General features: G+C 47.1%; 47 protein-coding genes and 1 pseudogene (1 of these 48 running past the window's edge). 8 read left to right on the top strand and 40 right to left on the bottom strand.

All coding sequences use genetic code 11. The features are described from left to right. The 11 genes from ptsP to A6049_RS22910 all read right to left on the bottom strand — a co-directional run. Nucleotides 1–471, bottom strand: partial view of a phosphoenolpyruvate--protein phosphotransferase gene (gene ptsP / locus A6049_RS22955; protein WP_063566874.1) — the 5' end (the start) only. The gene continues 1242 nt to the left of window position 1, outside the view; 471 of the gene's 1713 nt are visible here — the first part of the coding sequence; the start codon lies at nt 469–471; its stop codon lies off the left edge, out of view. Beyond that, the gene (locus tag A6049_RS22950; RefSeq protein ID WP_024633102.1) at nt 464–739 is read right to left on the bottom strand and encodes an HPr family phosphocarrier protein; all 276 of its coding nucleotides are present in this window, start codon (nt 737–739) and stop codon (nt 464–466) included. Before A6049_RS22950 ends, ptsP begins: the two co-directional genes overlap by 8 nt. A gap of 77 nt (nt 740–816) precedes the next feature. Next, nucleotides 817–2874, bottom strand: a complete 2058-nt coding sequence (gene ptsG, locus A6049_RS22945; protein WP_063566873.1) for a glucose-specific PTS transporter subunit IIBC — start codon at nt 2872–2874, stop codon at nt 817–819. 288 nt (nt 2875–3162) lie between these two features. Beyond that, the gene (gene glcT, locus A6049_RS22940) at nt 3163–4017 is read right to left on the bottom strand and encodes a glucose PTS transporter transcription antiterminator GlcT (RefSeq protein ID WP_063566872.1); all 855 of its coding nucleotides are present in this window, start codon (nt 4015–4017) and stop codon (nt 3163–3165) included. A 165-nt stretch (nt 4018–4182) separates the two neighbouring features. Beyond that, nucleotides 4183–5739 carry a flotillin family protein gene (locus A6049_RS22935; protein ID WP_063566871.1) on the bottom strand — a complete coding sequence of 519 codons (1557 nt, stop codon included), beginning with the start codon at nt 5737–5739 and terminating at the stop codon, nt 4183–4185. Nucleotides 5740–5797: 58 nt separating this feature from the next. Next, the gene (locus tag A6049_RS22930; protein WP_063566870.1) at nt 5798–6334 is read right to left on the bottom strand and encodes an NfeD family membrane protein; all 537 of its coding nucleotides are present in this window, start codon (nt 6332–6334) and stop codon (nt 5798–5800) included. Between the two features lie 261 nt (nt 6335–6595). Then, the gene (locus A6049_RS22925; protein WP_063566869.1) at nt 6596–7759 is read right to left on the bottom strand and encodes an iron-containing alcohol dehydrogenase; all 1164 of its coding nucleotides are present in this window, start codon (nt 7757–7759) and stop codon (nt 6596–6598) included. A 132-nt stretch (nt 7760–7891) separates the two neighbouring features. Next, on the bottom strand, nt 7892–8038 hold the full coding sequence (locus tag A6049_RS34585) for a LuxR C-terminal-related transcriptional regulator (protein WP_095206196.1): 147 nt from the start codon (nt 8036–8038) through the stop codon (nt 7892–7894). Between the two features lie 83 nt (nt 8039–8121). Next, nucleotides 8122–9720 carry a UDP-glucose--hexose-1-phosphate uridylyltransferase gene (locus tag A6049_RS22920; protein ID WP_063566868.1) on the bottom strand — a complete coding sequence of 533 codons (1599 nt, stop codon included), beginning with the start codon at nt 9718–9720 and terminating at the stop codon, nt 8122–8124. Between the two features lie 15 nt (nt 9721–9735). Beyond that, complete coding sequence (gene galE, locus A6049_RS22915; protein WP_063566867.1) at nt 9736–10725, bottom strand: UDP-glucose 4-epimerase GalE; 990 nt, start codon at nt 10723–10725, stop codon at nt 9736–9738. Nucleotide 10726: 1 nt separating this feature from the next. After that, nucleotides 10727–11908: a galactokinase gene (locus A6049_RS22910; protein ID WP_063566866.1), complete on the bottom strand. Its 1182-nt coding sequence runs from the start codon at nt 11906–11908 to the stop codon at nt 10727–10729. A gap of 156 nt (nt 11909–12064) precedes the next feature. On the opposite strand from A6049_RS22910, the gene A6049_RS22905 reads away from it, so the two are divergent. Next, on the top strand, nt 12065–13027 hold the full coding sequence (locus A6049_RS22905; protein ID WP_063566865.1) for an AraC family transcriptional regulator: 963 nt from the start codon (nt 12065–12067) through the stop codon (nt 13025–13027). A gap of 104 nt (nt 13028–13131) precedes the next feature. Here the strand turns inward: A6049_RS22905 and mgrA are convergent, their stop codons facing one another. The 6 genes from mgrA to A6049_RS22875 form a co-directional block, all read right to left on the bottom strand. Continuing rightward, nucleotides 13132–14139, bottom strand: a complete 1008-nt coding sequence (mgrA, locus tag A6049_RS22900) for an L-glyceraldehyde 3-phosphate reductase (protein ID WP_063566864.1) — start codon at nt 14137–14139, stop codon at nt 13132–13134. Between the two features lie 88 nt (nt 14140–14227). After that, nucleotides 14228–14968 (bottom strand): NAD-dependent protein deacylase, encoded by a 741-nt coding sequence (locus A6049_RS22895; RefSeq protein ID WP_063566863.1) that lies wholly within the window; start codon nt 14966–14968, stop codon nt 14228–14230. A gap of 21 nt (nt 14969–14989) precedes the next feature. After that, the gene (locus A6049_RS22890) at nt 14990–15775 is read right to left on the bottom strand and encodes an HAD family hydrolase (RefSeq protein ID WP_063566862.1); all 786 of its coding nucleotides are present in this window, start codon (nt 15773–15775) and stop codon (nt 14990–14992) included. A gap of 61 nt (nt 15776–15836) precedes the next feature. Next, nucleotides 15837–16601, bottom strand: a complete 765-nt coding sequence (locus tag A6049_RS22885) for an alpha/beta fold hydrolase (protein ID WP_063566861.1) — start codon at nt 16599–16601, stop codon at nt 15837–15839. Nucleotides 16602–16691: 90 nt separating this feature from the next. Beyond that, nucleotides 16692–17357 carry a bifunctional 2-keto-4-hydroxyglutarate aldolase/2-keto-3-deoxy-6-phosphogluconate aldolase gene (locus A6049_RS22880; protein ID WP_063566860.1) on the bottom strand — a complete coding sequence of 222 codons (666 nt, stop codon included), beginning with the start codon at nt 17355–17357 and terminating at the stop codon, nt 16692–16694. An 86-nt stretch (nt 17358–17443) separates the two neighbouring features. Beyond that, nucleotides 17444–18409 (bottom strand): sugar kinase, encoded by a 966-nt coding sequence (locus A6049_RS22875; protein ID WP_063566859.1) that lies wholly within the window; start codon nt 18407–18409, stop codon nt 17444–17446. Nucleotides 18410–18630: 221 nt separating this feature from the next. On the opposite strand from A6049_RS22875, the gene A6049_RS22870 reads away from it, so the two are divergent. From A6049_RS22870 to ilvD, 3 genes and pseudogenes are all read left to right on the top strand, one after another. Further along, nucleotides 18631–19683 (top strand): acyltransferase family protein, encoded by a 1053-nt coding sequence (locus A6049_RS22870; protein ID WP_063566858.1) that lies wholly within the window; start codon nt 18631–18633, stop codon nt 19681–19683. A 112-nt stretch (nt 19684–19795) separates the two neighbouring features. Then, a pseudogene (locus A6049_RS22865) lies at nt 19796–20044 on the top strand (KGG domain-containing protein); the annotation flags it as partial. Nucleotides 20045–20360: 316 nt separating this feature from the next. Further along, nucleotides 20361–22046: a dihydroxy-acid dehydratase gene (ilvD, locus tag A6049_RS22860; RefSeq protein ID WP_063566857.1), complete on the top strand. Its 1686-nt coding sequence runs from the start codon at nt 20361–20363 to the stop codon at nt 22044–22046. Nucleotides 22047–22153: 107 nt separating this feature from the next. Here the strand turns inward: ilvD and A6049_RS22855 are convergent, their stop codons facing one another. After that, on the bottom strand, nt 22154–23554 hold the full coding sequence (locus A6049_RS22855) for a polysaccharide deacetylase family protein (protein ID WP_063566856.1): 1401 nt from the start codon (nt 23552–23554) through the stop codon (nt 22154–22156). 186 nt (nt 23555–23740) lie between these two features. On the opposite strand from A6049_RS22855, the gene A6049_RS22850 reads away from it, so the two are divergent. Continuing rightward, nucleotides 23741–24937 carry an AI-2E family transporter gene (locus tag A6049_RS22850; RefSeq protein WP_063566855.1) on the top strand — a complete coding sequence of 399 codons (1197 nt, stop codon included), beginning with the start codon at nt 23741–23743 and terminating at the stop codon, nt 24935–24937. Here the strand turns inward: A6049_RS22850 and A6049_RS22845 are convergent. The 15 genes from A6049_RS22845 to cymR all read right to left on the bottom strand — a co-directional run bounded on the left by A6049_RS22845 (nt 24916) and on the right by cymR (nt 41412). Next, nucleotides 24916–26724: a peptidoglycan D,D-transpeptidase FtsI family protein gene (locus A6049_RS22845; RefSeq protein WP_063566854.1), complete on the bottom strand. Its 1809-nt coding sequence runs from the start codon at nt 26722–26724 to the stop codon at nt 24916–24918. The genes A6049_RS22850 and A6049_RS22845 overlap by 22 nt on opposite strands. Nucleotides 26725–26845: 121 nt before the next feature. After that, a complete protein-coding gene (locus tag A6049_RS22840; RefSeq protein ID WP_063566853.1) occupies nt 26846–29128 on the bottom strand; it encodes a methyl-accepting chemotaxis protein in 2283 nt (760 codons plus the stop codon). Between the two features lie 235 nt (nt 29129–29363). Continuing rightward, nucleotides 29364–30692 (bottom strand): peptidase U32 family protein, encoded by a 1329-nt coding sequence (locus tag A6049_RS22835; RefSeq protein ID WP_063566852.1) that lies wholly within the window; start codon nt 30690–30692, stop codon nt 29364–29366. Between the two features lie 17 nt (nt 30693–30709). After that, on the bottom strand, nt 30710–31639 hold the full coding sequence (locus A6049_RS22830) for a peptidase U32 family protein (protein WP_063566851.1): 930 nt from the start codon (nt 31637–31639) through the stop codon (nt 30710–30712). A 15-nt stretch (nt 31640–31654) separates the two neighbouring features. After that, on the bottom strand, nt 31655–32695 hold the full coding sequence (gene mltG / locus A6049_RS22825) for an endolytic transglycosylase MltG (protein ID WP_240321520.1): 1041 nt from the start codon (nt 32693–32695) through the stop codon (nt 31655–31657). Nucleotides 32696–32774: 79 nt separating this feature from the next. Then, on the bottom strand, nt 32775–33089 hold the full coding sequence (locus A6049_RS22820; RefSeq protein WP_024633076.1) for a DUF1292 domain-containing protein: 315 nt from the start codon (nt 33087–33089) through the stop codon (nt 32775–32777). Continuing rightward, nucleotides 33090–33389, bottom strand: a complete 300-nt coding sequence (locus A6049_RS22815) for a DUF1292 domain-containing protein (RefSeq protein ID WP_024633075.1) — start codon at nt 33387–33389, stop codon at nt 33090–33092. It abuts the gene before it with no gap. A gap of 12 nt (nt 33390–33401) precedes the next feature. After that, entirely contained in the window at nt 33402–33818 is a 417-nt protein-coding gene (ruvX, locus tag A6049_RS22810) for a Holliday junction resolvase RuvX (protein WP_063566850.1), read from the bottom strand. A gap of 125 nt (nt 33819–33943) precedes the next feature. Beyond that, entirely contained in the window at nt 33944–34204 is a 261-nt protein-coding gene (locus tag A6049_RS22805) for an IreB family regulatory phosphoprotein (protein ID WP_024633073.1), read from the bottom strand. Nucleotides 34205–34446: 242 nt separating this feature from the next. Beyond that, nucleotides 34447–37077: an alanine--tRNA ligase gene (alaS, locus tag A6049_RS22800; protein WP_063566849.1), complete on the bottom strand. Its 2631-nt coding sequence runs from the start codon at nt 37075–37077 to the stop codon at nt 34447–34449. Between the two features lie 421 nt (nt 37078–37498). Further along, nucleotides 37499–38566: an AI-2E family transporter gene (locus tag A6049_RS22795; RefSeq protein ID WP_063566848.1), complete on the bottom strand. Its 1068-nt coding sequence runs from the start codon at nt 38564–38566 to the stop codon at nt 37499–37501. Between the two features lie 243 nt (nt 38567–38809). Then, nucleotides 38810–39019, bottom strand: coding sequence for a hypothetical protein (locus A6049_RS22790; protein WP_024633070.1), 210 nt, complete (start codon nt 39017–39019; stop codon nt 38810–38812). 10 nt (nt 39020–39029) lie between these two features. Then, on the bottom strand, nt 39030–39551 hold the full coding sequence (locus A6049_RS22785) for a PRC-barrel domain-containing protein (RefSeq protein WP_024633069.1): 522 nt from the start codon (nt 39549–39551) through the stop codon (nt 39030–39032). 164 nt (nt 39552–39715) lie between these two features. After that, nucleotides 39716–40867, bottom strand: a complete 1152-nt coding sequence (locus A6049_RS22780; protein WP_063566847.1) for a cysteine desulfurase family protein — start codon at nt 40865–40867, stop codon at nt 39716–39718. A 125-nt stretch (nt 40868–40992) separates the two neighbouring features. Next, complete coding sequence (gene cymR, locus A6049_RS22775) at nt 40993–41412, bottom strand: cysteine metabolism transcriptional regulator CymR (protein ID WP_063566846.1); 420 nt, start codon at nt 41410–41412, stop codon at nt 40993–40995. A gap of 323 nt (nt 41413–41735) precedes the next feature. Here cymR and mnmA point away from each other — a divergent pair, with 323 nt between their 5' ends. Next, nucleotides 41736–42860 carry a tRNA 2-thiouridine(34) synthase MnmA gene (gene mnmA / locus A6049_RS22770; protein WP_063566845.1) on the top strand — a complete coding sequence of 375 codons (1125 nt, stop codon included), beginning with the start codon at nt 41736–41738 and terminating at the stop codon, nt 42858–42860. Between the two features lie 139 nt (nt 42861–42999). On the opposite strand, the gene crcB (A6049_RS22765) is transcribed toward mnmA, so the two are convergent. Genes crcB (A6049_RS22765) through A6049_RS22750 form a run of 4 tightly spaced genes read right to left on the bottom strand, consistent with a single transcriptional unit; the run spans nt 43000 to nt 46025 of the window. Beyond that, the gene (gene crcB, locus A6049_RS22765; RefSeq protein ID WP_063566844.1) at nt 43000–43359 is read right to left on the bottom strand and encodes a fluoride efflux transporter CrcB; all 360 of its coding nucleotides are present in this window, start codon (nt 43357–43359) and stop codon (nt 43000–43002) included. Next, nucleotides 43356–43757, bottom strand: coding sequence for a fluoride efflux transporter CrcB (gene crcB / locus A6049_RS22760; RefSeq protein WP_063566843.1), 402 nt, complete (start codon nt 43755–43757; stop codon nt 43356–43358). Before crcB (A6049_RS22760) ends, crcB (A6049_RS22765) begins: the two co-directional genes overlap by 4 nt. A 28-nt stretch (nt 43758–43785) precedes the next feature. Beyond that, a complete protein-coding gene (locus A6049_RS22755; protein WP_063566842.1) occupies nt 43786–45093 on the bottom strand; it encodes a replication-associated recombination protein A in 1308 nt (435 codons plus the stop codon). Nucleotides 45094–45146: 53 nt separating this feature from the next. Beyond that, nucleotides 45147–46025: a LysR family transcriptional regulator gene (locus A6049_RS22750; protein WP_063566841.1), complete on the bottom strand. Its 879-nt coding sequence runs from the start codon at nt 46023–46025 to the stop codon at nt 45147–45149. A gap of 163 nt (nt 46026–46188) precedes the next feature. Here A6049_RS22750 and A6049_RS22745 point away from each other — a divergent pair, with 163 nt between their 5' ends. Further along, a complete protein-coding gene (locus tag A6049_RS22745; protein ID WP_063566901.1) occupies nt 46189–46929 on the top strand; it encodes an SDR family NAD(P)-dependent oxidoreductase in 741 nt (246 codons plus the stop codon). A gap of 34 nt (nt 46930–46963) precedes the next feature. Then, nucleotides 46964–47866 (top strand): DMT family transporter, encoded by a 903-nt coding sequence (locus A6049_RS22740; RefSeq protein WP_063566840.1) that lies wholly within the window; start codon nt 46964–46966, stop codon nt 47864–47866. A 135-nt stretch (nt 47867–48001) separates the two neighbouring features. Here A6049_RS22740 and A6049_RS22735 read toward each other — a convergent pair whose 3' ends face one another. The 3 genes from A6049_RS22735 to A6049_RS22725 all read right to left on the bottom strand — a co-directional run. Further along, nucleotides 48002–50188, bottom strand: coding sequence for a HelD family protein (locus A6049_RS22735; protein WP_063566839.1), 2187 nt, complete (start codon nt 50186–50188; stop codon nt 48002–48004). A 248-nt stretch (nt 50189–50436) separates the two neighbouring features. After that, on the bottom strand, nt 50437–56157 hold the full coding sequence (locus A6049_RS22730; RefSeq protein ID WP_063566838.1) for a non-ribosomal peptide synthetase: 5721 nt from the start codon (nt 56155–56157) through the stop codon (nt 50437–50439). Nucleotides 56158–56162: 5 nt separating this feature from the next. Further along, the coding region (locus tag A6049_RS22725; protein WP_145921947.1) for a non-ribosomal peptide synthetase at nt 56163–57671 on the bottom strand (1509 nt) is incomplete at its 5' end.

Below are 57671 nucleotides of genomic sequence, written 5' to 3'. Positions count from 1 at the left end.
GATCACTTCTTCACTGATCTCAGCAGGACTCATGAATTCGATACCAAGCAAGTGATTTAGCACACGTTTGGTTACATCACGCATATCCGCAGCACGTTCCTGCAGGTAAGCACTCTTCATATTTTCGAACATTTCGATAAATTGCGTTGCTGTTTCGTTCAATGCGAATTCCGCATTAATCTTATCATCTGCAATTTTCGCTTTAACCGGATCAATCAGTTCCGGGTCATTCAGAATGAGCAAATGCGAAGCAAAAATCTCAGCTTTTTTCTCGCCAAGCTCTTGTAAAGTACGCTCTTTGATCGCCTCAAGCTCAGCCTGGGACTTGCCCAGAGCTGAGTCGAGTTTCGCGATCTCTGCGTCAACGTCGTTGATTTCGCGTTTTTCTACAGAGTAATTGGGATGCTCCAAGATAAACGCCTTGGCGATAGCAATACCCGCCGAAGCCGCGATCCCAGAGACATTAAGCATTAATTTCGCCCAGCCCTTCGTTAACCATAACGTCTGTCAGAGCTTGAAGAGCTTCAGCTTCTCCTTCGCCTTCAACGATGATGTTGATGGTGTCGCCTTGTTCCAGACCAAGGGAAAGTACACCCAGGATGGATTTCAAAGTTACTTTTTTACCGTTAGCTTCTGCAAAGGATTCTGCACCTTTGAATTTGTTTGCTGTATTAACCAGGGCTGTCGCCGGACGTGCGTGGATACCATCTTCGTCTGTAATTCTGAATGTTTGTTGCATTACAATCATCTCACTTTCAATAATTTAGTTTAGGCATTGCATATATTTACACTTGCTTGCCATCGTCGTAACACTTCTTATTTTATCTCAATAATCGGCTGATCGCCAATTTTCAGTAACCCACTTTTCGTAAGCGTTACTGTCGAGCCTTCTGGCAGGTTGGTGAAAATGATCGGAGAGATGATCGACGGAGCATTAGCTTTCACATACTCCAGATCCACTTCCATAATCGGCTGTCCTGCCGATACCAGGTCGCCTTCCTGCACAAGCACGTTAAAGCCCTGACCTTTCAGCTTCACCGTGTTGACACCTATATGAACAAGTACTTCCTTGCCTCCGTCAGACATAATGCCCACGGCATGTTTGCTTGGAAATACGTTAAACACCTTACCATATACAGGAGAAGTAATCTTGCCATCATGAGGCAGAACAGCAAAACCATCGCCTGTCATTTTCTCAGCAAAGACCGGATCAGGAACGTTTGTGATATCCATCAATTCGCCGTTAACTGGCATAACGATGTCTTCCGCAATAATACGTTCACCTTCTTCACCTTGCGCCTTTTCCTGTTCAGGAGCTGGCTTAGCCACAGCTGCTGGAGCTGGTGCCGGTGTCCGTCCTGCAATGATATCCTGCATTTGAGATTTAATCGTATCTGAACGTGTACCGAAGATGGCCTGTACATTATTACCCACTTCAAGTACGCCAGATGCACCCAATTGTTTCAAACGATCTTTATTTACACTGGATTTCTCATTTACTTCAATCCGCAAACGAGTAATGCAAGCATCCAGATGTTTGATATTATCTTGCCCGCCGAAAGCAGCAAGAATATTGTGAGGTAGATCATCCGTTGAACTTGAGCCTCCACCGCCCGAAGCAGTTTCAGGAGTTGCCTCTTCACGACCTGGTGTTTTCAGGTTGAATTTGCGAATGATCAATCGGAATCCGAAATAGTAGATCACTGCAAGAATCAAACCTACGATGATAACATCCCACCAAGGCGTGCGGTTCGGGATAATCCCGAAGATCAGGAAGTCAATGAATCCACCGGAGAATGTCATCCCGATTTTGACTCCAAGAATTTGCATCGTCATGAAAGACAAACCTGCAAAGATACAGTGTACTGCAAACAGGATTGGCGCTACAAACAGGAATGAGAACTCCAGTGGTTCTGTAATCCCTGTGAGGAACGAAGTCAGCGCAGCTGATCCCATGATCCCTGCAACATACTTTTTGTGCTCCGGTCTTGCTTCATGGTACATCGCAAGCGCCGCAGCTGGCAAACCGAACATCATGAACGGGAATTTACCAACTTGGAACGTTCCCGCTGTAAGGTTCACACCATCACGCAGTTGATTGAAGAAGATTTGCTGGTCTCCACGAATGACATCTCCAGCTTTGTTCACATATTCACCGAACTCAAACCAGAATGGTGAATAGAAAATGTGATGCAGACCGAACGGAATAAGTGACCGTTCTACCACTCCGAAAATGAACGCCGACAATGTCGGACTTGTATCTACCATGAAGTGAGATACAGCATTCAGCCCATTTTGAATTGGAGGCCAGATGATCACCAGAAGCAACCCGATTAAGAGGGAAACGACTGAAGTGATAATTGGGACAAAACGTTTACCTGCAAAGAAACCGAGGTAAGACGGCAGTTCGATTTTGAAAAATCGATTGTAACATAGCGCGGCGGTAATACCTATGATAATACCTCCGAACACGCCAGTACTCAATGTAGGGATACCCAAGATGCTGGCATAACCGGGTACTTCACCGATCATGGCCGGCGTAACACCAACAGCCGTACCCAAAGTCACATTCATGACCAGGTAACCGATGATGGCCGCAAGACCTGCGACACCTTCGCCTCCGGCCAGCCCGACGGCTACACCGACAGCGAATAGTAATGCCAGATTATCAAATACGATCTGACCCGCATTCATCATAATCGTCGCGATCGAGCTTACCCATGGGGTATCTAGCGCTGTAGCATATTGCAGAAAATCCGGATTTACAAGCATGTTACCGATCCCGAGCAACAAACCTGCTGCTGGAAGAATCGCTACGGGCAACATGAGAGCTTTACCTACTCTTTGCAATACACCAAAAAGCTTTTTAAACATTGCGTCGTATCCACCCTTTCTTTTAAATTTTTATGTTGTGAAGCAAGCAAGGGAAAACAAAAAAGGCACGAGTTAACAAAGCAAATTGGTCCAACCTTCGGGTATAGCATACCCGGTATAAGGTAAGAACAATCACGCTCTAGATAACTCATGCCTGATCGAATCAGTAACACGTCGTTTGTGTTTATTCAGTTGCTTGATTACGGAGACCATTGTAGCACCACTTCAAAAACGATGCAAGCCTTTACACGAAATTTGTCGAACCAGAATTCCAATGATGGAATTTTTTCACTTACTCTCTTCTTCTTTCCTTTGATTCAAGCGCTGCAAATGAATGGTCAAATAACCTACTTCCGCAGGATACACTGGGAGATTCAACCTTTTTTCCATCACCTTCGTTAGCTTCCATGCAAGCGAGTACATTTCAGGATATTCCAACTTCAACAGGGAATCCAATTTGTGGATTTCTTCCACTTTGTCTCCCCGACGGACACGCTCTAAGGCAAACCGAAGATGAGTCAGTAACCGGGAATAATCCAGTGACTCGGTCTCAAACGAATAATCCAGTTGGGTGGACACCAGGCTCACCAAATCAGTTATCAATTGCGAGTGCTCGCGAACTTGGGAAATATTTTGGTTGGTCATGGCACTGTAGATGTGAAGCGCAATAAAACCGATTTCATCCATTCCCAGATCTACGCCCAGTTTTTCTTTAATCAAACGAACCGCATATTCACCCATACGATATTCGTCAGGATAAATTTCACGGGTCTCATATAGAAACGGATTCTGGATAACAATCCCTTGTTCTTTCCGTTTTAATGCAAAAGAAATATGGTCGGTCAGTGCGATATGAATATGTTCGTTTAAAGGAACGTCCGTACGTTCTGCAATATACGTAATGACTTCGTTAATAATTTCGATCAATGCTTCATCCACTTGTGGAAGAAGCTGTTTATACTGCTCCTGCTCCTGCTGGTTTCTCAAAATGAACATCTTCTCCACAGCCATCAGAGGAATAATATCATTCGTTTTCCGATTGAAGCCGATGCCTTTACCAATCACGACAACTTCTCCATGTTCAGGATGCTGTGCAATAATTACATTATTATTTAGCGCTTTGGCTACTTGCAGGCTACTCAATATTTGCACCTCTTTTTCACACCATCTTAGGTGTGATTCAATCACACCCTAGTAAGAAAGAAAAGACATCCGGAAGCGGGCAAACCGCGCCGGACGTCTCGCTTAAAAAGTAACAAAAATTCGCCTTAAGGTCAATAGAGCATGACTGCTTTATAATTCGTTGTCTTACTCGTCAACTCCAGCTTTTTCCACAATCTTATCGATTATAGAGGGAGTCGTTACAGGTTCACTCTGTTGGATAGCAACCGGTGCTGTTGTTTTAGGTTTGGTGAGGCCTTTAATTAACTGCTCCACATCAATGCCGGAAACGCTTTTGAGCATCTCAGGGGCCGTCGCCATGAGCTCAGTTACATAATTGCTTACACGAGTGGCGCCTTCACCTTTACCTGTGTCCACAACAGTCAGTTTATCAATCGCAGAGATCGGCTCCGCAATTTTACCAGCAAGTTCAGGCAGCATTTTGACGATGATATCGAGCACGGCAGCTTCGCCGAACTTTTGGAACGCCTCGGCCAGTTTTTCCTTCGCTTCCGCTTCTGCAAGTCCTCTCAGACGAATAACTTCTGAATCCGCTGTACCTTTAGCGAGTTCTGCATCCGCCATAGCCTGCCCTTCAAGACGCTTCTGCTCCGCAGTAGCTTTCGCATGCGTTTCAATGGAGTACTGTACTGCATCGGCTTCACGCATTCTTTTGGCTTTATCCGCTTCGGCAGCCTGCTCCACCGCATAACGATCCGCTTCTGCCTTTTTCTTCACTTCAGCATCATACTGCTTCTCACGTACGATAATTTCTTTCTCTTGCAGATCAATCTCACGTTCTTTACGAACGAGTTCAACTTTCATTTCTTCCTCCACCACGGTTTGTCTCGCACGCGCTTCGTGGATATGGTAAGCCTGATCCGCTTCTGCTTTAGCAGTATCCTGATCCCGCTTAAACGTCGCTACTTTCAGTTCCTTCTCTTTTGCAGCTTCAGCGATATTCGTATCACGCAGCAACTCGGCTTTTTGCCCTTGCTCTTCTGCATTGGCCTTCTGAATACGTGCATCCCGCATCGCTTCCGCTTCCGCAATTTCAGCATCACGCTTGACGGCTGCTATCCTCGGTTTACCGAGGGCATCCAGATAACCTTGTTTGTCACGAACATCTTTGATGGTAAAAGAGACAATTTGCAGTCCCATTTTTTTCAGATCCCTGGCAGCTACACCTTGAACCTCTTGCGCGAAGCGATCGCGGTTACGGTATACTTCTTCCACCGTCATCGTTCCGAGGATGGCCCGCAAATGCCCTTCCAGAACTTCCTGTGCTTCGCCTCTTAACGATTCTACCGGCTTACCGATGAATTGCTCGGCTGCAGTAGCCACGTCTTCTATTGAGCTTCCGACCTTGATAATGGCGACACCATCGGCAATGACCGGTACGCCTTGTTCCGTGTATACTTCCGGTGTGGAAACGTCCAGCTTATGGGACAACAGTGAGATAAACTCTGACTGCTGGAATACTGGCAAGATAAATGCGCCGCCTCCACGAACAATTTTAATTTTGCGTCCGGAGTCATCGTCGGAAATATTTTTACTTCCAAGGAATGAACCCGTAACGATCATGGCTTCATCCGGCCCAACCGTCTTGTACCTCGCCCAGAACGCCAAACCAAGAATCAGAATAACACCGACAACTATTGCAGGAATCAACAATACATCCATATCCAAATTCAAATCACTCATTCCACATCTCTCCCCTTATTCATACATGACTGCTTACACTGCTAACGGTTAAACTACCTTAAACATCTTTAAGTACATCTTCATCCCATTCCGACACACGCAGCACTCCTTCGGTTACATCCACAACTACAACACGCGCTCCCGCCGCAATGGGACGATGTTCAAAGCTGGATGCCGTGTGCACCGTATTACCGGCAGCAATCTTGATCATGACTTCACCAAAACCTTTTTCCGGTACCGGAATGGTAATTTCTCCAATTTTCCCGGATAGCTCTTTCATGGAAAACGCAATGGAAACGTCACTGTTACGCATCGGCTTGATATATGCAAAGAATACCAGCATGGCTGCAGCAATACCTATAAGCAGGGATAGTATCAGTGCCGAAATCGCACTTATCGAGCTATAACGTGTCAGCATAATACCGGCTCCGCCAAAGGTTGTTATGGAACCAGCCAGCACAACAGGTTTGAAAAAATCAAGGCCTGGCAATTCAAAGGCCCCGTCCAGCAAGCCATCAATCAAGTCACCTAGCACAAGGCTGACGACTGCAAATATGGCTCCTCCGATTAGACACCCCCAATAGATTGACTCCATTCCCCGTTCCTCCTCTCTTCTGCCGCAATTCCATCCAACTGGGCATTCCTCATGTAAATAAATACGTAGCAACCCACTGTTATGTTTCAAAATCTTTCCTCATTTGGTTCCTAGACCCGATAATGGTTATTCTGGTTGCAAAATGGTCCAGTTCCTGGAACATTCTCCAATTCGCTCTTATTCACAACAAAAAAACCGCAAATCTCCGTTAAAGGAGACGTGCGGTTCCAGAACACATCGCTGTGTTTTTATGTTTTATTCTTATAGAGAAGCCTTGTAGATAGATACAACGTCTTCACGTTGCAATTTTTTGAAGTTACCAAATGGGCCGAAGAGCATGGCTTTGTCAGCCATCACTTCGATTTGGCTGTCATCGATATCATAATCAGCCAGACGGTTAGGCGCACCAATGGATGTCCAGAATTTGCTCAACGCTTCGATGCCTTCTTCAGCAATCTGTTTGTCCGATTTACCTTCAGGATTAACTTCGAACACATTGATCGCGAGACGTTTGAAACGATCCACATTGACGTCCACATTATGCTTCATCCAATGCGGGAACAGAATCGCGAGCCCTCCGCCATGCGGAATGTCATACACTGCGGATACCGCGTGTTCGATATTGTGAGTAGCCCAGTCACCAGCGAGACCCATGTTCAGTACACCATTCAATGCCATCGTTCCGCAGTACAGAATCGTTTCACGCAGTTCATAGTTCTCCAGGTCTTCAACCAAACGAGGGGCTGCATCCATAACTGTGCGCAGAATCGTCTCACAGAATCCGAGTTGAACCGGTGTGTTGGCATCCAGATGGAAGTAATGCTCCAGTACGTGGGACATCATATCAACCATGCCATAAACCGTTTGGTCCAGAGGAACGGTATATGTATTTACCGGATCAAGAATTGAGAACGCAGGGAACGAATACGCGCTGCCCCAACCCAACTTCTCCTGTGTATCCTGATTCGTGATAACCGAACCGGCATTCATTTCCGAGCCAGTTGCAGCCATTGTCAGCACGGTTCCGAGTGGAAGAGCATCCTGTGCAACGGCTTTACGCTGGGCAAAGTCCCACATGTCGCCGTCATATTTAGCACCTACGGCAATCGCTTTGGCACAGTCCAGTACACTGCCGCCGCCTACAGCGAGGATCAGGTCAATGTTATTCGTTTTGCAAAGGTCTACGCCTTTGTGAACCGTCGAAAGACGTGGGTTCGGTTCTACACCAGCCAACTCCGTAACCTCAGCTCCAACTTCCTTCAGCAAACCGATCACCTGATCGTACAATCCGCTGCGTTTGATACTGCCGCCACCATATACAAGCAGAACCCGTTTGCCGTATTTCGGTACTTCGGTTTTCAGTGCTTCCAGCTGACCTTTACCGAAAATCAATCGGGTTGGATTATAAAATTGAAATGATCTCATATCTATGTCGCCTCCAATGGAGCTTAGAATTTTTTAGTGCAACTCCAATTATAGTACCCCGTTTATAGAAAAACAAATCCATAGTCACTCACTTTATAACAACCCGTTAATCTGCAAGTATGCACGGGTCATTTAGCTGGTGGGACCCATACAACGTCTGCCATGCCAGTTCGTCTTAAGCAGCATCGCTTTGGCTCTGGAATGTACGCCAAGCTTAATATATATGCTGGATAAGTATGCTCGAATAGTTCCTGCGGACAGATGTAACTGTTCCGTGATTTCACGATTTCTTTACAACTGAACATGTCAAACAAATTAAAAACACCAGCCCTTGTAGGGCTGATGTTCTTCGTTATACATGTTTATTCGGTGTATCCCATGCTGCTTACAAAACGACGGAAGGCTTGGCGTCCTGCCTCATTATATTTGTAGACACCTGCATGCTCCAGTATCTCGGCGAATTTCAGGCCTACTTCCTGCTGCACGAGCGCAACAGCTTGCTCCTTGTTCAGGTTGGGACCGAAACGTTCGATCAGTTCTTCTGCCCAGCCCAGATGTTTGTTCAACACATGTTCGGAAGCTTTGGCCGCCTCAGCAAGTTTGGTATCCCCAGCAAGAATATCCGCGATGCTGTCCAGCTCTTCTTTCAAACGACCTGGCAGAATTGCAAGGCCCATCACTTCGATGAGTCCAATGTTCTCTTTTTTCAAATGATGCATTTCACGATGCGGATGGAAAATCCCTTCGGGATGTTCATCATTCGTGCGATTGTTCCGCAGAACGAGGTCCATCTCATATCCTCCGTCCGCACTGCGACGAACGATTGGAGTCACTGTATTGTGTGGAATCTGTTCTCCGTCAACCTCACTGAAGGCCTCAATCTCCACCGTAGAATCGCTGTACACCTTCCATGCTTCATAAACGGCATTCCCCGCTTCGAGCAACTCTGCAGGATCGTGTGAAGCCAGCCGCAGAACGGACATTGGCCATTTCACAAGACTAAGCGTAAGCCCCGGCGAACCAGCATGGCGGAATACCGCCTCTGGCTTCGCATTTTGAATGGCAAAGGTATGGCGTCCACCCTGGAAATGGTCATGAGTCAGGATGGAGCCGCCAACGATAGGCAGATCGGCATTGGAACCGATAAAGTAATGCGGATATTCCCCCACGAAAGCCAGCAGCCTACGCAGCGTATCCTTGGTTAATTTCATCGGCACATGATCGTGATGGAAAATAATGCAGTGCTCGTTGTAGTACACGTATGGCGAGTATTGGAAGAACCAAGGTTCGCCGTTCAATTCCAATGGAATGACACGTAGGTTTTGACGGGCCGGGTGGTTGACCCGTCCCGCATAGCCCACATTTTCACGACAGAGTTGGCATTTCGGATATACCGGAGGCGGAAGCAGCTTTGCCATCGCGATTTCCTTTGGACTTTTCTCCGGCTTGGAGAGGTTGATCGTAATCTCCATGTCTCCATAAGCTGTATCCTGTGTCCAATACACATTCTTGGAAATGCGGTCCATCCGAATGTAGTTGGAATGAATCGAAAGCTCATAAAATTGGGAGGTAGCCGCTTCAATGCCTTCGGTCTGCTCCGTATGACGGAATGCGCGCACCACCTCGGATGGACGTGCCATCAATTGACCCATAATTTTTGCATCGAGCAAATCACGGAACGTATCGCTATTTTCAGGAATAAGTCCAATGGTGAACCCATAATCAATTAACGTATCCAGCAATGGTTGGGGTCCATCCAACACCGTCTCGTTCAATACTCCAGCATACGGCTCGGAGAACCCAAACTGTTCTAGCAGTAGATTACGGCTGTAATCCCGATCCGCTTCTTCAATCAATTTGTTCTGCAAGGAAAATGCTACCAGACGTTCAATGGCATGCAGTGCTTCCTGCTGCTCCGGTGTCCGCTCTGTGGCACCTGCTGCAATATGAGTCTGTGACATATCGATGTTCGCCTCCTAGTTTTTTCCGTAGCCGTTAGGGTGGGACTGATGCCAGCTCCATGCGCTTTGAATGACATCTTCCAGATTGGTCCATTTTGGATTCCAACCCAGTACGGATCTTGCTTTGGCAGACGAAGCCACCAGTACAGCTGGATCACCCGCACGACGTGGTTCCTGTACAACCGGAATATCCAGTCCGGTTACTTTCTTAGCCGTCTCAATAACCTGTTTAACAGAGAAGCCTTGACCGTTGCCCAGGTTGAACACGTTGCTGTTCTCCCCTTTACGGAGATAATCTACGGCCCGCAGATGCGCATCCGCCAGATCACTTACGTGGATGTAATCACGTACACAGGTTCCGTCTTCTGTCGCGTAGTCGTCACCGAACACGGCGATGTGTGGACGTTGTTTCAATGCCGTTTGCAGTACGAGTGGGATAAGATGACTCTCCGGCTGGTGATCTTCACCGATTTTGCCGCTATCATGGGCTCCGGCAGCATTGAAGTAACGAAGGGAGACGTATTTGATTTCCTGTACTTTATCGAACCAGGACATCATGCGCTCCATCATCAGCTTGGTTTCACCATATACGTTCGTAGGCTCTGTGCGATCGCTCTCTTCAATCGGCACTTTCTCCGGCTCGCCGTAAGTAGCAGCCGTGGAGGAGAAGACGATGCGACGTACATTCGCTGCATTCATCGCTTCTAGCAGGCACAATGTGCCAAACACGTTGTTGTCATAGTATTTCACGGGATCTTTCATACTCTCGCCAACCAGTGAGTTAGCCGCAAAGTGGATGACTGCATCAATGGAGTTCTCAGCGAACAGCTTCGCCAGAAGTTCCTTGTCACGCAGATCACCTTCATACAATTTTCCGCCCAGCAGAGCTTCACGATGCCCTGTCTGCAAGTTATCCAGTACAACTACCTCTTCGCCACGCTCCAACAAAGCCGCTACCGTATGAGAACCAATATATCCTGCTCCACCTGTCACCAAAATCGCCATCTTACTTCGCCTCCTTCAATTCTTTAACGCCATCGCCTACTCCGCATACATAGAACTCGCCTTTGAGACTGGTACGTGCTTCATATGCCGCTCCAACTTCGCTTACAAAACGCTCTACATCGTCTTCATGCACAAGAGATACCGTACATCCACCGAATCCTGCACCAGTCATCCGAGCACCCAGAGTGCCTGGAATACGTTGAGCCTCTTCAACCATCACGTCCAGTTCTTCGCAGCTCACTTCATATAGATAACGAAGGGATTCATGAGAAGCATTCATCAGCTTGCCGAAGGTTTCCAGATCGTTATCACGCAGTGCATCCACCGATGCAAGTACACGTGCATTCTCTTCCACGACGTGCTGGGCACGCTGTCTTACCTTCTCATCTTTGATGTGATCCTGCAGTGTAACGAATTGTTCAGGTGTAAGTTGCGCCAGATAGTTCAGTGCAGGCAGTTGTTCTTTCAAAATGGCAAGTGCTTGCTCACATTGGGAGCGACGTTCGTTATAAGCCGAGTCCACCAACCCCCGACGTTTGTTCGTGTTACCAATGACCAGCTTGTAGGCGCCGGTACGGAATGGCACTTTTTCATATTCAAGGGTGTCACACATCAGCAGGATCGCATGATCCTCTGCTCCATTAGCTACAGCGAACTGGTCCATGATGCCACAGTTGACGCCAACGAATTCGTTCTCTGCCTTTTGGGACAGCAGCGCAAGTTGAACCGTATCAATATCATTCACACCTTCAAGCGACTGGATAGCAAACCCGGTAAGAACCTCCAGCGATGCGGAAGAGGAAAGTCCTGCGCCGTTCGGAATTTCTCCATGATAGAGGAAGTCATAACCTTTGGTTACTTTTATGCCTTTGCCTTGCAGTTCAACCATGACGCCTACCGGGTAATCCGTCCATTCCCCTGTTTTCTCTTTTCCAATCGAGGGCGTATCCAGCGTTCCTTCATAGGACATATTCGTGGAAGCCAACTGCAACTTGTTGTCCTCACGCTCACGGATAATCAAAGTGGTACCGAATTCAAGCGCTGCCGGAAGCACGTACCCCCCGTTATAGTCAATGTGCTCACCGATCAGATTCACCCGCCCAGGGGCATGGAACACACGGATGTCCGCTCCACTCTCTCCGTACTTGTCAATAAACTTTTGTTTCAATTCATTTATGTTCATTGCTGCTGCACCCCATCTCAATGTTGTTGGTTTTCTTAATGTTATTATACAAGAAGGCGGTTCCTCTTGAAATGCAACCATGTGTGTTCCATATGGATAAATGTGACCTTTCGACGTATAATGAATGGAACATCTAGGAAGGAAAGGAATGTCATCATGACTGAACAACGTAAGGAAGGTCTAACGGGGGATCCGATAAAACAAATTCCGGAAACCTCTGGCAAAAGTGGAGCACTCAGCTACTCGGTTGCCTCCAATCCTGTTTATTATGAAAAAGGGGCATTGCATGTCCTCTTTGCAGGGGCAAGCCAGACCCTTCCCGGTCATGCCCTTGGCCCGAAGCTATACGATTATTATCTATTGCATTATGTAGAAAAAGGAGCCGGTACGTTCCGTACTGAACTACATACCTACGAACTATCCGCAGGAGATTGTTTCCTTATTCAACCAGGGCAGCTTGTAAGCTACCAATCCCATGCCCGGAATCCCTGGCAATACCGCTGGATGGCCTTTACCGGCAGCCAGACTGCCAAACATATAGAGGAAGCAGGTTTCCGTCCGGAAAAATCCGTCTTTCATGCCGGTCCTTCCTGCGGTATTTCCGATTGGTTATCCGTGATGCAGACGGCTTTTGCCGAGCGAAAAGAAAGCTCTCATTTTACATCATTGGGTACGTTATATATGATTCTAGCCGAGGCACAAAATCACCTTTCTCAGGGGCAAACCTTAGTACCAGGTGAATCTTCCATACGACGAACTGTAAAACAGATGATTCAATACATGTCTACTCAATATGCCTACCCTGTCTCGATTGAGCAAATGTCGGCCAGTCTTGGCTATAACCGTGCTTACCTGTCCCGCATTTTCAAACAGGAAACCGGACTATCACCAGTTACCTACCTGCTTAAACTGAGGATCGACAAATCGCGCCAGCTGCTGCGGGAACGTCCGGATCTGTCCATTGAACAGGTATCGGCCTCCGTGGGGTTGCCAGATGCGCTGTATTTCTCCAAACAGTTCAAACGATTCCACGGGGAAGCCCCTAGTCTGTACAGGGAGAACATTCTTAACAGGCCCTTGCATCAAGCGACACGCCAAGTACCACCGAACCAGCGATAATCCTGTAATCAAATGTAGGATCTCCTATCGCCTAGGTCAGCATAAATAATAAAAGACAAAAAAGGTGCATCCCGCCATTATGGCTAAGATGCACCTTTTGAACTTTATTTATGATCCGGTTCCGGACGAAGAATCGATTCAATACGCTCCAATTCCTCTGAGGAGAATTCCAACTGGCTGAGAGCAGCCACATTCTCTTCAATCTGCGAAGGACGACTTGCACCAATCAGCGCAGAGGTTACTTTGCCATCACGCAATACCCAGGCCAGAGCAAATTGGGCCAGACTCTGACCACGTGATGCTGCAATCTGGTTCAGAGCACGCACTTTGCGCAATGTCTCTGGCGAGATGTTGTTCTCATTCAGAAACACAGACGGGCCCTTGGCACGTGAATCTTCTGGAATACCGTTCAGATATTTGTTGGTGAGCACGCCTTGTGCCAATGGACAAAAAGCGATGCTGCCTGTTCCATACTCATCAAGTACATCCTGCAGCCCATCCTCAATCCAGCGATCCAGCATTGAATATTTGGGTTGATGAATCAACAGAGGTGTACCCAGACCTTTGAGAATCTCGGCCGCCTGCTTCGTCTGTTCTGCAGGATAGTTGGAGATGCCGACATACAATGCTTTGCCGGAACGAACAATATGGTCCAGCGCCATCATGGTTTCTTCCAGAGGTGTTTCGGGATCATAACGATGAGAATAAAAGATGTCTACGTAATCGAGACCCATGCGCTTCAAGCTCTGATTGAGACTGGAAACCAGGTTTTTACGAGAACCCCACTCACCGTAAGGTCCAGGCCACATATAGTACCCGGCTTTGGTGGAGATGACGAGTTCATCTCGATATGGCTTCAGATCCTGTGCCAATACCTGACCGAATAACTGCTCTGCCGAACCTGCCGGCGGACCATAATTGTTGGCAAGGTCAAAATGCGTAATGCCCAGATCAAACGAACGGGTAATCATATTTCGGCCGTTCTCCGCATTATTAATGCCACCAAAATTATGCCATAACCCAAGTGAAATCGCTGGCAGTTTCAAACCTGAACGTCCAACGCGGTTGTATTTCATTGTTTCGTAGCGTGCATCGCTGGCTACGTAGACCATCATGAATCCCTTCTTTCCCCAGGTTCCGCCTCTAGTTCCCGGTCCGTATGCCGGAGAATGCGGTTATTCGGACAATGTCGACTTACGTTTAACCAAAAAGCTGGTCCACCTTATTCATTACCTCACCAATAGGGTCTGTAATCAGCAAATCAGCTCGCCTGTCGTAAGCCGTAGGTGTAGCGTTCAGCAAGACCGTGTGTTTCCCTTGAAAGTACGTAATCAATTGTGCGGCAGGATACACCGTTAGTGAAGTTCCACCAACCAGCAGCAAATCTGCCGAGGACAGTGCGTCAACCGAACGATATAATATCGTCTGGTCCAGTTCTTCTTCATACAGCACGACGTCCGGCTTGATCACGCCACCACATTCAGTGCAACGAGGAACCGTATCTTTTGCCGTAATAATGTCATCCAACCCGTAAAATCTCTTGCAATCCATACAAGCGTTTCGATGGATCGAACCATGAAGCTCCAGGACATTGCTGCTGCCAGCCTTCTGGTGCAACCCGTCGATATTTTGCGTGATAACCGCCTGAAGTTTTCCTTCCTGCTCCAATCTGGCGAGCAGTCGATGGCAGCCGTTGGGCATCGCATTGGGATGAAGCATTTTGCCTCGATAAAAATCATAAAAAATATCAGCATGCTGATCAAAAAAATGTCGGCTCAGCAGCTCTTCCGGTGGGTAGGGTGAATGCTGCTCTGTCTGGTATAAGCCAGCGGCAGAGCGGAAGTCGGGAATCCCGCTTTCCGTTGAAGTTCCGGCCCCTCCGAAAAAAACAATATTTGAACTTTCCTTAATCCAGGCAGCCAGTTGTTCTGTTGCGTTCATCCTCTCTCCTCCTTTATGAGATCACCCCTGTGAAGAATATTCAGAGATGATTTTTAACTCATCATAATTTTGGATAATTGCATTGGCGTCATGTAAATAGTGGCTTCTCTGGATTTCTGGACAGAAACCAATTCTATAGGACACCCCTGCGTTACGTCCCATCTGCATATCCCCATTGCTGTCACCGATCACCACACCCTCCTCAGGAAGAATATGTAATTCCCGGCAAGCCAGAACCGCAGCCTCTCCATCCGGTTTGCCCAGAGTCACCCGGTCACTGCCAACAATCGATGTAAAATATGACCGGATTCCCATCCACTCCAGATGTTCCTCGGCAGCAGCTGTGCTGTCCGAAGTGACCACTGCCATCGGAATCGATGCTTTCTGGCAGCTCTGCAAAAATGCATTTAATCCAGGCAGTGGTTCGGCCATTTTTCTCTGCCGTACCTCATCCATGGCGACACTGGAAAAATGGCGGATCGTAGTGATTGCTTCGTTCCACGGCATGCCTGCGGCATACAACTGCCCAGCAAGCAAACCGTTGCTCTCGTCCACCGTGGCAATAGCTAATGGCCCTTGAAGATCATATCCGATCAGCTGACCTTCGCGATTGCGGACCGTACCGAGAACTTGCTCACGCTCCACCGTGAACGAGGCACCAAGCTCTGACAGCTGTGATTCCAACTGATTCAGCAAAGACTCCGCCCACGGCCTCCATAGCTGTAAGAAATCCAGCAGCGTTCCATCCTTATCAAAAAGAATACCTCGGCAGGTAACTTGCTTACCACGGATTTGAAGCATAGACATACGTATCACCCCCAGTTCCCATCTGCTATGGATTCGTTCCATTCACCGTTGAAATTGCAGCTTACTTGATTGTATCCAGCCAGCCCACAGTCGTTTTAACCGTTTGAGACAGTTGTTCCTCTTCACTGACCCCAGCTTCGCCGTCACCGCTCTGGTGGCCATAGTCACCAAACTGCGAATGGTTACCACCTTCAATGGTGTAATACACCGTATCTTCTGGCAAATATGCCCGACCATTCTGATACTTTGTTGCATTCACAACTTCGTCATTCGTACCCAAGATGGATAACGCGGGTATCCCCAGTGACTTCACACTGCCTTTTTCATCCGGATAAGATGCGAGGAAAAAGATGCCCTGAAGTGCATCTGGATGGGAAGCAGCATAACGTGCTGCCATTGATCCACCAAGAGAATGCCCTCCCATAACAAATTGTTCATCTGGATAGGCTTTAATAATATCATCTGCGAGATTCTGCTTGATTACCGCCAGATTAAAAGGCATTTTTGCAATAATGGTATGATGTCCTGCTGCCGCAAGTTCATGGGCAAGAGGTGCATAACTTTCCGGTTTAACCAATCCACCTGGATAAAAAATAACACTCATCCCAACAGATTTGTCCGGTACAAAATCAATCCAGTTGTCTTTTTCAGTTACAGTCACCTGATTTGCAGTTTCCATGGCTGTCTGAGCCATCTCCTGTGGTCCATAAGGCGTAAACAGCTTCCAGGCTACAAACCCACATCCAATGACAATGAGCGCCAGAAGAACGAGCAGGAATTTCCCGATGCCCCTCTTCTTGCGCCCTGTATTATATCGGTTTCTCAACGTTCATCACCTTTCTGCACTTCCGCAGGTGCCGCGGCTTGCAGAACGGGAGCCTTCATTCCTGAGGCTCCCCTTCTTCATCATTCATCGCTATTCAGCCTTGGCCTTGCGGTAAGCATCCATATATTGTTCCGCTTTGCGGCGAACATGACTCAAGTCCCCCGTCTTCACTGCTTCCGCTGTAAGGTCCGAGCCAATACCTACAGCAACGGCGCCTCCCTTAATCCAGTCACCTAGATTGGACAAGGACACCCCACCAGTCGGCATGAAATTCGCTTGTGGCATAGGTCCCTTCATCGTTTTGATAATGGACGGATCGTAGAGATTACCGGGAAACAACTTCACAATATCCACGCCAAGTTCCAATGCACGTTGAACATCCGCAATGGTCATCACCCCTGGAAGAATCGGAATCCGGTACAGGTTGCAGATTTTCACAGTGTCCGGGTTCAGGGAAGGACCCACAACAAACTCGGCACCTGACATAATCGCGGCACGCGCTGTCTGAGGTTCAAGTACTGTTCCAGCTCCAATAATGGCAAATTTCTCTGGATCTTGTGTGTTCCAATGGTATACACGGCTTAATTTCTCGATGGCTTTGAGGGCACTAGGCACCGTCATCGTAATCTCGATAATCTTGATGCCACCCGCGATGGCTTGTTCGGCCATGGCGATAACCTGATCAGCAGAATCTGCACGCAGAACCGCAACAACCCCACTGTCCGTTATTTTTTGTAGCAGCTGAAGCTTCTTCATTTCATTCTCTCCCTTGTCAATGTGGTTGTCTATTACAAGCCTTACATTAAAGAACGAAGATGAGACATATATGATATCAGCAGCGACTAGCGCTCAACATGAGCTACATTGTTCAGCTTGGCCTCGACCTGCTCCCACGTCGGGAGCGCCTCCCAATCGCCAACAGCCTGTATTACCATGGAACCGGTCAAATTCCCGAGACGGGTCGCCTCCTGCGGAGAATATCCTTTAATAAGGCCGGACAAAAAGCCCGCACAGAATCCATCTCCTGCCCCAACCGTATCCAGGACATGATCTGCCTTGAAGTACGGAACTTCCGTTAGGGTACCATTCACCAATACGTAGGTCAAATCAGGGCCGCCCTTCACGATACAGACTGCATTCATAGCGGACAAACGCTCAAGGACTTTTTGATCATCTTCTTCGTTATACAGAAGTTTCATCTCGTCCAGACCCGGCAAGAAATAATCCGCTTGCTCAGCCAGACGAAGCAGAACAGGACGCGCTTCTTCAGCTGACCACAGTTTAAGACGCAGATTCGGATCAAAACTCACTTTCACACCAGCCTGCTTAGCTATATGTATAGCAGCTTCAACAGTAGCAAGTCCCGACGCGCTTATTGCTGCGGTGATGCCTGTAACGTGAAGGATTTGCGCACCCGCAATATAATCCGTGTCCAGGTCTTCAGGAGTAATCGCACTTGCAGCGGATAGCTTCCTATAATAGTGCACCGAGGCTTTCCCGGAAGCGTTCTCACGAATCATCAAACCAGTGGGCTCTTTGTCGCTCATCCTTGCTCTGGATACATCTACACCTTCACCACGAATTGCCTTCAAGATCATGTTACCGATCGGATCATTACCCAGGCGGCCAAACCAGCCGCTGGTATGCCCAAGCCGGGATACACCAATAGCCAGATTACTCTCTGCGCCGCCAAATGATTTGTCTAAAGTCGCTGCATATTCGAGACCTCTTGTATCCTTTGCTGTCAGCAAACCCATGCTTTCGCCAAACGTAACAATTTCAGGGCTAGGGCGGGTATTCGTCGACATGAATTCTCCCCTCCTTATATTTACAATTTCTCATCTTCTTTCCCCATTGTCAGCCTCTATGCAACCGTTGTCAATCCCGGAGCGTTCATTTTGTTGTCACAGCTTTGAGGAAGGATAGCGCTTACTCTTGTGAAATATATCACAATGAATGTTACACATCCATATTACCCTTATTACAGAAGCAGATTGCAATTGCCAAGGGTTATCAGGGGGGCTACAACATGAACAAACCGACCATCATTCACAAAGATCAGGATTCCTTTTTTTACAACTTGCGCTTCATGCTCATTGTCTGTGTACTAGCAGGCAATGCTCTCGAACCAATCATTACTCGTTTTGCAGGAGCAGAGGCTCTGTTTCTGTGGATATATACGTTTCACATGCCGCTGTTTGTATGGGTAACCGGCTACTTTGCCAGACATTCACTCAAAGGTACATCTGGCCGCAATGTGCTTAAGCAGATTGCATTACAATACCTTCTGTTTCAGTCCTTGTATGCAATAATGGATTTCACCGTATTCCACACACCGCATATGCGTTTGTCTTTCTTTGCACCTTATCTATTGCTCTGGTTTCTGGCAAGTCATTTCTGCTGGCGGCTGTTGCTTCGTCTTACACTCTCCTGGAAGCCGATCTATAGATTACTGGGTGCCGTGATGCTGGGAGTATGTGCCGGATATTTACCCTTTGATGGTTTCTGGTTGAGCTTCAGCCGAACGTTTGTGTTCCTTCCTTTCTTTGTTATCGGGTATGACTACGGAGCGTCCATCCGCTCCCATTTGCGATCCGGCTGGGGCCGAAGAATTGCAGCTACGTTATCTGCTGCTCTTCTTGGTTGGATTGGACTCGGAGGGTTCAACATTTCACCAGGCTGGTTACTGGGAAGCATGACTTATGCAGAGCTTGGACATCATGAGTGGTTTGCAGGAATTTACCGCCTCGGAATCTATGCACTTGAAATTGGATCAGGAGCATTATTTCTCGCCTGGGTCCCTTCATTAACATCCAGATTGACTGAATTGGGACGACGCACTCTGTATGTGTTCCTTTTACATGGATTTCTCGTTCGCTTGGCGGTCTGGTCCGGGGTTTACAACTATCTGGAGACCAGCTTGTATATTCCGGTGATTGTCTCCATTGCGTTACTGTTCGCTATAACGCTGGCCCACCCAGCCGTCCGTCATGCCTTTCGCCCTCTCATTGAGCCCGATATTTCCCGCTTTCACTTCAACCATCAGGGGGTATTAAAACGTTCAGCATCCTGGTTTAGATAAACTGAAATCCTGCTCCTTTCCATTCAAATCGACTTGTTTCAGGCTGGAAATGTTGTGGTAAGTAGGAATACGCGCTACAACAATCTACTTATGATATAAGGAGTGATTTGTAATGGCACGTCCACAGACGTCTGAACACAAAATGAGTCGCGAGGAAGCGGGTAGATTAGGTGGCAAGGCCACATCCAAAAAGCATGATCGGAGCTTCTACCAAATGATAGGTAAAAAAGGTGGAGAAGCGACTTCAGATGCGCATGATTCTCAGTTCTATAAGGAAATTGGACGCAAGGGTGGAGAAGCAACTTCCGAAACTCATAATAAAGAATTCTATCGGGAGATTGGCCGCAAAGGCGGGAGCAGTTAGTCTATCCCCATAGGTAGCAGTGAAAGATCACCTGATGCAGTGCATCAAATCAAGAAAGCTTCATTCCACTAATGGATTGAAGCTTCTTTCTATTGAATTGTAGAATTATGACGACGGTTGTGATAGACTCTATAGAAAAACCGGGTTGTTCACGGGTTTAAAGCAGCAAAGAACTTCACAAACTACGGGAAGCTCGAAACCAGTATCACTGGTCAATTTTTTTAGAGTACGGATGAAATTAAACGACAGATGCACTGCCATTTATATTTCCATTCATGTTGCTCAATATTATAAATTTGGGGGGAAATACACCATGTCAGCCAAGAAGATGCGTTCCGATATGATCAAAAAAGGTTTTGACCGTGCACCGCACCGCAGTTTGCTCCGCGCAGCGGGCGTTAAAGAAGAGGACTTTGGCAAACCATTTATTGCCGTATGTAACTCTTACATCGATATCGTGCCCGGCCATGTCCACCTGCAGGAATTCGGTAAAATTGTAAAGGAAGCTATTCGTGAAGCCGGTGGCGTTCCATTCGAATTCAACACCATCGGAGTTGACGACGGAATCGCCATGGGACACATTGGTATGCGTTACTCGCTGCCAAGCCGTGACATTATTGCGGATTCCGTGGAAACCGTTGTATCTGCACACTGGTTCGACGGCATGGTATGTATCCCGAACTGTGACAAAATCACACCAGGTATGATGATGGGCGCACTCCGCTGTAATATCCCTACCGTGTTTGTCAGCGGCGGTCCAATGAAGGCAGGTCGTGACAGCAATGGTAAAGCTCTGTCCTTGACCTCCGTTTTTGAAGGCGTAGGTGCTTATCAAGCTGGTAAAATCGATGATAAGAGCTTGCTTGAACTTGAACAGTTCGGCTGTCCAACATGTGGATCATGCTCCGGTATGTTCACTGCGAACTCCATGAACTGTCTGGCTGAAGCGATGGGACTGGCTATGCCAGGTAACGGAACCATCCTGGCTGTTGCTCCTGAGCGTCGTGAGTTTGTTAAACAATCCGCTAAACAACTGATGGAACTCATCAAATTGGATCTGAAACCACGCGATATCGTTACTGTAGAAGCCATCGACAATGCTTTTGCACTGGATATGGCTATGGGTGGTTCCACGAATACGGTACTTCATACATTGGCACTGGCTCATGAAGCAGGCATCGAGTATCCAATCGAGCGAATCAATGAAGTTGCTAACCGCGTTCCTCACTTGGCAAAATTGGCACCTGCTTCCGATCTTCACATCGAAGACGTTCACAATGCGGGTGGCGTAAGTGCAGTTCTGAACGAATTGCTCAAGAAACCAGGTGCAATTCATGGCGACTGTATCACGGTAACAGGTAAAACGATCCGTGAGAACGTTGAAGGTCAGGAAATCCAAGATACCAATGTCATCCACCACCTGGATAACCCGCATTCCGAAAAAGGCGGCTTGGCTGTATTGTTTGGTAACCTTGCACCACAAGGCGCCATCATCAAGGTTGGTGCTGTTGACGCTTCGGTTGGTGGATATCACAAAGGTCCTGCTATTTGCTTCGACTCCCAGGAACAAGCGCTCGAAGGCATTGCAAACGGCAAGGTAAAAGAAGGACATGTTGTCGTTATCCGTTATGAAGGACCAAAAGGCGGACCAGGTATGCCTGAGATGCTCGCTCCTACTTCCCAAATCGTAGGTATGGGCCTTGGTGCCAAAGTAGGTCTGATCACCGACGGACGCTTCTCTGGCGCATCCCGCGGAATCAGTATCGGACATATCTCTCCAGAAGCTGCTGAAGGCGGTCCAATCGCTTTTGTTGAAGAAGGAGACATCATTGAACTTGATCTGAACAACCGCATCATCGAATTGCATATCAGTGACGAAGAATTCGAACGTCGTCGCGCAGGTTGGAAAGGCTTTGAACCGAAAGTAAAAACCGGTTACCTCGCTCGTTATTCCAAACTGGTAACGAATGCAAGCAACGGCGGCGTACTGAGTATCTAATTCAAGTATGAGATATCCGGTGAATTTCTATATCGGAAACATAAATAAAGGGTTGCTCTTCAGCCGACTTCGGCGAAGGGCAACCCTTTTCTTTATTCATTTCGCAATCAGTTTCGTTCAGGTACAAGATCCTGTTCAGGAACCAACAATTCCTCAGAGGACTGTTCCGCCGTTGCAGCTACCAATGCGTGCTGACCATATCGATCCAGCAACACGTCAAGCGGCATGGCAATCATTTTTGGAACCAATTGTTCGGATCGCTGCTTCAGACGTTTCGTTCCTGCCGGATGAATGACGCTTAGCAGAAGTTTCAGATACACTTTGGATGCAGAACTGAACGGCCCAGGAGCCAACTCCCGAACCGTAAACCCGAATTTCTCCGGTCCCCGGTTAATCATGCTCACACCGTATAGAGCCTTGGCTGAACGAAGTTCAGGTTCAAGAGCGACCTGCCGGGCCAAATCAGGAAGTTGCTGTTCCATGGCCCGAATCATGCGAATGGCCAGATGCATACTTGAGCGTGAAGTCATACCTAGATCGAAAAGCTTTTTATTATCAAAATGAAGTTCAATAACCGGATCTCCGTTACGAATCACATGACCGTCATTCATTTCAACCAATGCTCCATGATATACGCGGGAGCGGTAATGCAGCAATGGGTCCTCCGGTGACGCTGTATGCAGATGGTATACCCAATGAAACAACTTCTCCCATCCTAGCCACAAAGCAACAACCATCCGTTTCCAAGGTGATAAATGTGTTTGTGGTTGATTTGTACTTTTAGATTCGCTCACCGTAACGCCTCCCATCAACGTATCGATGCGTACACTGTGCAACTGCTGCCTGTTTGCCTCCTGCAATACGACTTCGAGCGCCTGGAGCATCTGCTCCGGCGCGTGTGCATCAGCGCCGAGGGTAGTCCCTCGATCATGCAGCAACATGACCTCTCCGCCCCTTAGCTCCTTCAACATTCGTTCTGTCAATTTCTCAACGCCTACACTACTTCTCCAGTCCTCAAACATGGACGACCACAGAATAATCCGACGATCTTTTTTACTGAAAAAATCAAACAGATTCATAATCCCCCACGGTGGACGATAATAACAAGTTCTTACCCCCGTAACCTCCTGAATAATCTGACCTGTTCGTTGAATCTGATCTCGAACCGTACGCGGCCGCATCAACCAATTCGTTTTGTGAATATAATTATGAATTCCGAGAAGATGACCTTCCTCATGTATACGCTGAATGAGTTCGGGATGACGGGCTGCATGCTCCCCGACTACAAAAAACGTTGCCTTTGCCCCATACTGGTGTAGTAAATCAAGCAATCTGGGTGTGTATTCCGGGTCCGGCCCATCATCAAAGGTTAAGGAAAACTCCGTCTCACTTCTCCCGCGCCTGAACACACGAAAACCGAAAAATCTGCTAACTAAACTCGGAATAAAGGCGTAAAACGATGAAATGTACAATAACCACAGTAATATGCTCTGAAGTAAATTTGTCATGCTACAAACTCCCCGCTTCTCTTGCTGAATTACCGTGCCATAATATAGCACTAACCAAAATAAACCGCCTTTAATTTTATCATAATTCAGCCTTTTCTTGAATCCTCTTTTCCCAAAAAGATAGCTTTCGTGTACAATAAATGCATCCTAATTTTTACCTTAATGACCAACAAAGGAGCCCTGCCCATGCTGCCGCTTTACAAAAAATATGGGCGCACCGTCTTTGACATTGCGCTGCTCGTATTAACCGTGTACTTTATCATGTACGGATTCAGTCGATTATATCAATTGGCTGCGCCAGTTTTTCTTTCATTTATAGTGTATTGGATGATCGAACCCCTGGCAAGATTTCTGCACCGCAAAGGATTGCCCAAAACCTTGGGCGCCGCTATTTCGGTTTTGTTGTTTCTTGCTGTTATTGTTGCTGCCTTTTTTGGATTGGGATTAATTATCGTATCCCAAATTTCTAATTTGCAGGATAATTTTCCTTATTATATCGAGATGGTCCAGCGTGAATTCACCAATCTGGTTTATTTTATTCAGGACAAGTCCGATGCTTTACCTGACGGAATAACCGAGAAGGTTAGTGACTATTTTGCTACACTGACCGGATTCCTGTCCAAATGGGTGACCAGCGGTGCACAAATCGTCATCGGTTTTCTCAGTTCATTTTCTTCCTTTATTACTAATTTCGGGATTGCCATTATTCTCGCGTTCTTTCTCAGTATCGAGATTGAATCCTGGCGGAAATTTGCCCGGGCCAAAACACCAAAAACGTTGAAGCTGGCTCTTGAATTTATGCGTAATCATGTGTTCAAGACGATCCGTTCGTATTTGAAGGCCCAAATGATTATGATGCTGATTACTTTTGTATTGATTTATGCAGGCTTGTTGATTCTTGGAACTGCCAATGCCTTCACCATCGCAGCCATCTGCGCCGTTTTTGACCTTGTACCTTTGCTGGGTGTTCCAGTTATATTCATTCCGTGGATTGTGTATCTGTTCATTGTGGGGAATAGTAGCCTTGCGATTGGCTTAATTGTAGTCCTTGCTGTAACCATGCTGACACGCCAACTGCTGGAGCCCAAAATATCGGGTAATTCAATCGGAGTCTCTTCCGCATACTTGATGCTTTCTTTTATGCTGATTTCGCTCTCCGTCTTTGGTCTGGCCGGTGTGGTATTGTCTCCGGTGCTGCTGATTCTGCTCAAAGAACTACTGCAACAAGGATATCTCCAGCAATGGATTCACTTGCCGAAGGATGAATTCGAATCCTCCCCATTAGTGATGGACACACCGGGTAGCACCACCTCTGGTATGAATACTGAGCCTTCGGTGCAAGAACCTGCTCCTCCCGGTAATCATGAGGATTCAGCCAAATAGTCCATCACTTTTCTGAACATCGCCGTTGCTTGATGACGGCTGCTTGGAGCAACGTTTTGGACAAGGACAGCTACAGCATATTTGGGTTGTTCCGTAGGTCCATACCCGATAAACCATTGATGGTTACGTTTCTCTCCATGCTGCTGTACCTGTGCTGTGCCTGACTTCCCTGCCACCTGCCACCGTGCATGTTGCAGGGATTTTCCCGTTCCGTCACTGACAACCTTCTTCATCCAAGATAACAGCTGATGCGCCGTAGCTGGAGAGATCCGTCCTGCCGAAGATGGTGAATCATGCATCGGCATATCCAGCATCGTATCGCCATCGGCATATCGGATACGCTGAACAAGGCGTGGAGCACTCACCTTGCCATCATGCAAGAGCGTAACGATCAGATTAGCCGCTTGTAATGGAGTCACCAGAACGTCCCGCTGACCGATAGCCGTCTGTACCTTGACTCCTTCATCCTGAGGAGAGACGGATGGCAGTCTCACTCTTCCTGCGTCCTCATGATCAAAATGATGCAGTACCGTCATTCCTGCGATTTGCTTTCCCTCCCAGCCAACTGGACGTGCCAATCCCAAAGCATCTGCCGTACGTTCCAACTGCTCCATACTGAGCCGACGAGCAGTTTCAGCAAATACAATATTGCAGGACTCGGCAAACCCTTGCTCCAGATTCAATGTCCCATGCCCATGCTCCTTCCAGCAGGACAGACCATATTTCCCCCACTCGCCACCACAATGAAAAGTCTCCCCTTTGGATACTGCGTGATATTCCAGCGCGGCCGCTGCTGTAACGATTTTGAATATGGAACCCGGTACAGCCCCCTGCACGGCACGATTCGACCAAGCCGTTTGTTTAGGGTCTACATGCTGCGGATTATAGAACGGTGCCGAAACCATTGCACGCACGTCTGCATTGGCTGCATCCAGCACAACGATAGCCCCTTCCTTCATTCCGGACTTCTTCACAATCTGCTCTATCCCTTGCTGCACATCGATATTGATCGTCGTCTCCGCACGCAATGGGTAGTGTGTATTTGATGGTGCAATCACACGCGGCTGTAATTCTGGAATAACCTCTCCTGAACCTGTAACCATACGTGTTAACAGGGTCGGCCCAATGCCCATCAATAAAGGTTCCATTGTTCTTTCCAACCCAGCTGCTCCAGATTTCATGGCAAAAGGCTGCTTCACCTCATTCTTATGACGCGACTGTGCGTTCGGAAATCCAGGCTGTTCAGCAAGATAACCCAACCATTGCATACCCGTAGTGGCTTGTCCATAACGTGTCATGAGAGGATATACACTTGCGCCGTCTGCCTTCAATATACGTAGTCGGGCAACCTGGGATTCGGTCAACGTAATCGGCTGGTTGGCACCTGCTGTCCAGAAATGGGGTGCGTTCCCTTGATTCCATTCCTTTTGTAACGACTTCGTATCGGTATGTAATAGAGCTGCCAATTCCTTAACTTCCGAATTTGCCATTGTAGATGGATATGAATGACTTGTTTGATCTGGATGCGGAAAAAGGACCAATCCCCATTCCAGCTTGCCTGTTAGGGGTTGCCCCTTATAATCAGTAAAATGTCCTCGTCCCGTATCCAGTACAACCCCTCGTTCTCGCTGCAATACGGACATCTCACGAACAGTACGTTGAAATCCAGGCATCGTGCGGTTGATTTGAATGCCCTGAATCCAAACCAAACGAATCATAAGCAAAGCGAATAAACCCGTAAGAAGAATACATGCAATATAAATGCGCCGTTTCAGTTGTACATGCATCTGGCCACCCCGTTCAGCGTTTTGGCATAGTATTCTACATTCAGAATGGAATTATCCGGTAACAACAAGAAAACCTGCCCCTTTAAGGGACAGGCTTCTCAATGAATCAAATAGGTTCGAATTATACTGTAAAGCGAGACAATGTATCTTTCAATTCTGTCGAAACATTCTCCAGTTTTGCTGACAAATTCACCAGTTGATTGCTGATATTTTGTTGTTCACTGCTCAAGGAGGCAACTTCCTGGGACGTTGCAGAAGATTGTTCAGCTACAGCACTGACATTACTCATCGCTTCGGATAACGTCCCTTGAGATTGATTCAAATCTCCGATTGAACCAGTGACCATGCTCAGACTCTCAACAAAAGCACCCATTTGTTGCTGTACTGAAGCAAATATTACATTGGTATCTTTAACAGCATCCATCTGTTCCTTGAATAACGGATAAGCTGCAGACAATTGATCTACCGTCTCATTCATTTCGGTCATAATCTTGTCGGTAATGTCGCCAACCATATCAATGGACTGTCTGGATTGTTCAGCCAACTGACGAACCTCATTTGCTACCACCATGAATCCGCGTCCAGCTGTACCGGCACGAGCGGCTTCAATTGTTGCATTCAAGGAGAGAATGTTCGTTTGTTTGGTAATATTCTGCATGACGTCAAGCACCTTCAGAACAGAGGATGTGCTCTCTTTCAAGGAATCCACCTTGTTTACCAACGCACCAATCATTTCTTCTGTCTTCTGTGTTTTGGTCATCAACTGGTTCAGATGCTGAGTACCTGTCTGACTGGATTTCTCTACATGACGGGCTGAATCACCCATTTGTTCATTTGCGGCGACCACACTCTCCATCTGACGGGAGATATTGTCGGTCAATTCATTTCCACGCTCCGCTTCTGTTGCCAGACTACTTGCTCCACCTGCAATTTCTTCAGTGGCTACGGCAATCTCGGAAGCGGAGACTGCTGTTTTCTTGGATGCACTGCTCAGCTCAGAAGCGGTATCGAGCACTTCTTGCGCAGAACGGTTGGTTTGTTCGACCAAATTCGTGATCTGTTCCATCATGAGATTGAATGCCGCTGATAATTGACCAATCTCATCCTTGGAGGTAAATGGTGTACGCACTTTAAGATTACCTTTTGCTCCTTCTTGCATCAGATCTTTCAATTTGCCCATTGGACGGGCAATTATGCGAACCATCCAAATACCGATCAGTATGGCAATAGCGGCAACTACGAGTGCCACCCACAATGTCAGTGTCAGAATGCCTTTGGCATCTTTCACCAGCATAGAAGTTGGGACCATTCCGATCAATTTCCAAGCGGATGAATCCATAGTACTATACACTGCCAGCATATCGGTCGAATTTCCATCCACGGTATACTCTGTATTGGTACTACCGGATTTGTCTGTTAGCTCCTTAACAAAGGTCAAATCCGTATCTTTCCCTGTACGATCAGCAATTGTTGAAGCTACAACCTTGTTGTCCGGAGCAATGAGCTGGAGGACTGCGCCTTCACCCAAGTCAAGCGATTTCAATTGCTGCTCCAGAACCTCCAATTTCAATTCAATGATTAACACATAGGACTGGGTTGTCCCTTGCAGGTTCTTCATTGAACGAGCAATTCGGAACGTTGGTGTGGCGCCGTCCTCTTTGACTTCCGTTGGAAGCCAGCGATATCCGCCTGCTTGGACCAACTCGCTGTACCAGCTCTCTTTACGGATGTCGCCCATGGAAGAACTGCTGTTGCCTGTGCCCATGGTAGACTTTGTTTCGTCTGTCGGCACAAGATAAATCGCTTCCATAGATTTATTCGTAAATGCAATATTCGATAATTGTTTGTTGATCGAACTTGAATTTATAAACGTATCGTACGCCGTTAAATTCGTATCAGACATCTTCTGAAGCAATGACTGCATTTCTGGATCAAAGAAAATTTGTGTGGATGTATCTACAAACCGCTCCAAAATAATGTCCATTTTTTGCTTGGTCTGTTCAATCGTTTCCTGGTTTGATCGAGAAGCATTTTTTTCAATCGTATCCTTGGCTTTAGCGTAGGATAATAGACCTAAACCGACTACAAAAAACATAATTGCTACAAAAAAGATCAAAAACAGTTTAACACCTACCGATTTAATCGGATTGACCTTCTTCATTTGCTCTAACGCTGTTCCCCCAACATTTTTCCAGTTTTGCTTCTTCAACTGGTTTTTGGTCTTGTTCCACCCTGACCTCAGATTACCTGAGTCTAATTTAAAAGCCTTTCTGCTTGAAGTATCCCCTGTCTTACTTTTCATTACTTTTTCTTTCTTTACTTTCTGAACCTTCTCGGGCTTAACCTTCTCGGGTATTTTCAACTCTTCCCCACTGTCCTTCTGCTTCTTTTGAACCAATCCCATTCACCTGCCAGTAATTTACTTGTTGGATTTTTCTTTCTCTCCCCTATAAATATGTAGTATTCGACAGCTTTCTCCTTTCCCCTTTCGTTTTCTCGAAATTTATTACAACTTTTTTCCTATTTTTCTATAAAAAAAAGACCCCCATATACCGATATACGGAGGTCAAATTTGTAAATTTTATAACACTATATTGTTAAAACATAATATTATTTTGTTAAAAACTAGGCATTTGAACCTACTTCTTTTTTCTCATCATATCAAAGTAGGAAACAGGTTGATCCACCTTCATTTTTACACGCTGTAACGGGTGACGAGCTGCATCGAGCACATTGCCTTCTTCATCCTGCAGTTCCCCAACCACCTGTTTGAAAAAGTGGCCTCCCGGACCGAAAAATTCGATTTCCTGTCCAGGTTTGAAATGATTGCGCTGTTGAATGGTCGCCATTCCTGTAGCAGCATCATAGTCCATCACCAATCCAGCAAAGTCAAAAGGTACCGCTTTTTCTTCCGGTTCATAGATGTGGTCCTCATGATCCGGTGTATCATAGAAAAATCCGGTATTCAGTGGACGATTCGCTGCCTTGTTCATTTCCTCTACCCACTCAGGCTTCAATACATAGTTATCCGGGTCAGCCATATAAGAATCAATAGCTTGACGATATACGTTAACCACGGTAGCCACATAGTGAATCGACTTCATGCGTCCTTCGATTTTGAAACTATCCACACCAACATCAATCAGCTCAGGAATATGCCCAATCATGCACAGATCCTTCGAACCCATGGAAAAAGAATTGTCCTGCTCCTGAAATAGGGGTAGCTGGTTCTCTCCCAATTTGAATGGTGCAGGTGCCTGCAGTTGCATTTCTTCTTCGCTGACCCACACGGTATCTTCCCGGGCATCTTCAAAGAGATCATACTTCCAGCGGCAGGATTGGCAGCAGCCACCCCGGTTGGAGTCCCGATCCGTAAAATGGTTGGACAACACACAACGTCCGGAATATGACGAGCACATCGCTCCATGAATAAAGGCTTCGATCTCGATATCCACATTGGCCTTGATTTCTTCAATTTCTTCAAAGCTTGTCTCACGTCCGAGAACGACGCGTGGAAGGCCTTCATCCTTCCAGAACTTCACAGCTTGCCAGTTCAGAGTTGATTGTTGTGTACTCAAATGCACTTCCAGACCCGGTACGGCACGCTGAGCCACTTCAATAATTGCTGGATCTGCTACGATAATAGCTGCAATTCCTGCATCATACAAGTGTTGCAAATATGCTTGAATGCCTTCAATATCTTCATTATGCGCATAAATATTGGTTGCCACGAAAACTTTAGCTCCATATTTTTTGGCAAATTCCACACCTTCACGCATCTCTTCAAAGCTAAAGTTATCCGCGTTGGAACGCAATCCGTATGCCTGTCCACCGATATACACAGCATCCGCACCATAATGGATTGCAAATTTAAGTTTTTCCAGGTTGCCCGCCGGAGCAAGCAGCTCCGGTTTGTCCAGACGGTTACGTTTACCCGAGAACTTCCGCTGTACCGCCACTGTTTCCATGTTGTTCACCTCGTCTATTAATACACCTGTTCTTTATAGAAAAATCCAAACGACAATTCCCGTTCAGGGTCCTGCAACTGACGAACCTCGTCCAGCCATTCTTCACAAAATGCATAAGCATCGGCATCAGCTGCATAACTGTCCAGAGCTATACGGTATGCACGTACAACAGCTTCGTTATACGCAAGCGATTTTAACATGCCTTCGATTTTGAAGCTGTGTACCCCGGCCTCCATCAACAGATGAAGATCTTCGAGAATACAAATATCCTCCGAACTCATGATGTGAGTTCCGTTCAGGTCTTCATAGATCGGGAACTTCTCATCCCGGCGTTCAGCCTCGATCAGAAATAAACCACGCTCTTTACCCAAATGCCCCTCTACAGGACGCCCCTGATGGGACATATAACTTTGCACCAGACTCCGTTTGGAATGATAAATGTTCGTCATGCCATGTACCTGAACCTGAGCTTCCACCTTCAGAAATGGAACCATCTCTGTCAGCTCGTCCATATTCAGCTCCCGAGCAAGTACGACACGACTCGCTCCTTTGGCCCCCCAGTAGTTGGCTGTTGCATAGTTGGTCGATGTCATCTCAGCGTTCCAGTGCAGCTGGATATGCGGAGCATGCTCCTTAATAGCGGCGAGCACAGATGGATCGTTGAACTCCACCCCATGAACACCGATTTTACCCAGAGCTTGAACGTATTCAGGTAATTCCTTTAGCAACTCGTTGGACATCAGATTGTTCATAGACACGTATACACGAGCCTGATGTTTCGCAGCAACGGCAACGACCTCTGCTGTTTCTTCCACACTGAAGCTGCCGGGAAGACGCATGCCGAAGCGATCATCCCCAATTAACAAAGCATCTGCTCCTGCTTGGAGCAGCACCTCTGCCTCTTTCACATTTGCCGCCGTAACGAGCAGTTCATGTTTCGTACTCATATACATCCCCTCCGCTTATTGCGCAGCCTTACTTTTGGCTATATTTTGCTGATGTTCCTTATACGTTTTGGCAAACAGATGTCCAGACGAGCCATCCTTTTTCGTCACATAGAACAGATACTCCGAAGCTTCCGGATTTAGCGCTGCCTCAATGGACGGAAGACTTGGACTGGCAATTGGACCTGGTGGCAACCCTTTGTTCAGATACGTATTATAGGGACTCTGTACCTTCAGATCCTTGAAAAACAACCGCTCCTTCGGCTTGTCGAGCAGATATTGCACGGTAGCATCAATCTCCAGCTTCATATCCTGATTAATCCGATTGTAGATTACCCCGGCAACCAGAGCACGTTCCTCATCCACTACAACTTCTTTTTCCACTAGTGACGCAATGGTCAGCAGTTCATGCAGGGAAAGGTTCTTCTCTTGGAGCTTGGCTTCCAAATCAGGAATGGAATTAATCTTGGTCTGAAATTCTTCCAACATCCGTTGCATCACATCATGCGTGGAACTTCCCTTTTTCAGCTCATACGTTTCCGGGAACAGATACCCTTCCAATACGTAGCGAATTTCTTCATCCACTGGAATATTTTTGACGAAATCTACATCAAAGGCCGAAGGATCATTAGCCAGCTTGATGAATTCATCTCGATCTACGACATGCTCATAAGAAAGCTTACCCGCCATTTGCAAAACGGTATAACCCTCCGGAATCGTAAATTTCACCATTTCCTCAGGCACAACTTCACCGTTACTTAACTTATTAATAATCTCATCGTATGACACACCTGGATTTAAGGAATATGTACCTGCCATAAAATTCGATCCTTGTTTCTTCCATTTCAGATATCCCTTAAAGGCTAAACCACTTCGAATCAGACCTTCCTGCTCCAACTGGTCGGCAATTTTGGAAGTTCCTGACCCGCTCTTGATCTCGAAAACGATCGGTTCTGTGGATGCTTGTACGGGACGCATCATGCTCCAGACATATACGCCAGCGCCTCCAGCAACAACCACGACGATAAGCAGAAAGACTAAAATCGCTTTTCCTTTCAAAAAAGACACAACTCCTTTACACAACCAAAAAGAGCGGACTTCTCCGCCCTTCCGGTTTCTTCAATTTGAAGCTGATCAATCAATCTTCGTCAATGGGGAGTGTACACTCATCATACAGTTCAGAGATGTTCTCCCATTCATCATCATCGTCAATCGTAACTAATTCCGGCATGATCTGGCCTTCACTTCCCGGTAAAACCCGCAGAAGTTCAACTTCGTCATAAGGACGTAATGAACTGCGGAGCACCGCATACTGTTGGCCCTTCACTTCAAACTCAGCCAGCAGGTCATACGGATGCGATTTACCGTTCTCTTCTTCCAGCTCAACGTGAGCACCAAAAGCCAGACGCAGCGAATCTGTCCATTTCAAGTCTTCGCGGCTGTATTCTGTCATTTAGTTCGCTTCCTCTTCATCTTCTGCAAGAAATGTATTAAACGTCTCCTCGACGATATCCCATTCGGCATCATCTTGGATGACGAAAAGTTTAATATCGTCGCCCTCTTCTTCATAACGGAATGCATAAACATCCGTCTCTCCATCTTCGGGTTCAACCGGAGCAACCATCATGTACTTGGCCTCCGAACCGTCCACTTCGAATTTCATGATGACTTCGAATTCCTCTTCATTACCCTCGTCATCCGCAATGTAAATAATCTCCGATTCTTCTTCCATACCCAGTTGATCTTCAGCCATTGTTGATCCCCCTCACCTTTTACTATTGGCATCCAAATAATTTTGCAAAATCAAGCTTGCGGCCATTTTGTCCACAACCTGCTTGCGTTTTTTGCGACTGACATCCGCTTCAAGCAACGTTCGTTCTGCTGCCATGGTTGTCAGCCGTTCATCCCAAAGGTGAACAGGTAAATTCAGTTCGCCCCGCAGGCGGTCGGCAAAAGCGATGCATATTTCACCACGCGGCCCTACGGTGCCGTTCATGTTTTTGGGAAGTCCGACTACGATCTCGCCAATCTCATGCTCACGCACAAGTTCAGCAATCCGAACGAACTCACCTTCATCCCGGCGGCGTTCAAGTACTTCCAATCCCTGGGCAGTCCAACCGAAGGCGTCACTAGCGGCAACTCCGATTCTTCGGTCCCCATAGTCCAAACCTAATATTTTCATCCATGCTCTCCCATCCTCAAGCCTGCTTAGGTCGATTAATAATCGCCTTCTCAAGCTTCAGGCTGTCTTCTGTCGGTTCATTTCCCGCTGCCTGCATAGCTGCATCACAGCGGAAGCGATGTACATTACCGGTGATTGGCCAGATAAGAACGAACAAGCTCTTCAATCAGCTCATCACGCTCTTTTTTACGGACCAGACTGCGTGCATTGTTGTGACGAGGGATGTATGCGGGGTCTCCAGAAATCAGATACCCGACAATCTGGTTAATAGGATTATACTCCTTATCCACCAGTGCATCATATACCGTGAGAAGAATCTCTTTGGAGGATGCTTCCTGCTCGTCGGCTTTCACATTAAATTTAACCGTCTTATCCATGGAGTCCATTGATGACACCTCGCTCCTGCATGAACATGGGGACCATGTCCTGCCGAATTGATTTCTGCTTATATAATAACATATTCTGACTGCCACAAGTAAACAAAGGATAAGCCAATTGTGTTTTTTGCTTGTCCTTTACTGGCTTCAGCATATTGCATCATTCGATTCCACTCGCTCTTGGGTACAAAATATAAACGAACAGAACCATTTCGATTTATATTTTGAAGATTGAAAGCCGCTCAATGGATTTATGCAATATGCCCGCTAACCAGTGAAACCGCCCGTTTCAACGCTTCATCCAGCTTGCTTGCATCCTTGCCGCCGGCTTGCGCCATATCAGGACGTCCGCCACCTCCGCCGCCGCATACTGCCGCAACTTCCTTGACGATTTTACCTGCATGCAGCCCTTGTTTTACTTGTTCAGCAGGGACAGCTACAACAAAATTCACTTTGCCGTCAGATGGAGCACCCAGTACGAGTACTGCATTAGGCAGTTTTACTTTCAATTCATCAGCCACTGTACGCAGTGCATCCATGTTCGGAGCATCCACACGAGCTGCAAGCAATTGTGTATTTCCTGCTTGTACCACTTGATCTGTCAATGCGCCTGCTTCCATGGCACTCAGTTTGCTTTGCAGTGATTCAGTCTCTCTCGCAGCTTCTTTCAATTGCTGATTCAGACCTTCAATGCGTTTAGGAACATCCGCCACATTTGCTTTGAGCAGGGATGCGGATTGTTTGAGCAATTCAAGCTGACTTTCTACATACAGATACGCGCCACGGCCAGTCACAGCTTCGATCCGACGTACGCCGGAGCCGATTCCGCTCTCGCTCACCAGCTTGAAGATACCAATCTCTGATGTATTGTTTACGTGACAGCCACCACAAAGTTCCAAACTATAGTCTCCGACTTGTACCACACGTACGATATCGCCGTATTTTTCACCGAACAGTGCCATTGCACCCATTTCTTTAGCTTCATCAATAGCTTTCAGTTCAATGTTTACGTTCAGACGATTCCAGATCTGTTCGTTTACCTGACGCTCGATCTCTGTTAATTCTTCCGGCGTAATACTGCCGAAGTGCGAGAAGTCAAAGCGCAGACGTTGAGGCTCTACGAGTGATCCTGCCTGATTGACATGCGTTCCGAGCACATCTTTGAGCGCTTTGTGCAGCAAATGAGTTGCGGTATGGTTTTTGATAATATCGCCGCGTTTGGACGCATCCACTTCAGCTTTAATCACATCACCCACACGCAGTTCACCGGACTCTACAGTCACCAGATGTACGTGTTGTCCCAGCGGAGCTTTGAACAGACCTTGCACTTTCGCCGTTACACTGGCTCCGCGCAGCAAGCCCTGGTCACTCACTTGTCCGCCACTTTCCGCATAGAACGGAGTCTTATCAAGGATGACCTGGCATGTCTGTCCTTCGCTTACGGAGTCTACCAGTGCGTCACCAGCAACGATGGCTACCACTTTTGCTTCCGTCAACAGGTCATTATAACCAACAAACTCGCTTTTAACCGCAAGATCGGCAAGCGGTCCGCCTTGAACCTTCATGCTCTCGCTTTCTTGGCGTCCTGCACGTCCCAGCTCACGCTGCTTCTGCATCGAAGCATCAAAACCTTCACGATCTACCGTCAGACCATGCTCTGCTGCATAATCTTCTGTCAGGTCAAACGGGAAACCGTACGTATCATATAGTTTGAACGCTTCAGGCCCGCTAATAACCGTACGTCCTTCGGACTTGGCTGTGCCGCTGATATCCGCAAGAATAGCCAGACCATCTGTGAGTGTTTCGTGGAAACGCTCTTCCTCGGTTTTGATCACTTTAGCGATAAACTCCTGTTTGTCCACGACTTCCGGGTAGTACATACCCATCACTTCACCAACAGTCGTTGTCAGTTCATATAGGAATGGACGGTCCAGTCCCAGTACTTTTCCGTAACGTACGGCACGGCGGAGCAAACGGCGAATGACATATCCGCGTCCTTCATTACTTGGCAGAACGCCATCACCCACAGCAAAGGCAACGGTCCGAATGTGGTCGGCAATGACTTTAAGTGCAACGTCAATCTCTACGCTGTCATTATATTTCACACCGGCAAGAGCCGCTGTTCTTTGAATCATTGGTTGGAACAGATCTGTGTCAAAGTTGGAATCCACATTTTGCAGAATGGATGCAAAGCGTTCCAGACCTGCGCCTGTATCAATATTTTTGTTCGGAAGCGGTGTATAGCTACCGTCCTTGTTGTGATTGAACTGGGAGAATACCAGGTTCCATACTTCGAGGTAACGTTCATTTTCCCCGCCTGGATACATCTCGGGATCATTCATGTCGTTGCCATAAGCTTCGCCGCGATCATAGAAGATTTCGGTACAAGGTCCACACGGACCTTCGCCGATATCCCAGAAGTTCTCATCCAGTTTGATGATACGCTCAGCAGGCAAGCCTACTTTTTCGTTCCACAGTTTGAAGGCTTCTTCGTCTTCCGGGTATACCGTTACGGAGAGACGTTCCGGATCAAAACCGATCCATTCTTTGCTTGTGAGAAATTCCCATGCCCAAGTAATCGTCTCTTCCTTGAAATAGTCTCCGATGGAGAAGTTACCGAGCATTTCGAAGAACGTATGGTGACGGCGAGTTTTACCGACATTTTCAATATCGTTTGTACGAATACATTTTTGGGAGTTGGCAAGACGTGGATTCTCCGGTTTCTCCCGACCGTCAAAATACGGTTTCAACGGTGCCATACCCGCATTGATCCACAGAAGGGATGGATCATTATGAGGTACAAGCGATGCGCTTGGCTCGATTTTGTGACCTTTACTTGCAAAAAACTCTATCCATTTGGACCGGATTTCACTGGCTTTCATACGGAGTGCCCCCAATTAATTATAATAGTCCGGTGCGTATTCGCTCCGGGTTGTTAACAAGTAAAAATAAACACAAAAAACGCCCCTGATAGTCAGGGACGATTGTAATCGCGGTACCACCCTGGTTATTGCTGTTCATCCGCAGATGAAACAAACAATCTCCTCGTTGATGCGAAATAACGGTCGCTCCCGGCAGGGTTGTCCTGCACTCCGAAATTAGCTTTCCGCCGCTTCAACTTTCAAGACTCTTCCAGCCATCGGGCTCAGATTACATCTGATCCGAAGAAGTCTATTCTCTGAGGAAAGGAACCTCGGCGTACTTCATTTCATCATCGATTTCTTGTTCTAAACATACCCCTCCATTATATCGATATGCCTATATGGTGTCAACGCACCCTTTAGGACCAGACTGTTGCTACGATTAGTCCGTTCTTCTTTTGATGTAATAGGCAAAAAAGTGCTGCACAATGACCTTCAGAACAGCAAAAACTGGCACCGCTAGAATGAGACCTACTATGCCCGCCAGTTCGCCTCCCACAAGGAGCGCGAAGATAATCGACAACGGATGTAAATGCAAAGTCCGCCCTACCACCTGAGGGGAGATGACGTTGCTCTCCAGCACCTGGCACAGTGTGTTCACAATAACAACGAAAAGCACCATTTTGAACGATACCGTAGACGCCATCACCACTGCAGGAGCAGCTCCAAGAAACGGCCCCAAATAAGGCACGATGTTAAATACAGCGACAATGCTCGCGAGCAGCAGTGCATAAGGCATATCAATGACCATGTAACCGATATAGGCAAAGATGCCCACAATCACACAGACGATAAACTGTCCGCGAATATAGTTTCCCAAGGCCGTATCAATCTCTTTCATAACCGAAACAATGGCCTTGCGCCGTGAGCGGGGCAGGTACGCCACAATCGTACGCTCGAACACCTCAAAATCTTTTAACATATAGAAAATGAGAAATGGCACGATAAACACATTGAACAACACATTAATGGTTGTCCCGATATTATCCATCAGCTTTGTAATCCCCTGGGTCAGCCGATCCTCCATCTGGAAAAACCAGCTGTTCATACCTGTGCGCACACTTGGCGGCATTAATTTGTGATCCATATTGTTCATCAGACTCTGGGCACGCATCGACAGCTCCGGCATATGCTCGTTCAGTTCCTCCAACTGTTCAATCAACACCGGAATGACATTCATCAGGATGACCCCGATACAGGTGAGGAAAAAAGCATAGATTAACAACACGGCAATGGTTCGAGGGACTTTGCGCCCTCCCAGCATGCTTACAATCGGATTGAGAACATAGGATATGATGAGAGCCACGATAAATGGTGCCAGCACTGTTTTCAAAAATCCATATATATGAAGCAGTAATGGCCGCAGCAGCCATATAAAATACAGAATAATCAATCCGAGTAGCAGCCAGATGGCATAACGGAACAGCTTGTTTTTGGTTAATTGTTCCACTTGCATCTCTCCCTTTTGGACTGGCTCTGAAAGTCAGTATATGTAAGGAAGGGAATATTTATTAACACACAAAAAAAGCGTCTCCTTCATAACGAAGGAGACGCATCTTGTGATCCGGGTTAGCATATATTCATACAAGTTCCCTTGAACCACTATGTAACCGCAACTATATACATCTGTCATGACAGCATTCAATGACAGTCTTTGTCATGAAACCGCATATAGAAGAAGTTATGCTTCTTATTAAGAAGAAGCATGAAGATGAGGGAAGTCTTGCGGCAGCTCTTCCCCGAAGAACAGATCATCGAGGGAGCTGAGCGTGCCATCTTCTTCCACTTGGTATACGGACATTTTCTCACCGTTCACTGTTAATTCGATAAAGCATCCCCAGCAATAAAACTGGTGGGAACCGATTTTCCCAATATCTTTGGAACTACAGTTTGGACATTTCATATTCATTCACCTATCCATTAACAGAATGAATGGCATTTTCCAAGCGCTGTTCACTCAGCGGCGGCACCATAATGGCACTTTCCCCAATAGACATATCGCTTGTACATGGCAGCCATTTGCGGCCCTCAATCAAATCGGACACAAAACCGTCCGTAATTTCAATCCCTATTATTGTATTTCCCAACTCCTGGTCAAAATAAACATCAGAGACACGTCCAAGCAGCAAACCTTCTTCGGTGAGCACGGACATCTCCTTCAATTTAGACTGGCCGAGGAGGTACGTGTGTTTTATGTCGTCGGCTCCCGTTTTGCGGACAGCCTGTTGATTACGGATCATGACGGCATCTTCGCCGTAGGCAACGATATCTTGCCACTGCACGATTTTGACATGACTGGTAAACAGGCCTTTGTTTTCAAGTTCAATGCCTTCAATTTTCCAATCGTCATTCACAATGAAATCCTGGATTTTACCGACCTGCTTCCCATCCTCAACGTCAAAAACGGCAAGTCCGATCATTTCCTGAAGCTTCATCGCAGGGTCCCCCTCATCTTCTTATCATTAAATAGTCGCGGCGCTATTGCTAGGTATGCCCAAAGTTGATGAGTGGCAATCAGACGCCGATCATCAAAACCGCTTCTATCCAACCGATGAAATGGAACTTCTTCCCTCCTTCTGTTCCATGTGCAAAGAGCCCCTTAGGCTCTATTACGCAGTCGCCCAAGAATGGTTCCAATTTTTTCGGCGGTTATCATGATTTCTTCCGTAGTATTACCCAACCCCCAGCTAAAACGAATCGCGGAATGCAAAAATGTCTCCGGCAGCTTCATCGCTTTGAGTACATGGGATACTTCGAGGGAACCGGAAGTACATGCCGAACCGCTCGCAACTGCGATGCCTTCCATATCCAGATTCATGAGCATCGTCTCTGTGGAAACTTCCGGAAAGCTGATGTTCAGGATATTGGGCAGCGTATATTCCGGATGTCCGTTGACGTGGAAATGCTCCAACCCTACATGCTGCTCCAATTGTTCCAGAAGTACTAATCGCAATGCCAGATCATGTTCACGGCGCGCATCCGCTTGTTCTCCTGATATTTTCAACGCCTCCGCAAAACCAGCGATACCCGCTATATTCTCGGTACCCGCCCGTCGTTGCCGTTCCTGAAGGCCACCATGAGATCTCGCTTCCAGTACAATTCCGCGTCGTACGTATAGTGCACCCACGCCTTGAGGGCCATTAATTTTATGAGCAGAGAAGCTGATCAGATCCACAGGCAGTTCCTTGCAAGATATTTCCTGGGTGCCAAGAGCCTGAACTGCATCGGTATGGAACAAAATATCATGTTGACGAGCCAGTTCACCAATTTCGCGGATAGGCTGAATCGTACCCACTTCATTATTGGCATACATCATGGTGATCAGCACTGTATCTGGCCGGATGGCATCTTTCAGCTCTTCCAGACGTATTCTCCCGTACTCATCTACAGGCAAATAGGTCACGTCATAGCCTTGTCGCTCCAGCTCCTGACAAGTATGCAGTACCGCATGATGCTCAATGGCCGTTGTAATGATGTGCCGTCCCCGTTCATTTCTCGCTGAAACTGCGCCAAATATCGCCAGATTGTCACTTTCCGTGCCGCCTCCGGTAAATACGAGTTCATCTGGGAAACAACCCAAAGACGCCGCAATGACATCCCTTGCTCCACTGACGGTCCGTTTGGCTTCACGCCCAAAGGCATGGATACTTGATGCATTGCCATATTGCCCTGTCATAACTTTCATCATCGCTTCCGCGACTTGTGGGTGCATAGGTGTCGATGCGGCGTGATCCAAATATATTCTTTTCATTGATTTCACCCCGTTATATGTTGGACTTCCATATTTTCAAACCATTAAAGAAGCTTGTTGCACGGCTAAAGCCCCCAAATATGGGGGCTTTAGTGTGTCGTCTGTGATGCTCATCATCAACTATATTAGATATAGAACATGTAGCTGTCTTTTTGCTCCTGATCCTGGAATGTAATCAGATCCTTCAGCGTTGTTGAATCCAATACTTCTGCAATGCCATCACGGATGCGCAACCACAAGTCGCGCTTCGCCGGATCATCTTCCTCCGTGAAATCCACTGGAGAGATTGGACCTTCCAGTACACGAATAACATCCCCTGCCGTTACGGTAGCAGGATCGCCTGCCAGAATGTAACCGCCGTAGGCGCCACGGATACTCTTGACCAGTCCTGCATTACGCAGGGGAGCGATCAATTGCTCCAGATAATGCTCCGAGAGCTGGTTGCGCTCGGCAATACTTTTCAAAGATGTAGGGCCTTCGCCTGTTCTGGCTGCCAGCTCCATCATGATTGTGAGCCCATAACGGCCCTTTGTCGATATTTTCAAAGGAGTCACCTCTTTCAATTTTCGAAAAAACAAGTTGTAAAACATAAAATAACAGGATGTGGTCCAAGACCGTCTTTCTAGGATCCGCCACAGCGGGATATGAAAAATACAGACCTAGTCCCTCTAATCCTCCGTATTCCGATCATAACCCTCAGCTAATGTTAACATATCTGCATGCTTTATGGAAAAGAAAGATTGACGAAATTCCAAAATGTGCGCCTGTGGTGGACACTATCCAAAGTTGGCCGGGTGTATCGTAACTTGAGTCCGGTTATGCTAGAATAAGAAACGAAACACATTTATATAGAGAAATGGTGATAACGATGTCCAAAACAATTGAAAATACACGGGTCGTCGTTGGCATGTCCGGAGGTGTCGATTCTTCCGTCACCGCACTGCTGCTAAAGGAGCAGGGTTACGATGTCATCGGCATTTTCATGAAAAACTGGGATGACACGGACGAGTTCGGCCACTGTACTGCTGAAGAAGATTCAGAGGACGTACGCCGGGTTTGCGAACAGATCGGCATTCCTTACTACACTGTCAACTTCGAGAAAGAGTACTTTGATAAAGTATTTTCCTATTTCCTTGATGAATATAAGTCGGGTCGGACTCCGAATCCTGATGTCATGTGTAATCGTGAGATCAAATTCGGCGAATTCCTGAACAAAGCACTGGATCTCGGCGCTGATTATGTGGCTACAGGCCACTATGCTCGCCTCATTGAAGAAGATGGAACGTTCAAACTGCTGCGCGGTGTGGACAGTAACAAAGACCAAACGTACTTCCTCAATGCACTGAATCAGAACCAGCTGTCCAAAGCCATGTTCCCGATTGGTCATCTTCCAAAACCGGAAGTGCGCAAGATTGCAGAAGCAGCTGGCCTGTACACCGCGAAGAAAAAAGATAGCACAGGTGTCTGCTTCATCGGCGAGCGCAACTTCAAAGAGTTCCTGAGCAACTATCTTCCTGCCAAAGGTGGAGACATGGTTGATATTGCAACCGGAGAAGTGAAGGGCCGTCATGATGGTCTGATGTACTATACGCTTGGACAACGTCAAGGTCTCGGCATTGGCGGTTCCGGTAATGGTGAGCCCTGGTTCGTGGCAGACAAGGATTTGGAGAAAAATCAACTGCTTGTCGTTCAAGGCGATGCACATGCAAGCCTGTATTCAACCGGTCTGACTGCAACAGGTGTAAACTGGATCGCAGGTGCAGCACACATGCCTAACGTACCATTCCGTTGTACAGCCAAATTCCGCTATCGTCAGCCGGATCAGGGTGTAACCCTGACATGGCAGGAAGATGGCAGCGTGGATGTACAGTTTGACCAACAGCAAAAAGCGATCACGCCAGGTCAAGCTGTTGTGTTTTATGATGGAGAAGTGTGTCTCGGCGGCGGAACGATCGATCAGGTTCAAAAAGTGCCTGTACCGGCGCTGCAATAGATCAATAACAGAAATGAATCCTTCCCCATATGGATTTTGCACAATACCCTGTATTCCTATAACAAAAGCCATCTTTCATGTATACCATGACGGATGGCTTTTTTCCTTCTTTTTCCTGCAAAAAAATAATTATTTTCACTTATGCAGCCAGCCACACTCCTGCAAAAGAAGCCGCAACCCCCAGCAGTACCGAACTGATGACGTATATAAATGCTCTTAAGTAACGTTCCTGCCCCATCAAACCAAGGGTCTCATATCCAAATGTAGAGAATGTGGTATACGCTCCGCAAAATCCAGTCCCCCAAATCACCCAGACTTCTTCCGGGATTGAAGCTGACTTATGCCAGCCATAGAGTAATCCAAGTAACAGAGAACCACTGATATTAATGACCCATGTCCCCCATGGGAAGGCCGTTCCGAGCGAACCGGATATCCATCGACCCAAACTGTAGCGAAGCACCGCACCCAGCATTCCTGCAAGTCCAATCCAGATGATCATGGTGCAACACCATCCTGCGTCGGTTTACTCAGCATTCGCTGTCCAACTTTAATCCCCAATGCACACAGCAATAACCCTGCAAATACACTCACAACGAGGTATATAACAGCCTTCCCCCACATTCCTCCCTCGGATAAACGGACCATATCGAGAGTAAAGGTGGAGAATGTGGTGAATGCCCCAGTAAATCCCGTACCAATTGCAAGACGAAGTTGAGGCGTTATTTTACCTGGAACAGCTATGGTGAAGAACCAACCCAAAAACAGGCTCCCAATGGCATTGATCAGCAGCACTGCCCAAGGGAAGCCCTCATTGGCTACTGGCATCCATAACTGTATCCCATATCGGCATAATGTACCCAAAATTCCACCGATTCCAATATAGAATATTTCTTTCATCGTTCAAGCATCTCCCGGGTCATGGATCTTACAGCTCTCTGCGCCGCTGCTGGTTTAGACGAATCTTGGATTCATTGCCTTGTTCTGTTGCTTCATAGAAAATACGGCGTGAGAGCTGTTTCGGTAAATATTCCTGCTTCACATAATGGCCCGGATAATTATGAGGGTATTGGTAACCTTCATGTCCCAGCTTCACTGCACCGGAATAATGGGTATCCCTCAGATGAAGAGGGACTTCAGCCGATTTCACCTCATCAATGGCATTCATCGCTTTCGAGATCGCAGTGTACACCGCATTGGACTTCGGACTTTCAACAGCAAACAGGATCGCTTGGGCAATGTTCAGCTTGGCTTCAGGCCAGCCATTATTGCGATAAGCATCCAGCGCCCCAATGGCCTGGGTCATCGCTTGCGGATTCGCAAGTCCAATATCTTCACTGCTCGCTGCAATCAGACGACGTATAAACGTCATCGGGTCCATGCCCAGCTTCTCTACCGCATACAAAAACCAGAACAGTGCTGCATCACTGGAACCCCGGATACTTTTATGAAATGCCGACAATACATCATATTGTGTCGATTCATCTGCCTTCACAATCGGACGACGAATAGATTCTTCAGCTACATCAAGCGTAATGTGAATCGAGCCGTTCTTCTCTGGCGGTGTAGTCAGTGCAGCAAGTTCCAAGGCGTTCAGCGCACGCCGAATATCGCCATTTGCCATCGTCGCAATATGCTCCAATGCCTCCTCGTCTGCCTGCAGATCCATGAATCCCAAACCTTTATCCACATCCGTCAGTGCCCGGCGCATCGCAATCAGGGAATGCTCTTTGTTCAAAGACTCCAGCTGAAACAGCGTGGAACGGCTCATCAAGGCCCCATTCACATAATGAAAGGGATTCTCTGTCGTTGCACCGATAAAAATGATCGTGCCCTTCTCTACTGCAGGCAGCAGTGCATCCTGACGTGAACTATTAAAACGGTGTACTTCGTCGAGGAACAAAATGGTTTTTGTTCCGTACAACTGCTTGTTCGTTTGCGCCTGCTCGATGACTTCACGTACATCTTTGACAGAAGCATCCACCGCATTCAGACGGACAAACTGTCCTTGGGTATGCTGGGAAATAATATGTGCCAGTGTCGTCTTTCCACAGCCTGGAGGCCCGTAAAGCAAGATAGACGAGATCTGATCCGCTTCGATAGCGCGCCGAAGCAATTTCCCCGGCCCAATAATGTGTTCTTGCCCAATATATTCATCAAGACGCTCTGGCCGCATGCGGTCAGCGAGCAGTCTTGCTTGAGGTTCTGAATCTTGCTGAAACGAAAATAAATCCATTGCTCATCACTTCCTTAACGGATTGCCTTTACTTGTTCCTTATTAAATTCTGATTAATCGCTATTCTCTATCATATCATACTCCCGCGGCAGCATACCCATAAATGCGCCAAGCGCACTGCTGACAAAAGCATCCTTGCGCGTAATAAAATGAGTCATCATCCGATTCATGCCTGCCGGGAGTGTGTGCTTGCGCAGTGATCCATTTTCGATCTGATGCCGAATGACGATTTCGGGTAACAGTGAAATTCCCATGCCGGATGTAACCCCGCTAATAATCGCTTCAAGGGTTCCAAATTCCATAATGACCGGACGGGTTACACCGCTAGCCGATAACCATTCCTCCAAAATCTGACGATACGAACATCCCATGCTGTAGACCAGAATCGGTTTACTGGTGAGTTCTTCATCTTCTGGTCCCATACCAGAGGAGACAACGAATAGTTCTTCATCAAATACGGGAGTAGAAGCAATATCAGGGTGATCACATGAACAACCGATAAACGCCCCTTCCAATTCATACCCAATAACCTGATCCATAAGCACTTGAGAGTTACCTGTATTCAAAGATAAGGAGACAGCCGGATGCTGTTTATAATATTTCGCAAAAAGCTCAGGTAAACGTACCGCTGCGGTAGTCTGCGTGGAGCCTATGCGTAGTGGTCCAGAAGGTTCAATTGTAGAGCTCAACGCTTTACCAGCCTCATCGAGCAGGCCTACAATTTTATCCGCATACGTCAGAAGCATCTCACCTGCTGGAGATAACGTCATCCCCCGATTATGACGGATAAACAGCAGTGTCCCTACTTCGGATTCCAGATGTCGTATCCTTGCTGTGACATTGGACTGCACGTATCCGAGGCGCTCCGCAGCTCGGGTTAGATTCCCTTCTTGTGCGACACATTGAAATATCCTTAAATCCCCACTTTCCATAGTAAACCTCCCAAATAAAACGATATCCATTCTGACATCATTTAAAATGATATCTAATCCATCAACAATCATTATACAGTATAGCTGCTTCGAGCTACAATCGGGGTAATCAGAACACAGCAACTTACTACTCGCTGAGTTCACATAAGGAGTGTTAATAATGATGAGTTGGACGAACACTGTAGCTTTGGTAACCGGAGGCGGTACGGGTATTGGCAGAGCTGCCAGTATACTGCTCGCTAGTCGTGGAGCAACCGTTGCCGTCAATTACTCCCGTTCCCAGGATGAGGCCGAAGAGACTGTACAACATATTCTGAATGCGGGAGGTCAAGCTTTTGCAGTTCAGGCTAATGTGGGTTCAGATGTCGAGGTTCGTCAAATGGTAGCCTTTATCACTAATAAAGTTGGCCCTGTGACCGCACTCGTAAATAACGCCAGCATTACGCATCATATCCCAATGAAGGATCTGGAATCCGTAACGGATGACATATGGAATGAACTATATGACGTTAATGTTAAAGGCATGTTTTACTGCGCACGAGCTGTAGCGAAAGGAATGCAGCAGGCAGGTCAAGGCGCAATCGTTAACCTAGGCAGCATCGCTGGCAGCACAGGATCTGGGTCCTCCCTTCCTTACGCAGTTTCCAAAGCAGCAGTACACGGTTTGACGAAGTCTTTGGCACACTCGCTATCCCCCGATATTCGGGTTAACGCTATCATTCCGGGTGCAGTCGCAACCCGATGGTGGGCAGGAAAGGAAGAACAGATGCATCGTCTGGGTGGTGAATTATTGTTGCAGCGAATAGCGGCAAGCGAAGACATTGCACATATGATATGCGCCGCGTTGGAGCAACCATCCATGACCGGGCAACTGATTACAGTAGATAGTGGTCAGACGTTATGATTATGAGCATGGGAAGCGAAGTGGAGGAATCCTGATGAAGCCTTTAAAATATACGCTCCTGATCCTTGTTACAACTCTCATCATGGGAACCTCGTTTCCCGTAGGAAAAATCGGTATGATGTATGCTCCTCCCTTTTTGTTAATGGGACTTCGCTATATATTGGCAGGAGCATTACTAGCGTGGATCATCAGAAAACGTCCCATGCCTGTGGGGTGGAAACAGTGGATGCAAATCGCCGTAATCGGTCTGTTCCAGTCGGCGGGAGTAATGGGATGTGCCTACTACAGCATGAACTGGATTAGTTCGGGAGAATCCGCCATTATCACGTTTACGAATCCTTTGCTTGTCATCATCCTGAGTGCTGCTCTATATGGTGTGTCCTATCGTTTTAGCCAGTGGACCGGTGTGATTCTCGGATTTGTCGGAGTGGCGTTGACCTTTGGATTCCATCTGAGCTTGAGTCCTGGGACATGGATTGGGTTTGGCGGCGCTGTCTCCTTTGCTGTATCCACGTTGCTCATTAAGCGCTGGGGAGCTGCTCATGATACATTTGTACTTACCGCTTACCAAATGCTCGCTGGAGGGGCAGTACTGCTTCTACTGAGTGTGTTTACAGAGCAGCCTCATTTTATCGTAAATACAACGTCCATCGTTGTCCTGGTTTGGCTGACAATTTTCTGTTCCATCATTCAGTTCACCCTCTGGTTTTATTTGCTGCAGAACACAGATCCGGCCAAAACCAGTTCCTTTCTTTTTCTGGCACCGCTGTTTGGACTGCTGTCGAGCTTCGTCTTGTTGGAAGAGCATGTCGGCTGGATTGTGGGTGTAGGTGGGGTAATGATCTGTCTGGGGATTTTCCTGGTTAACCGACGTCCCGTCAGTCATAACTCAGCTTTGGATAAACCGGGTTTGACCCAACGTACACCTGCAAGTTAACTAGCAGAAGAATAACAGCGAAACTTTAGGTGAGCCACTCGATAATAATACTCATCTGAAAAGTACAAAAAAGAGCATGGTGCTTTAACAGCGCCATGCTCTTTCTATATTCATGCTATGTTCAACAACAAGGTTTCACTCTGCCTCGCTGTCAGGCCAACCCTGAATGGCAACAGACTCGCCTTCCGGATTGTGGGTTGCAGCAGCATAGTCTGGCAATGGGCCGTCGTGGAATAACCACAGTTCGTGCAATGCCCGTGTACAGCCAACGTACAACAGCTTCGCATCACCCGCATTGGGCAAATAGTGTTTCTCATCGCTATCCGCTACGATAACTGCATCAAACTCCAACCCTTTCGACAAATAGACAGGTAAAACGGAATGACCGCCTGTGTACTGTTTTTTGCCGCCGTCAATCAAGTTCAGATCCCAGCCTGCGGCCTGGAGTTCATGGTGAAGCTCCTTTGCCTCACGCAGGGTACGGGTCAGAATAGAGACTGTGCGATAGTCTTTGACCGTCAAGAGCTTCAGAGCCTGTTCGAGGCTTGCTGTGCGCCCTTCTACCCCATAGGACAATGTCCGTACAGGATCACCACTCCGGAATACAGGAATTGCCGTAATACCACTCTTGACGCCCCGCTCCAGAATCGTATTGGCATAATCGATAATTTCCATTGTCGAGCGATAACTCCGGGTCAATGCAAAGTATGCATTCTGTTCCTCGGGAAACAGCGAACTCATCTCTTCCCACGCGTGAACACCACGGTACTCATGAATGCCTTGGGACAGATCCCCCAGTATGGTGAAAGAATGCCCTTTGACAAACTGATCCAATAGCGCCACATGAAAAGGAGAAAAGTCCTGCGCTTCATCAATGACGACATGATCGAATCGCTCGGAGCCTTCAATATCATGAACCAAGGTATGAATGTACACCAATGCAGGCAAATCCTCTTCACGGATAATATCCTGCTTCAGATCTGCAGCCGTTTGCTTCATCACCAATTTGGGAATAAGCCCGCTGAGCGAGGCAGGTACCGAACCGCCTTTAACAACCTTAAACAGCTGTTTGTACAGCGTAAGCGGTTCATATTGAGGCCATTTTTTGGCGTAGGCCTTCTCACGAGTTGCCGCTTTCTTCTTACGCTCTTTGCGAATGGCTTCCAGGGAAGGTTTCTTGAGTTCCATCTCAATCCAGCGGTGAATACGCGCCATAACCCGCTCTTTGCGTTTCGCCAGCGGATAATGTTTGTACTCATCCCCGAACCAGTTCTCAATCTCGGCTTTGCTGAGCACTGCACCATCCCATGGGCTGAAGTCCATATCAGGTACGGATTCCTCTTCCATCCCGGATAGCCACTCCCCAATCAGTTCCATGAAGCGGATCGAGCCTTTATAACGCCCAGGCACATCATCATTGAGTTCAGGACGTGCATCCGGCGTTTCAAACCAGGTGTTCAATGTCTCCGACGTGTCCGCCAAAGGCAGGTCTAACCCCAGCAGGTTCATCGCCCAATCCGGGAATGTACGCTGCTGAATATCTCCTACACCGAGCTCTGGGAGTACATCTGATATGTAATCCAGAAACATGTGGTTGGGTGCGAAAATAACCATTTTCTCCGCTGATACCTGTTCCTTGTATTGATATAGCAAAAAGGCAAGCCGATGCAGTGCGACGGTTGTTTTACCCGAACCGGCCACACCCTGAATGATCAATGCGGTGTTTCTCGCCGCACGAATGATCTGATCCTGCTCCGCCTGAATGGTGGATACGATATCACGAAGCTTGTTGTCCTTGTTCTCACCCAATCGATACACAAGGAATTCATCTGATACGGCTGGCTGGTCACTGTCCCGATTGTACGTATCCGCCACACGTTCCAATATACGCTGCCGAATGACAACGTTTCGTTTCAGATAAACCAGGCCCTCAATGAGTCCTTCTGGGGCTTCATACGTTGCGGAGGCTTCCCCTCCGGTAAATGAGTAAAACAGGCTTGCGACAGGAGCACGCCAATCGATGACGAGCGGATGCTCTCCCACCTCTTCGCGGTCTACGCCGATTTTGCCAATATACAGCGGTTTCCGTGCACCACTGCCCTGTTCTTCGAAATCCAAGCGTCCGAAATAGGGTTGCTGCGCGCTCTTGGACAAGGCGGTGCGGCGCTCTTCACGTCCGGCCTCCAGCACTTGCTCTGTGAAGTCGTGGCCGGTGTATACCGGGATATTCTGCAGCCGTTCCAGCTGACTGTCCACTTCCTTCATCGTTCGCTCTAACCTGTACTCTTCTTCTTGATAGGCACTTTGAAAGCTGTCTGACATGTTTCAGTTACCTCCTAAGAATATGTTTTGCTCTGCATCGCCTAGATCTGGCAATTCAAAAGGATACTTACTATATCATATAGGGCAATTGAAAGCCACATCCGTTTGAAAGTTATACCATGAATGATTACACAGAAAGCGACTGTGGTCTGAAAATAAATTTCAGTCCACAGCCGCTTCACGTGGCAAGATATGCTGACGTTCATTGGAAACGATTCAATACGTCTCCAACCATATTGCCATCCCTGCTACATCGATGTTGTCATGCTGGAAAGGGATTGTTCCAACAATTCGAATTCCTTCTGAAGAACAGCATCCAGATTATCCTGACGTTTGGAATAGAGCGGATAATAAATGACCAGTGAATCCGCAAACCGATTAACAAAAATCTCATTTGTCGTACGGTAATGGTCAAGAGTCATCATATTTTTAAAGTCTTCATAAGAAAGATCAAATGCAGCTTGGAAATTCACTGACAGCAACGAGGGTAGCCAATGCATCAATTGTTCTTCAATCTCATGAACAAGTTCGAGATAATGAATACTTTGTTCCCGTTTTGCTTTTTGGATATGTTCTACTTGTTCCTGTATAGATTGAAATCCTGTTTCTCCTGCTTCCTGCACCACAATAGGAAGCATGTCCAGAAACTCGCCCATAACATGACTGTAGCTACCTGGTGTATAAGCACGGTCCTCTTGAAGTATAAAAACGGGAATCCTCTTTGAAGATGGTGGGATCAGACCGTTTTCTTTAGCTATAATTTGAACGGCATGCATGAGTAAATCCCAAGGTTTTTCCTTATACACCTTCAGCAAATTAGGTCCAAGAGGAATCACCGAAGCAACCGACTGGCTGATTTCATTCGATACGTTATGATCCATATATTCATGAAGAACAGGAATCCATTTTTCCATATTACCCGGTAAAGTCAGTCCGCTTCCTTTGAATAGATCGTTATGCTTGTGTTTATCCGCTATATATTGACTATAAGAGAGCAATGTTTCACGAGGAGTATTCATCATGCTCCCTTCTTCAAACATTTCCTTAAAGATGACTGTGCTCGTCTTATCCCAGACACTGTGATGGGCAATAATATGAATCGTATGTTGCCGCTCGGCATTTCGGACAATGACCAGCTTAACAAGCAACTGTGAAGATCGCTCGTTGAATTCTATAGGACTCAGTTTGCTGATCTGCTGAGAGACCACATTCCGCTCATCTGGACTTACATATCGTAAATCGATATAAGGCATATGCCAAGCGTGATTCCACTCATGTTCACTTATCGTTCCCACTAGCGAATCCATCCGATAAGAACTTCGCAGTGCAGATTGCATTCTTATGATTTGATGACACGCTTCGATAATTTCTTTCTTGGTCCGTGAACCCTGCAATTCAATTTTTTCCATGACCACTGTGTCTGCTGTATGAATGAACAATTGCTGTAACAAAGAAGGAGCATAACTATTAAGAACCGGATAATCTGTATTATGATGAAACTTTTGCGGGTCAAGCAGTTCTGCACCATACTTTCCTTTGCCCATCGCATGGGAGCTTGCTTGTTGGGAAGTGCTCACTTCAATGCAGTGACTCACGATGTTCTTCAACTTATGCATGAACGCTTCGGCCAAAGCATGCATCTGACGGTCATCGCATGCTTCGCGTTCATAGCTGATCCGCATCTGCAGGCGTTTGTCCATCACTGCTCCGTTCACCGAGATCGGCGTTCCAAACCGGTTGGCTTCCGATACCTCTTCCCCGCGCTCCTCTTCGCTCAGACGCCACGTCCCTTGGTTCGTCTCCTGACCGAATTCACCCAGATAGTTCAGGGTAATTTCAGGCTCAATTCCGGATAGCTCGCTTTCACCCAGCCATTTGAGAATGCCGTAGCCAATCCCACGGTTCGGTATACGGCGTAAGATCTCCTTGGTCTGCTGGATATCTTCTCCCGGACCTTGACCCATGCCTGTTACTGCCACAGGATAGATACTTGTGAACCATCCCACAGTCCGGTCCATCACGTACTCTTCTCCAATTCGTTCTCGTCCGTGACCTTCCATCTGTAGGGCAGCCGTTCCTTGTCCCGTTACCGTCCACATGGCCTGGGCCAGCGCTGTTACCAGCAAATCATTGATCTCGGTATGGTATGCCCGGTTGGCTTGATACAACAGTGCTTCTGTCTGCTCCACATTCAAACTTACCTCCAGGTGTCCCATCCCTTCTCCGCTACCTCGGCCGCTCCAGTGCTTGCCGCTTTCTTCCATCTGCGCTTCTACGGTTTGCCAGTACCCGAGTTCCTCCTGAAGCTCTACGCTCTTCCGGTACCGTTCCAAGGCTTTGCTCCATCCCGCATATGACCCTGTCTTCGGAGGTAACGTCACGGCCTGTCCAGCCAGGATAGATGCGTAAGCTTGCTGCAGATCCTCTAACAGAATCCGCCAGGATACCCCGTCAATCAACAGATGGTGCACAATGAGCAACACATAATCCCGCTCATTTGTATGGAACAATCCGACTCTTACGAGAGGACCGTTCGCCACGTCCAGACTCTGCTGCATCTGGTCTGCCTGCTGATGCATCGCTGTCAGCGCCTCTTCTGGATCCGTAATCGAGCGATAATCCAATACAGTAATTTCATAGGCCGCACCTGATGCCATTGGGCGAATGGTTTGCACACCCTCACGATAAACTGCACGCAGCATGTCATGATGAGCAGTGATCGCATCCAGAGCTTGCCTCAACGCCATCTCATGGATCGGTTCCACGCTCTCCAGCAGGAAGGACTGATTGAAATGATGGGGTTCGCCCAACGATTCGGACCAGAACTGACATTGGATCGGCGTAGGATTAACCGGGCCGGTTACTTCTCCTTGCTCTGCTGTACTGGCGACACTGACCGTCACTTCTGAACTCATTCCGCGGATCGTCCGTCCTTGCATAATGGTTCGCACACCGAGGTCATACCCCTGTTCTCTCATCTTGGACAGAATGCGGATTGCTTTAATCGAATCCCCGCCCAGTGTGTAAAAGTCATCATCAATGCCGACCTGTTCAAGTCCCAGCACCTCACGGAATACAGTAGCAATGACTTCTTCCAGTGCGTTCCGCGGTGCAGTGTACGTCTGCGTCGAAGTCCGGTCCGGTTCCGGCAGTGCTTTCTTGTCCAGTTTCCCGTTCCTTGTCAGCGGTAGAGCCTCCAGCTGTACCACATAAGATGGCACCATATATGAAGGCAGGATGCTGCGCAGATTCTCTCGAATTCGCTCCCCGTCCAGCTCGCCTTCGCCGACTACATAAGCACACAGATAGTCACTACGAGAGTTATCCGTTTTAACGACTACAACAGCATCCTGAACGGATTCTATATTGCGTAAATGAGTCTCGATCTCACCTGGTTCTACACGGTATCCCCGGATTTTAACCTGATCTCCTATTCTGCCGAGATACTCAATCGTTCCATCTGTCTTCCATCGAGCTAAATCTCCGGTTCGATATATGCGACCACCAGGAACATAAGGATTTGGGACGAATTTTTCGTTAGTTAAATCTGTTCGATTAAGATACCCTCTGGCCACGCCTGCTCCACCGATACATAACTCGCCAGGTATTCCATATCCACATAACCAATCATCCTGCAATATATAAATCTGCGTATTCCACAGTGGCCGACCAATAGGGACGTTGCCTTCAATGTCTTCCTCAAGCTCCATATAAGTCGCACAAACCGTAGCCTCAGTAGGCCCATATAAATTAACCAGCCTGTCCGTTCCACTACCTGTCAGTTGCGTATATTTGCTTACCAAATCAGGTGTAAGAGGTTCAGCACCCAAGTAAATTTTTTGCAAAGACATCAACTGTTCAGCTAGTTGATGCAGCTCTGCATATTCCAGAATCATTCTGAATGAAGATGGAACAATCAGAGCATGAGTTACCTGCGTTTTGGCTATCAACTCCAGCAGCTCTTTCGGGTCCCTATTTTCCGATTCAGTTGCGAGGACAAGTCTTCCTCCAGCAAGGAGAATTGAAAATATTTCCCATACAGCTGCATCAAAAATGTAAGTGGATTTCTGCAGCATTACGCTGTCTTCATGAAGCTCGCCCGTTGCACGCTGCCATGAAACCAAATTGACCAGATTTCTATTTTCCACCAACACGCCCTTGGGCTGACCCGTCGTACCGGAAGTGTATATAACATAGGCCAGTTGTTCTGGATTAGCTAAAGGTTGAGGGTTTTCTTCAATCTCTTCCTGCACCTCTGCCACATTTAATATTTGTATTCCCTGTTGCTCTTCCAGCGCAGCCGCAGTCTTTTTAGTATTCTCCTCAAAGACGATGTGGCTTGTTCCACTATCCTCAATAATATAGCGAATACGCTCTAACGGCTGCTCCGGATCGATTGGCAGATAGGCAGCTCCAGCTTTTAAAATGCCGTAGATGCCAATAATCATATCCAGAGAACGTGTTGCAATCAAAGCCACGATTTGATCAGGACCTACACCTTTTTCTAATAAAGCAGCACCAACTGCATTAGCTCTTGCGTTCAGCTCACGATAAGTTAATACCCGTCCTTGAAATTCCACAGCAATATGCTCTGGAACACGCGCAACCTGCTCCTCAAACAGCATAATAGCTGTCTTTTCAAGGTTACATTCCCGTGCTGTGTTATTAAATTCGGCTAATACCCTTGTTCGTTCGGCCGAAGTTATCAGTCCAAGCTCGCTAAGTACAAGATCTGGCTGGGCCATGATCTCTCCTACAAGTTCTTTGAATTGCAGTGCCATATGCTGAAGCGTATCTGCAGCAAACAAAGCATCACAATATTCCCAGTTTACGTTGTAACCCTCTTCTACCTCTTCCACACTCACGGTGAGATCAAACTTCGCTACCGTAAGACCTACATCCATAGATGTTAAGAGCGCATCGCCAAGTTTAAAGCTTGCTTGTTCATTTTTTTGCAGAACAAACATGACATCAAACAACGGATTACGTGAGGGGTCACGTTCTACACCAATTTTTTCTACCAATTCGTCAAATGGATATTCCTGATTTTCATATGCTCTCAAGCATCGTTCCTGAATCTGACTCAACAACGTTCGAAAGGTCATTCCGGTCCGGAATTCCCCACGTATGGCCAATGTGTTCACAAACATTCCCAACATCTCGTCTGTCTCTGCATGAACACGGCCAGCTATAGGGCTTCCGACGACAATCTCGTCCTGACGAGTGTAACGATTCATCAGTACCATGAAACAAGCCAGTAAGATCATATATTCTGTCGCACCGCTATGATGACTTAACTGTTTAACCAGCGCTTTAAGTTCCAGCGGTAATAATAGATCTATGCTCCGCCCTCCGTATTGCTGCTGCTGCGGTCTTGGATAATCCGTTTTTAAATCCAGCGTAGAGACTTCTCCAGAAAACTCGTCTGTCCAGTAGCGCTCCTGCTCACTCATATCCCTTGAATTTAACCACGCGCTGTAATCCTTATATTGTATACGCAATGGAGGTATTTCCTCATTATTATAAAAATGGCAAAGATCTGACAGGAGGACATGTTTAGATCCATCATCAAAAATAATATGGTGGATATCCAGCATTAGGATATGCTCATTAGATGAAATTCGGACTATTTTAGCTCGCATCAGAGGAGCTTCACCGAGGTTAAACGGTCTCACATGCTCCTTGAACAACTGTTGTATGTGATCTTCGGATGATTCTTCATAGTCAAGATAGATATCGCCCTCTTCCTTAACCACTTGTAAAAACTTATCTTTTTGATGCACAAAATAGGTTCTGAGAGGCTCATGCCTTGCACAAAGCTGGGAGAAGGAGCGCTGTAAACGCTCCACATCAATCTCCCCCTCAATTTTCCAAAGCATCGGGACATTATAGACAATATCGTTTCCATACATCTCCGTAATGGCGAACATTCTTTTCTGTGCTGAACTCATTCGATATTTTTTACTCATGATTGTTAGTCCTCCTCTTCTAATGCCACTGCGATATATGAGTAGTTTGAGTCTGAAGTATTCGAATCTGGAGTCTCTTTCTTAGAACTAACCAGTACAGACAGGTTCTTTGCCGTGCGTTCCATTAAAATATCCCGTAGTGTAAGTCTGACGCCAAGAGCCTGATCTATCGCGTTCACCAGTTTGGTCGCCTTGAGGGAATGCCCCCCTAGTTCAAAAAAGTTATCTTCAATACTGACCTGCTCTACGCCTAATATTGTACCGATCGCATCGGCGATCACTGTCTCTATTGGATTGCTAGGTGCAATGTAGACCCTGCTAGATCTAAAATCAGGCTTAGGTAACGCTTTTTGATCCAGCTTACCGTTAGGTGTTAGAGGTAAACTATCCAGCTGTTCTATATGCGATGGCACCATATAAGATGGCAGTTCCTCTTCTAAGCGTTTTCTTACTTGTGACAAATCCAGCTGATCATCACTCACAAGATAACCACATAGAAACTTTTCATCGTTATCCTTCCATATCGTAACAACCGCATTCTGAACACCAGGACAGGATCGCAAATGGGCTACAATCTCTTCCAGTTCAATTCGGAAGCCACGAATTTTGACCTGCTGATCCATTCTTCCAAGATATTCAATGTTACCATCTTCCCGCCATCGCCCAAGGTCACCTGTATGGTATAAACGCTGTCCCGAAAGCATTGGATGAAACCTGAACCGTTCTGTGGTTAGTTCTTCTAGGTCCAGATAACCTTTTGCAAGGCCATCCCCCCCTATGCAAATTTCTCCTGGTACACCTATACCGCATAGCCCTTCGTTTTCAAGAATATATATTTTGGTATTGGAAATCGGCTTACCGATCGGGATTGGCACCGTCATGTCCTGACCGATATCAAAGGTAACTGCAAATGTGGTACTTTCTGTCGGTCCATACCCGTTAACTATCCGAATGCGAGAGTTCGCCTTTCTTAAATGCTGAATATGTTGGAATGATACCTGTTCCCCTCCTATGATTAATTGAGAGACAGGGTCAAACACATCCACTTGCTCAGCAACGATATAATTAAACAAAGATACCGTTAGCCACATCGTATTAATTTGGTAGTGACCAACAGCCTGTTTTAGGCTTGCTGGATCAGTCAATACTTCCTCTTCAACCAAGTACAGACAACCCCCATTAAGCAGAGCTCCCCATATCTCAAAAGTCGAGGCATCAAACGATAAAGAACCGGTTTGAAGGATTCGGGCATCGGTAAAATCAGCATAGTTCGTCTCTTTTACCAGCCGGTTAATGCTTCGGTGCTCTACCATGACCCCTTTTGGCTCACCTGTCGTTCCTGACGTGTACATCAGATAGGCGATGTCATCAGCATGAACAGACCCATCTACACCCGTTACCTCTTCCACGACTTGTCCCACGGTCTCAGGCTGAGAGGCGACTTCTTTCCACGCTCCTTCGGATATCAGCATGGACAAAGTTGTAACTTCATCGGCCTTCAGCGCTTCTGGCTT

The organism is Paenibacillus sp. O199 (assembly GCF_001636635.1).
GTDB classification, from domain to species: Bacteria; Bacillota; Bacilli; order Paenibacillales; family Paenibacillaceae; genus Paenibacillus; species Paenibacillus marchantiae.
The sequence above is the reverse complement of the archived record's forward strand: the minus strand, read 5'-3'. Positions and strand labels throughout refer to the sequence as shown.

Excerpts from the sequence above, each read along its gene's own strand:
- A6049_RS22730 (WP_063566838.1), bottom strand. The coding sequence starts at position 56,157 with ATGAGTAAAAAATATCGAATGAGTTCAGCACAGAAAAGAATGTTCGCC.
- A6049_RS22930 (WP_063566870.1), bottom strand. The coding sequence starts at position 6,334 with ATGGAGTCAATCTATTGGGGGTGTCTAATCGGAGGAGCCATATTTGCA.
- mnmA (WP_063566845.1), top strand. The coding sequence starts at position 41,736 with ATGTCCAAAACAATTGAAAATACACGGGTCGTCGTTGGCATGTCCGGA.
- crcB (WP_063566844.1), bottom strand. The coding sequence starts at position 43,359 with ATGATCATCTGGATTGGACTTGCAGGAATGCTGGGTGCGGTGCTTCGC.
- A6049_RS22815 (WP_024633075.1), bottom strand. The coding sequence starts at position 33,389 with ATGGCTGAAGATCAACTGGGTATGGAAGAAGAATCGGAGATTATTTAC.
- ruvX (WP_063566850.1), bottom strand. The coding sequence starts at position 33,818 with ATGAAAATATTAGGTTTGGACTATGGGGACCGAAGAATCGGAGTTGCC.
- A6049_RS22790 (WP_024633070.1), bottom strand. The coding sequence starts at position 39,019 with ATGAAATGTCCAAACTGTAGTTCCAAAGATATTGGGAAAATCGGTTCC.
- A6049_RS22785 (WP_024633069.1), bottom strand. The coding sequence starts at position 39,551 with ATGAAGCTTCAGGAAATGATCGGACTTGCCGTTTTTGACGTTGAGGAT.
- A6049_RS22840 (WP_063566853.1), bottom strand. The coding sequence starts at position 29,128 with ATGGGATTGGTTCAAAAGAAGCAGAAGGACAGTGGGGAAGAGTTGAAA.
- mgrA (WP_063566864.1), bottom strand. The coding sequence starts at position 14,139 with ATGGTCTACGTAGCCAGCGATGCACGCTACGAAACAATGAAATACAAC.
- galE (WP_063566867.1), bottom strand. The coding sequence starts at position 10,725 with ATGGCGATTTTGGTGACAGGTGGAGCAGGATATATTGGTTCTCATACG.
- A6049_RS22755 (WP_063566842.1), bottom strand. The coding sequence starts at position 45,093 with ATGGATTTATTTTCGTTTCAGCAAGATTCAGAACCTCAAGCAAGACTG.
- A6049_RS22780 (WP_063566847.1), bottom strand. The coding sequence starts at position 40,867 with ATGAAAAGAATATATTTGGATCACGCCGCATCGACACCTATGCACCCA.
- alaS (WP_063566849.1), bottom strand. The coding sequence starts at position 37,077 with ATGAAAGCCAGTGAAATCCGGTCCAAATGGATAGAGTTTTTTGCAAGT.
- A6049_RS22740 (WP_063566840.1), top strand. The coding sequence starts at position 46,964 with ATGAAGCCTTTAAAATATACGCTCCTGATCCTTGTTACAACTCTCATC.
- A6049_RS22835 (WP_063566852.1), bottom strand. The coding sequence starts at position 30,692 with ATGGAAACAGTGGCGGTACAGCGGAAGTTCTCGGGTAAACGTAACCGT.
- A6049_RS22890 (WP_063566862.1), bottom strand. The coding sequence starts at position 15,775 with ATGTCTATGCTTCAAATCCGTGGTAAGCAAGTTACCTGCCGAGGTATT.
- A6049_RS22880 (WP_063566860.1), bottom strand. The coding sequence starts at position 17,357 with ATGAAGAAGCTTCAGCTGCTACAAAAAATAACGGACAGTGGGGTTGTT.
- A6049_RS22830 (WP_063566851.1), bottom strand. The coding sequence starts at position 31,639 with ATGAGTACGAAACATGAACTGCTCGTTACGGCGGCAAATGTGAAAGAG.
- A6049_RS22750 (WP_063566841.1), bottom strand. The coding sequence starts at position 46,025 with ATGGAAAGTGGGGATTTAAGGATATTTCAATGTGTCGCACAAGAAGGG.
- ilvD (WP_063566857.1), top strand. The coding sequence starts at position 20,361 with ATGTCAGCCAAGAAGATGCGTTCCGATATGATCAAAAAAGGTTTTGAC.
- A6049_RS22745 (WP_063566901.1), top strand. The coding sequence starts at position 46,189 with ATGAGTTGGACGAACACTGTAGCTTTGGTAACCGGAGGCGGTACGGGT.
- crcB (WP_063566843.1), bottom strand. The coding sequence starts at position 43,757 with ATGAAAGAAATATTCTATATTGGAATCGGTGGAATTTTGGGTACATTA.
- A6049_RS22905 (WP_063566865.1), top strand. The coding sequence starts at position 12,065 with ATGACTGAACAACGTAAGGAAGGTCTAACGGGGGATCCGATAAAACAA.
- A6049_RS22875 (WP_063566859.1), bottom strand. The coding sequence starts at position 18,409 with ATGTCGACGAATACCCGCCCTAGCCCTGAAATTGTTACGTTTGGCGAA.
- ptsG (WP_063566873.1), bottom strand. The coding sequence starts at position 2,874 with ATGTTTAAAAAGCTTTTTGGTGTATTGCAAAGAGTAGGTAAAGCTCTC.
- A6049_RS22850 (WP_063566855.1), top strand. The coding sequence starts at position 23,741 with ATGCTGCCGCTTTACAAAAAATATGGGCGCACCGTCTTTGACATTGCG.
- A6049_RS22735 (WP_063566839.1), bottom strand. The coding sequence starts at position 50,188 with ATGTCAGACAGCTTTCAAAGTGCCTATCAAGAAGAAGAGTACAGGTTA.
- A6049_RS22935 (WP_063566871.1), bottom strand. The coding sequence starts at position 5,739 with ATGAGTGATTTGAATTTGGATATGGATGTATTGTTGATTCCTGCAATA.
- A6049_RS22920 (WP_063566868.1), bottom strand. The coding sequence starts at position 9,720 with ATGTCACAGACTCATATTGCAGCAGGTGCCACAGAGCGGACACCGGAG.
- A6049_RS22950 (WP_024633102.1), bottom strand. The coding sequence starts at position 739 with ATGCAACAAACATTCAGAATTACAGACGAAGATGGTATCCACGCACGT.
- A6049_RS22805 (WP_024633073.1), bottom strand. The coding sequence starts at position 34,204 with ATGGACTCCATGGATAAGACGGTTAAATTTAATGTGAAAGCCGACGAG.
- A6049_RS22845 (WP_063566854.1), bottom strand. The coding sequence starts at position 26,724 with ATGCATGTACAACTGAAACGGCGCATTTATATTGCATGTATTCTTCTT.
- A6049_RS22855 (WP_063566856.1), bottom strand. The coding sequence starts at position 23,554 with ATGACAAATTTACTTCAGAGCATATTACTGTGGTTATTGTACATTTCA.
- A6049_RS22870 (WP_063566858.1), top strand. The coding sequence starts at position 18,631 with ATGAACAAACCGACCATCATTCACAAAGATCAGGATTCCTTTTTTTAC.
- A6049_RS22895 (WP_063566863.1), bottom strand. The coding sequence starts at position 14,968 with ATGAACGCAACAGAACAACTGGCTGCCTGGATTAAGGAAAGTTCAAAT.
- A6049_RS22820 (WP_024633076.1), bottom strand. The coding sequence starts at position 33,089 with ATGACAGAATACAGCCGCGAAGACTTGAAATGGACAGATTCGCTGCGT.
- A6049_RS22910 (WP_063566866.1), bottom strand. The coding sequence starts at position 11,908 with ATGAACATAAATGAATTGAAACAAAAGTTTATTGACAAGTACGGAGAG.
- A6049_RS22925 (WP_063566869.1), bottom strand. The coding sequence starts at position 7,759 with ATGAGATCATTTCAATTTTATAATCCAACCCGATTGATTTTCGGTAAA.